This is a genomic window from Salinisphaera sp. S4-8 (assembly GCF_040361235.1).
Lineage (GTDB): Bacteria > Pseudomonadota > Gammaproteobacteria > Nevskiales > Salinisphaeraceae > Salinisphaera.
In genome coordinates this window covers 173,015-230,331 of record NZ_APNF01000002.1, presented here as the reverse complement: position 1 = coordinate 230,331, position 57,317 = coordinate 173,015, and the positions used below count along the sequence as shown (strand labels likewise).

Here is a 57,317-nt window from a genome sequence, read left to right as displayed (position 1 = left end):
GATCGCATTCTTGCTGACTTCGAAGTCGAGCTTGAGCGGCGGCGCGAGCGTGACTTCCATGGCCAGATGCTTGCCCGTCTTCGGAATGTACATCCCGAACGTGCCACCGAGCGTGGTGAGGTTGCCCGTGGAGGAGCCTGTGTGATCCAGACGGCTTTCGCCGGAACCGAAGCCCTGGGCTGCCAGGCCCTGGGCGTTCTCCACCTTGAGTCGCGAGCTGGTGCCGTAGTACTGGAAGTGCAGTACGCCGACACGGAAATAGCTGTTGTTCTTCGTATATTCAAAGACCTGGTGCAGCAGGCTGCCCTTGTCCTCGACGGTATCGGACGAATCGTCGCCGCGCATCTGGCCTTGAGCGAGGGCGCTGCCCGCGGCAAGCAGGCTGGCGCAGCCCAGAATCGCTACGGCCGCTCGCTTCCCCAGCGCACGACGTACGGACATGTTGTCCTGAATCATCTCCCTTCTCCTTGTTACCATTGTCTTTTAGAGAGTCGTGGCCCCGGCCGCTCCCCGCAGCCGGGACCCGTTATCGAGCGCTAGAAACTAGCGGTCCGGGAACTCCCGGCCACCGTGGGTGGGCGAGCCAACCAGCTGGAAGTTGAGGTTGCCCTGCGCGATTGTCGCCTGTGCAGGCAGGATCACCGCGGTGGCATTCAGCGTGATGTCGTCCAGGTTCTTCAGCGAAATCACCAGGCGGCCGTTCTGCTCGAACGTGACCGGACCGACGATGCCGGTAGTGAACGATTGCTGGTCGACAGACAGCACCTGTGCATCCGGCGCGTTGGCGATCAGGTCGAGATTAGCCACGAAGCAGGGCTCGTAGTCATACGGGCGACCCGCGAGCGTGCCGGAGCATTTCTCGACGATATAGCCGGACTGGGCCACGCCATCTTCGGCATCCGCGTCATTCGGGAAGCGCAGCAGAATACGGCCGGTTTGCAGCGGCTGGTCCACATCCCCCAGGCCCAACCCGTCTAGCAGGTTCGGCAGCAGGCCGTTTTCCTGATCAAGCAGCGCGCCGGTGACTTCGCCCAACGTGGCGCCAAGCCCGCCCAGGATCGGGCCGAGAATGGGGATATCGGCTACCGGGCTGGTCGGTTCGCCGAGACCACTCAGCAGGTTGCTGACGACTTCGGCGCCCAGGTTGATACTTGTCAGCGAGTTCACACCGCCCGGCAACAACGCGACCTTGATACAGGCATCCGTTTCGACCGATAGCGTCTCGTCGGAGAAGTTGCCCAGATCGTCGGTACAGCTGTCCACCGACTCGCCGATGATGATCGGGCGGGTTAGCGACAGATAGGTCTGATACTGACCCAGGCTGTTTCCGCCCGTACTCAAATCGACGATAGCGCGGTTGCCCGCCTGTGCGATTTCGGACGGACCTGTGTCGTTCTCGTCGAACTGGCCGTTACCGTTGGTATCTGCCTCGGGCAGGGTGAACTGATTGGCGTAGTAGCTCTGCGTAGGTGCCACCGCATCGAAGGGCATCACGATGGTCGGTCCACCAGCGGGGTTCGCCGCGGCCGATTGTGCCGTGGAGCCGGTTCCGTTGAGCGGATCGGTATTCAACGCACTGCCGTCGACACCGGTGATCTGGCTGGTGCAGGCGCCGCCATCCGTGCCGCAGATGACCGTCCAGTAGCGTTTGCCCTGTTCGAAGGGCGAACTCGGACGGAACGAGAACGAGCGCGTATAGATACCTTCACCCGCAGTACCCAGATCATTGCTCGTGCCGGCGCTGTTACCGAACGCGAGTTCGCCGGGAACGACGCCGACACACTGGGTGCCATCCATTTCCTGGATGGCGATCGTCGCGTTGCCGACATTGTTCGCCGACCCGTTACCGTTGATAAGACAACCATCCGCCAGAACGATCGAGTCGGTTCTCACGAAGGTCGAGAAGAAGCCGTCGATCGCGACATTGGCCGGGTTTTCGAATACCGGGAAGTTGGTGGATTCGGAATCGTCGCCGGGGTTGTCGCCGACGCAATGGCCGGCGGTGTCACCGTTGGCTTCGGTCTGGAAGTTACCGCCCTCGAGCGCACAGGGAATGCCCGGCGATAGGGTGCCGAGCAGCGGCGGCGTCAGGCTGGTGTTGACCTGGGGTTCGGTGGTGAACGTGATGGTGCGGCCCGGGCCGAGCGTGTTTTCGAAACTCACCGCATTGCCGGCGAGGTCTTCAATCGCGTTGGGGCTGTTGAGCGTGATCTGGTACTGGGTGCTCGGTTCAAGCAGGTTGACCGGATCAATGACGACGCTAAAGCCTTCAACACGGTAAGTTGCCGGCACCGTGGTGCCATTGGCCGTGAACTGAATGCTGTCGGCGTTCACGGTTTCCGGATTCAGCGGCTCGCTGAATGTGATCGCCGGGCTGGACTCGATCGGGAAGCTGTTGACCGAGACACCCAGCCCCCCGCCTTGCGTTGGCGGCAGGGGTTGGCCGTTGCCACCCCTGCGGAAGTTCGTGCAGAACGACTCCGGGAAGGCCGTCGGCGGCGCGCCGGTATAGAAGGCGTTGTAGAGCGGCGAACCGAATGCATACAGACAGGCGCTGGGCGACTGGGCCGTTACGGTCGGGCTGATGGTATCGGCGAGCAGTTCGTCCTGATCCTCGAATGCCTCGTTAGGCAGCAACAGGGTGAGGGCCACATCGACGGTTGCGTTGTCGGTGCGGTTGACGTTGATCGGGAACGTGCCGACGGTCGCGATCTTGAGATCGCCGTTTTCCATGGGCGTGGCCAGGCCGGCGAGCTGAATGTTGAGCGCGCTCTGGTTGAATACGCCGTTGGCCAGCGACTGGACAATCGCCGACTGGCTGCCGGCCGCGGCAGTGATGAGCGTGCCGATACCCAGATCGAAACGCAGGCGCACGGCCGTGGGCGTTTCGATATTGCGGTAGTCGTTCGACATCAGGCTGACGTCGACATCGTTAATGAAGTTGACGTCGATCGGGCCACTCGGGTTGATCGAGGTCTGGACGTCGCCATTGAGCACGAGGTTCAGGCCGGTCAGCTGAATCTTCTGGCCTGCCCGGATGGTAGCGGGAATGACATCGCCAAAGCCCTGCGCACCGGATTTCGGCAGCTCGGTCTGCACCGTGCCGCGCTGCGGCGAGGGGCTGGCAGGCTGGTCGTTGGAAGCGATCAGCTGCGACTGGATATTGATGTTGTTGATGGCCAGCCCGGTGAGCTCGTTGTCGGGCAGCTGGGACACGTCGTCGGCGGTCGGCGTAAGCACCAGATTTGCCTTGATCAGCTCGCCCGGGTCGACGACGCTGCGTGTGGCGGTATAGGCGCTTGACAGGGTCTTGCCGAACTGCGAGGTAATCGAATCCGCCAGGCGAATCGTGTAATCGCCGGCAGGCAGGTCGTTGACCGGGTCGAACACCAGGTAGCGGCCGAGCGCGGTAATACGACCCTCGACCGGGCCGTCGTCGCCGGTCAGGGTAAAGGTATCCGCATTCACCGTGGCCGGGTCGACCGGCTCGTTGAGAATGACGCGGAAGGTGCTGAACTCGGTGACGATGCTGGTGCGTTTGGTCACCGGGTTGATTTCGCCCGGGGTCGTGCTTACGACTTCGAGATTTTCGCTGTCCGCCGGACGGCCTTCGGCCGGCCGTGTGGTGAAGCTGAACAGCGTGTCGCCTGCGGCGAAGCTCTTGCTGCCGCCGGAAATCTCGCGGGTGGCGACCACGGAATACGTCTGGTCCGGCCGCAGATCGCGGGCGGGGTTCAGGCGCAGGATATTGGGCTGATCTTCGTCTTTGACGACGGTCAACGCCGGTTCGGCAGTCTGACCATTGATACGCAGCTCAAGCGCGCCGTCGGCGTCGCCGGAGACCGGACCATCGAAATTGACCACCATCAGGCTGGTGAGTACGACGTCCTGCTGGCCGTTGAACGGATAGGTGAAGTTCAACCCGCTGGCGGTGACTTCGCCACGTGGGTTGGATTCCCCGTTGTCGCCGCCTCCGCCGCTGGAACAGGCGGGCAGCACGGTGACTGCAGCAACCAAGAGCGCGGCGAGCGCGAGGCGGGCCGGGCGCGAATAACGCGCGTCGCGGGCCCGGGTGAGCGTTGTGGCCTCTGGATCCTGGGCAGGATCGGCACAACGCGTCCGACGGGAATGCATCGATAGCACGGCTTGTCTCCCTAGCTGTGTACACGCGCCATTGCGACACGCGTTCTTTTTAGAATACCCCGTCGACGACGATAAACGAGATTCGAACGGCGTGCCATACACGCCGGAAAAATATTGAATAGGCTCGTTTTTTGCCGCATTGCAGCATGTTGTTTTGGCGCCATTCCCCGATGCCAAATCGCGCGTGTTTTCAAGGTTTAGAGCGCATTGCCGATAGTATTGGATTGGTGTGACGGCTCTGTCACCGTTCGTCGGCCGACCGGGTGGCTCGCAGGCCAAATCCGGTTCTGTGCGCAAAAACGCGCAAAATTTCGCGGGTAATAGTGGTTTCCCGGCAGGTGTTTATGCTGGGTCGAGGAAATATTGCTAAGCGATTGTTTGAATATGGTTTCGACCAGCACTGGCCGGGCTTTTTATTGGGTATGGTGTCCGTGTGTGACTGCTGGCGGCGTCGCCATGGGCCGGGTCCAGCCGCCTGGTATGAGCTGATTCAGGCGCCAAGAAACGCTTGGATATGACCTGCGATAGCTTGCGGTTTTTGCAGGTGCAACATATGGCCGCAGCCTTCGACCACGACATGACGACAGTCGGCGAAACAGGCGCGCCGCTCGGCCATCTCGGCTTCGCCGCAGAAGTACTTGGCCGGCGAATCGCCGCCGTCGATGCATAGCACGGGCGCGCGGACTTCCCGCCAGAGCGCTTTCGCTTCGGCGGCACGAAAGGCGTAGGGCAGTGGCACGCGGTGCCAGGGGTCGACCCGCATGCGCCGCCGGCCTTGGGCGTCCTCGGCTTCGGTCCATTGGTCGGCCAGACGTTCGACGGTCGCCCTGTCCAACTCCGGATAGCGTTTGGCGATACGCGCGATTGCGGTGTCCAGATCGTCATAGACCTTGTCGGCCGGCGGTGTCGCGTGTGCATCAAGCCAGCGCCGGTAGCGATCGGGCACGTTGGCAGTGTCGCTGTCGGGTACGTTCAGACTGTCGAGCGTGACCAGATGCGACACACGCTGGTTACGCGTACCGGCATACAGGCTGGCTACCTGACCGCCCATGCTGTGGGCGACGAGTATGACAGGTGTATCGCTGTCCACCAGGCTGTCGATCAGCCGCTCGAGGTCGAGCAGATAGCAGGCAAACCAGTAGCTGTCGTGGGTGGCCTGGCTTGCGCCGTGGCCGCGCCAGTCGGGGGCGATATAGCGATAGTGTCCCGGGGCGATGGCCTCGAGGGCTTCGACCAGCGGCGCAAAACTCGCGCCGGTGTCCATCAGTCCGTGCAGAAGAAACACCGGCAGGCCATTCGGGTCGCCGGCTTCGCGAACCGCATAGTCGAGCTCGCCGATGGCGACGCGACGAATACAACTGTCTGAAATCATGAGCTGGTCTCTGGAGCGGAATGGGGCGCACGGGTGTGAACAATCGCCTGGCGCCAGTAAAAGAGCGCGAGCGCACCGAGGATGATCGCAATCGCGGCGAGCGTGCTGGATGTCGGGGTTTCGTTGAGAAACAGTGTGGCCCAGAGGGTGCCGAAGACGGTTTCCAACAGCATGAGCAGGCTGACCTCGGGGGCGGGCAGATAGCGCGGGCCGCGCCCGATCAATGCAAAGGCCAGCGGCAGCACGACGGCCAGGCCGGCCAGTGCGAGCGTGCCGGTGCTCGAAAGCGATAACGGCCGGGCAAAGAATAACGTGACCACCGCGATGATCAGCCCGCCGAAGGCCAGCCCGGGCAGGGTGTCGCCTTGCCCGGTGGCACGCATCACCACAAAGGTGGCGCCGAAGACCATGGCGGTGGCAATACCGGCCGCGCGCCCGATGCCGCTGCCGGCGCCGCCGAAGGCGATCAATAACAACCCGCCGGCGATGACCGCAGCCGTGACCCAGGTCCGCAACGGCGCGCGTTCGCCCAGAAAGATCACGCTGAATAGCGCAGCGAAGATCGAGGCCGTGGCCAGGCAGCCGAGGGTATCGGCTATCGTGGTATGTTCGATCGTGAACACGAACAACATGTTGCTCAGCGCGAACAGCAGGCCCAGACCCCAGCCCAGCGGGCTGCGCACCGCATCGATCATCGGCGTGGTATCGCCGCGTTCGCGCCAGAGCAGATAGCAGCTCAGGCCTGCGGCCAGGGCAAGGCCGCGATAGAACAAGGTCGTGGCGATATCGGTATCCAGCAGGCGGACCAATATCGAATCCGGGCTGAGTACCAGCACGCCCAGTCCGGTGAGCCCGATGCCGCGCAGTCGCGAACTCAAGCCGTGCGCCCGGCGTGCAGCGCAGGCGCGGCGGGTCGGGTCAACGCGCGGCGTTTTCGTAGGGCGCGATCACGCGATGGATGAATTCGATCTTGCGCCGTGCACTGGCATTGAGCACGAACGGATAGGCATCGGCCAGCCCCATGCTGCGATTGACCGCGTTCATACCGATCGCCAGATGGGTCCAGCGATGCATGATGGCGTCGAAATCGTGTGCCTGTTTCTGCCACGGGGGCGTGGCCACCAGCTGGTATTCGACGGCGGTGTCGAGGGTGTCGCGAATATGCAGATAGTGTGCCCACGATTCGGCCCAGTCTTCCCAAGGGTGCGAGGAAGCATAGGGGGTTACGAAGTGTTCCTGCCAGTCGGCGGGCGCGCCATTGGCATAGTGCTGCTGTAGCGCCTGGCTATAGTCGGCGCGCTCGTCGCCGAACAGGTCGCGATATTCGTCGATCCAGTCGCTGCCCTCGATCAGGCGTGCCCAATAGTAATGACCGATTTCGTGGCGAAAATGGCCGATCAGGGTGCGATAGTGCTCGCCCATCTGCTCGCGCATGCGCGCCCGGGCCACATCGTCGGCTTCGGCGATGTTGATGGTGATTGCGCCGTTGGCATGGCCGGTGGTGACCTGGGCCTGGCCTGCCAGCGGTTCGGTGAATTCGGTTTCGGCGTCGGCATCCGCCATGAAGTCGAAGCACAGGCCGAAGTCCGGGTCCTCGTCACGCCCGATGATCGGCAGGCCGAGCTGGCGCAGGTTGTAGATCAGATGTCGTTTGGCGTTTTCCAGGCGCGACCACAGTGCGACATGACGGGGCACGTCGAGATCCGGAATGGTGCGTGTGAGTCGGCATGATGGGCAAAAATGGTGCGGCGATTCATCCGGCACCAGCCAGTTACAGACGTTGTGCTGGGTATAGTTTTCGCACAGCCGATAGATACGCCCGCTTACGCTGCCCGAGGCCGGTACCTGCCAGCGGCCATCGTCCAGCGGCTCGAGCGCGGTCATGATCATGGCTTCGGGTGCGAGCCCCACGGTTCGATTGCATACCAGACACTGCGTATTGCGAAAGAAGAGGGTGTTGCCGCATTGGCAATAGAAATCACGCATGGCGTGGCATGCCGCCTCGTCGGGTCGGAGCGTCGCTCGCTGTCATTGTTGGAAATAACGCTGATGGATCGTGTCGTTGATGGTGTTGAGCTCGATCTGCATGCGATCGAGAAACTCGCTCAGACGGTAGCCGGCCAGCGTTCCCAGGTCGGCATCGTCGAGTACCTCCAGGGTACTATCGACCGTGGCGACACAGCCTGCAGCGGTGGGTAGCCGCGTCAGCCGTTCGGCTGCGCCGTTGAGGCAGAAGCGCACCGAGCGCGGAAACGCACTGTCGGTGAGCAGAAAGCGCACTACGCCGGGCCCGGTTACGCGCACCCGCACATGGCGACGATACATCTGAAAGGCGCTCAACGATTTCAGCACGCTGATCCATTGCACTGTCTGGTAGGGGCGCAGATCGCTTTGTTCGTCGACCAGTAGATCGGCGCTGCGCACATCGATGATGCGCGTGGTCATATCAGCCCGCTCGAGTTGCAGGCCGAGCATGAACATGTCGTAGGCGGCATCGCGGCTCATGCCGGAATCGATCATCCCGGCCATGTGCCGGGCATTGCGAACCACCTGTTCCATGACCCGCGAACGCGCAAGCCGGCTTTCCACATGCGGACCTTCGTCGGCGATGAACAGATGCAGCCCGTTGATGTCCTCCCAGACTTCGCGTGGCACCAGGTCGCGGGCGCTGCGCAGGTTTTCGCGGGCCACGGCCAGACAACTGGCGATCGAGCTGGGGTGCAGCCGGTCGGCCACCAGAAAACGCATGACGCTGGCTTCGCTATCGTCGGGATAACGCTGGGCGAACAGATCGTCGGCACCCACGATCTCGACCAGCGCACGCCAATCGAAGGTGGCCGCACGCGGCATGTCCATCAACAGCAGGCTGGTCGCGTTGATCAGGCGTGCGGTGGACTCGGCACGCTCGATATAACGCCCGGCCCAGAACAGATTCTGTGCGAGTCTGGAAAGCATGGTCAGAACTCCTCGTCCGCAACGATCCACGTATCCTTGCTACCGCCGCCCTGGGAGCTGTTGACCACCAACGAGCCTTCGCGCAGCGCCACCCGCGTGAGCCCGCCCATGGTCACGAAGGCATCGTCGGCCGGGCGCGATACGATGAACGGTCGCAGGTCCACATGCCGCGGCCTTGCGCTGCCGTCGATGAGTGTGGGCGCGGTCGACAGGGCCAGGGTGGGCTGGGCGATATAGTTGCGCGGGTTGCGCTGGATGAGTTCGGCGAACTGCTTGCGTTCGGCGGCCGTCGAGCGCGGGCCGATGAGCATGCCGTAGCCGCCGGATTCATTGGCCGGCTTGACCACCAGCGAATCCAGATTCTGCAACACGTGCGCGCGGTGGGTGTCGTTCATGCACAGCCACGAGGGCACGTTCGGCAGCTTCGCGTCCTGGTCCAGATAATAGCGAATGATCTCGGGGACGAAGGCATAGACGACCTTGTCGTCGGCCACGCCTGCGCCCGGCGCGTTGGCGATGGCGACATTGCCGGCCCGCCAGGCGCGCATCAGCCCGGCCGTGCCAAGCATGGAGTCCGCGCGAAAGACCTCCGGGTCGATAAAGGCGTCGTCCACGCGCCGGTAGATCACATCCACGCGCTGTGGGCCGTAGATCGTGCGCGCATAGACACAGTCGTCGCTGTCCACGAACAGATCGCTGCCCTGAACCAGTTCGGCGCCCATCTGGCCGGCCAGCCAGACATGCTCGAAAAACGCCGAATTGAAGACCCCCGGCGTGAGCACGGCTACATTCGGGGTCACGTCCTTGCGCGGCGACAGGGCGTTGAGCGAATCCAGCAGTTCGCTGGCGTAATCGTCGACCGGCAGGATGTTGTGCTGAGCAAAGAGCTCGGGGAATACGCGTTTGGAGACGAGCCGGTTTTCCACCATGTAGGACACGCCCGATGGCACGCGCAGATTGTCCTCGAGCACATAGAACTCGCCGGCACCGTCGCGCACCAGATCCGAGCCGCAGATATGCGCCCAGATATCGCCGGGCGGACGCATGCCTACGCATTCGGGACGAAAGTTCACCGATTGCGCAAGCACCTCGCGCGGGAATACGCCGTCGGCCACGATGCGCTGATCGCCGTAGAGATCGGCCACGAACAGATTGAGCGCGGTCACACGTTGTTGCAGGCCTTCGCGCACGCGATCCCATTCCGACTTGGGAATGGGGCGCGGCAGGATATCGAACGGCCAGGCCCGATCGATCATGCCCGCATCGGAATACACGGTGAATGTGATGCCCATCGATTTGATTGCCAGATCGGCGGCCGCACGCCGGGTTTCCAGCTCGCTGCGGCCGAACTCGCCGAGATGGCGCACCAGCGCATTCGCCGCGCTGCGGGGCCGGCCCGCGTCGTCGAAGGCCTCGTCAAAAAAACCGGGGCTTTGATAATCCCGCCACAAGTCATTCATGAATAGATGCTTCCCATCGACGAATCACGCATGCCGCGGATTTCTATGCAAGACGTAGACCGTAATCCTTAAACAGCGTGCTAGACTCCCCGGCTTGTTTTCGAGAGTTATTCGGGCATGGCGGATACAACGACCGCAGCCGGTGCCGGCGTCGTGTTCAAGGGTCGTATGATGACCCTGACGGTGCTCGAGGTCCGCGAGACTGACAGTACACGTATTTCACAGCAGATAGACGACCAGATGGCGCGTGCGCCCGGTTTTTTCGAGCGTATGCCGGTATTGCTGTCCCTGCCCGAGCAGGTGCCCGACCTGATGGGCCTGCGCGATATCATTCGCGCAGCAGGCATGATTCCGGTGGGCGTGCTCGACCCCACGCCCGAGGTGCGCGAGGCTGCCGAAGCTGCCGATCTGGCGACCATGGACTCGCCAGCGCGTGGCGCGGCCAAGGCGACCGCCGAAAACGGCGCCGAGCAGCCGCGAACCGCGCAGCAGCCGGCTAGCGAGAAGCCCGCGGGAGAGCCGGTCAGGCGCGAAGAGCCGCCCCGCACGCCCACGCGGCTGATCACCAAGCCGGTGCGTTCGGGCCAGCAAATCTATGCGCGCGGCGGCGATCTGGTGATTGCCACCTCGGTGTCCGAGGGGGCCGAGGTGCTCGCCGATGGGCATATTCATATCTACGGTGCGCTGCGAGGCCGCGCACTCGCCGGGGCGACCGGCGATACCGAAGCACGGATCTATTGCCGGCGCTTCGAACCGGATCTGGTCGCGATCGCGGGCTGTTACAAGGTTGCCGACGCGATCGAAGAGGGGGTACGTTCCAGGGCCGTATCGGTTCGCCTGGATAACGATAACTTGAGCATCGAATTGCAGGAGTAAAGAGTGGCAAAGATCATCGTCGTCACGTCCGGCAAGGGCGGGGTCGGCAAGACCACCACCGCCGCTTCCTTTGCGGCCGGGCTTGCCATGCGGGGGCACAAGACCGTCGTCATCGATTTCGATGTCGGTCTGCGTAATCTCGATCTGATCATGGGTTGCGAGCGCCGCGTGGTGTTCGATTTCATCAACGTCATCAGCGGCGAGGCCAACCTCAAGCAGGCGCTGATTCGCGACAAGCGTTATGACAATCTGTATATCCTTGCCGCATCGCAGACCCGCGACAAGGACGCGCTGAACCAGGAAGGCGTGGAACGCACGCTCAACAAGCTCGCCGAAGACTTCGAATACATCATCTGTGATTCGCCGGCCGGTATCGAAACCGGTGCGATCATGGCGATGTACTTCGCCGACGAAGCACTGGTAGTCACCAATCCGGAAGTCTCCTCGGTACGCGACTCCGACCGTGTGCTGGGCATGCTGTCGTCCAAGACCAAGCGCGCCCAGGAAGGCGGCGAGCCGGTCAAGGAACATCTGGTGGTTACCCGCTATGCGGCCAGTCGTGTGGGCAAGGGCGAAATGCTTTCGCTAGACGATATCAACGATATCCTGGGCATTCCGCTTCTTGGCGTGATTCCGGAATCCGAGAAGGTGCTCAACGCCTCCAACTCGGGCATGCCGGTGGCCATGGAAGACAACGCCGACGCCGGCCAGGCCTATCTCGATCTGGTAGCGCGTTTTCTGGGCGAGAATCGCCCGATGCGCTTCACCCAGGCCAAGAAGAAGTTTCTCGACCGGCTGATGGGGAGGTAACGGACCATGGGTTGGCTCGACGTATTCCGAAGCGAGAAGAAGACCTCGGCGCAGATGGCCAAGGAGCGCCTGCAGGTCGTGGTCGCGCACCGGCGCAGTGGCGGTGGCGATCACCCGGCGTATTTCCCGCAGCTGCAGCAGGACCTGCTGGCCGTTTTGCGTAAATACGTGCAGGTCGGCGACGACGCGGTGCAGATGGAGATCGAGCGCGAAGGCGATCTCGAAGTGCTGGAACTCAACATCACCCTGCCCGAAGACGCGCGTCACTAGACTCGATAACAACAACATGAAACCGCTGGAGGAGCTGCCATGCCCACGAAGGAGCAGACGTTTGATTACATCATCGTGGGTGGCGGCTCCGCCGGCTGTGTGCTTGCCAATCGACTGAGCGCCGATCCCGATGTCTCGGTGTGCATGCTCGAGGCCGGGCCGGCGGACTGGAACCCGCTGATTCATATCCCGATCGGCATCATCGGCCTGATGTGGTCGAAGATGTTCAACTGGGCGTATTACACAGCGCCGCAGAAGCACATGAATTCGCGCGAGATGTTCTGGCCGCGCGGCAAGACGCTGGGCGGTTCCAGTTCCATCAATGCCCAGTGCTATACGCGCGGCAATGCCTGGGATTACGACCACTGGGCCGAACTGGGCAACCGTGGCTGGGGCTTTGACGAAATGCTCGGCTATTTTCGTCGCTCGGAAAAATTCGAGGCCGGTGCCAGCGAATACCACGGCGCCGAGGGCACGTATTGCGTGAGCGCTCCGCGCCACGTCAATCCGCTCAATCAGGCTTTTATCGACGCAGCCCAGGCCTGCGGCCTGCCGCGCAACGATGATTTCGGTGGTGCCACCGAAGAAGGGGTGGGGCTGTATAGCGTGGCTCAGAACAACGGCCGGCGCTGCAGCAATGCCGATGCCTTCCTGCATCCGGTGGCTGATCGCAAGAACCTCACCGTCATCACCCGGGCGCGGGCGAAAAAGATTCAGGTTGAAGGCAAGCGCGCGGTGGGCGTGACCTACAAGAAAGGCTGGTTCGGCGGCGATCATACGCTGCGCGCCAGGCGGGAGGTGCTGCTGTGTGGCGGTGCGATCAACTCGCCGCAATTGCTGTTGCTGTCCGGCATCGGGCCGAAATCCGAGATCGAGCCGCACGGTATCCCGCTCGTGCACGAACTCAAGGGTGTCGGACGCAATCTCCAGGATCATCTCGATGTCAGCGTAATCGATATCGAAAATACCAAACTCAGCCTGCGGCTGGGGCCAAAATTTCTGCTCGTGGATGCGCCCAAGGCGGTGTATCAGTATTTCGCGAAGGGGCGCGGGCAGCTCACCAGCAATGTCGCCGAATCCGGCGGCTTTGCGCGCAGCGAGGACGATCTGCCCCGGGTCGATCTACAGCTGCATTTCATTGCCACCATCGAGCAGGATCACGGCCACAATCTCTGGAACACGATCAAACACCACGGCTATACGCTGCGCGTGTGTGACCTGCGGCCGAAATCACGCGGGTATATCGGTCTGAAGAGTGCCGATCCCATGGCCGATGCCCTGATCGACCCGAATTATCTCGATCACCCGAACGATCTCGCCCAGTTGGTCAAGGCAGTGAAGCTCGGCCGTCGTATCATGCGTGCCGAACCACTGGCCAGGCATCGCGACCGTGAACTGGAGCCGGGCGAAACGGTCGAGGATGATGCCGCGATCGAAGCCTTCATTCGCGAGCGCGCGGAAACGATCTACCACCCGGTCGGCACCTGCAAGATGGGCCACGATGACGAAGCCGTCGTCGATGATCGCTTGCGTGTGCACGGCATGCAGGGGCTGCGCGTGGTCGATGCCTCGATCATGCCCACCCTGGTCGGCGGCAATACCAATGCGCCGACCACCGCCATCGCCGAAAAAGCCGCCGATATGATCCGCGAGGATCACGCCGCGACCTGACCTGGCTGGTCGAATGCGCCATTTAGGTGGGCGCATAATCGCTGTCCGATAGCCAGCCGGCGGGTGCAGTGGTGGTTTCTAGCGCATGGCGGCGCTTTCATCGCCGCGTGGCCGAAAACCGCCGTTCACCTCATGCGCCGGTATTTGCCTGAGCTTGCGATAAATACGTGCATACACAATCCGGGTACGCGCGGCTAGCGCCGTAAGCGCCGTGCGCCCAGGTTCGATAGCGGCGCTATCGACCGGCGCCATCTAAGCAATCTCTGCAGAACCGCTTGCCGTTCGCGTTCGCCCCGAAAAGACTTTCAAGGTCAAATGCGTTGCGACAAGGCGTCCGAGCGCAGTGTCGGCCTGACTGGCAGGCCAAGCGCGACAACGCAGTCGCAGCGTCTGTGAGGCCGAACCCTTTCGGGGCCGCCGGCTTTGCGCGCGCTTGAACGCCGTCAGTGTTCGCTATCGTGCAACGAGCACGCTACGTGCTCACTTGTCTGTCAATCGCGTGCAAAGCACGCCGGCGCGACCGTGACATATTATGCGAAAGATTCCTTAACCGTCATACCGCGAGCGGCCCTCGACTGCAGGCGCGCATCCCCTGGCCGATAGTTCGGCACGACCGGCTTGCAGCCGGGGCATCGTTGAGATACCTTCGCATTAATTATTAGCCAAGGCTAACAATAACTGCAAAATGAAAGAAACAGCGCTAATAGCTATTTCAGCGCCGCGTCGTGGCCTTGCTGGCGCTGCGCGTTTCAATGCCCGTTGGCTGGTGCCATTGATTTTGTCTTTGCTGGTCGCCAGCGGCACCGACATCGGGCTGCTCGTGCGCGATACGCTGGCCGAGGCCTATCTGCAGGTCACGGTCTTCGTGGCCGCCACGCTGATCGCGATCTATGCGCTCGAGCAGCGTTTTGCCTTCGATCTGAATACGCGGATGGCCGAGGCCGGCCGCGGGCAGGTGCCGATCGCGGCGTGTCTGGGTCTTTTGCCCGGTTGTGGCGGCGCGATCATCGTGGTCACCCAATTCGTGAATGGGCGTATCGGCTTCGGCGCCTTGGTGGCAGTGCTGATTGCGACCATGGGAGATGCCGCATTCTTGCTCATCGCCGCCTCGCCGCAGACCGCCGGGGTGGTGCTCGGCGTGAGTTGGCTGTGTGCGGTGGCGTTCGGCTGGGCGATCGACCGGTTGCATGGGCGCGATTATCTGCGGCCGCGGCCCGTTGCCAGTCAGGCTCAGGGTTCCTGTGTCGTCGGGCCAGGCCGTTTCGGGCTGACCATTGACCGCGCCTGGCTGGGGTTGTTGGCCGCGGGCGTACCGTTGGCGGTGGCGATTGCCTTTCAGCAGGAACCAAACGCCTGGTTTGGCGGGTTTGCCGTCTACGAGCCGGTGACCTGGTTCGGCTGTGGGGCCGCGATCGCAGCCACGGCCCTGTGGGCATCGCGTATCGACGAGCCGCGCACGCGCGGCGTTGTGAGGCCGCCGGCCGCAGGTCGGACCGATCCGGTATCGGTGGCATCCGGGCCGTTGGCCTGGGCACGCCAATCGCGCTTCGATACCACCTTCGTAACCGTGTGGGTGATCGCCGCCTTTCTGTTGTTCGAGCTGGGTATTGTTGCCACCGGTATCGCCCCCGAGGCCTGGTTCGTGGCGGCCGCACCGGTCATGCCCCTGGTCGGGGTGCTGGTCGGCTTCATTCCCGGTTGCGGGCCGCAGATCCTGCTGACCACACTCTATCTGAGCGGTGTCGTGCCGCTATCGGGGCTGCTGGCCAATGCAATCGCCAACGACGGTGATGCCTTGTTTCCCGCGATCGCGCTGGCGCCGAAAGCAGCCGTGATGGCCACGCTCTACTCGGCGATTCCAGCCTTGCTGGTGGGGTACGGCGCCTTCGCGCTGGGATACTGACGCGATAACGCGTTTGCCAGGCGGGCCCGGCCCGGTCGCGGGCATGGGCTCGCCGGCGTCTGTCCGAGTGCAGTCGATTGCGTCTCATACCTGGTCGAAAGACTGGCGGGCTGGTGCCGGCTGTATCGAACCGGGTCGATTGGGTCGCTTACGATATCGCTGTGATCGAACGGTGTTGGCCTCCCGGCACCGGATGGGCGTGGTGACCTTGAGGCGATGGTTGCCTCAACAAAAAGGCCGCTGGCGTAATGCGCAGCGGCCTCGATCTGGTCAGCATGCACCGTCATGGGTGCGTGCCGGTTACTTGTCGCGCAGATCCTTGCGCAGAATCTTGCCGACATTGGACTTCGGCAGTTCGTCGATAAAGGCGACCTGCTTGGGCACCTTGTAGCCGGTCAGCTCCTTGCGGCAGAACTCGATGAGTTCGTCCTCGGTCAGGCTGTCGTCCTTCTTGACCACGAAGACCTTCACCGCTTCGCCGGTCTTTTCGTTCTCGACGCCGATACAGGCGGCTTCGAGTACCTTCGGATGCTGGGCGACGACGTCTTCGATCTCGTTGGGGTAGACGTTGAAGCCGGACACCAGAATCATGTCCTTCTTGCGGTCGACGATATAGAAAAAGCCCTGGTCGTCGTAATTGGCGACGTCGCCGGTACGCAAGTGCTCGCCGAAGAAGGTCTTTTCGTTCTCCTCGGGCTTGTTCCAGTAGCCGGCCATCACCTGCGGGCCTTTCACGCACAGCTCGCCCGGCTCGCCGGCGCCGACTTCGTTGCCGTCGTCGTCGCGGATCGAGACTTCCGTGGAGGGCAGCGGCAGGCCGATGGAGCCGTTGTAGTCATCCAGGTCGAGCGGGTTGATACACACACCCGGCGAGGCTTCGGTCAGGCCATAGGCCTCGATCAGCGGAATGCCGGTGATCTTTTTCCATTTCTCGGCCACCGCGCGCTGTACTGCGGCGCCACCGCCCAGGGTGATCTTCAGGCGTGAGAAATCCAGTTTGGCGAAGCCGTCGTCGTTAACCAGCGCATTGAACAGGGTGTTCACGCCGGTGAAGGCGGTGGGCTGATGCTTTTCGAATTCCTTGACCAGCGCCGGAATATCACGCGGATTAGTAATCAGCACGTTCTTGCCACCCTGCTGGAAAAACACCAGGCAGTTCGCCATGAGCGCGAACACATGGTAGAGCGGCAGGGGCGTGATGATCAGTTCCTTGCCCTTGTCGGTCCAGGGATCGAGCCAGGTCTGGGCCTGGGCAATATTGGCGACCATGTTCTTGTGCAGTAGCACTGCGCCCTTGGCCAGGCCGGTCGTGCCGCCGGTGTACTGCAAAAAGGCGATATCGTCGGGTTTGACGCCTGCCGGCTTGAACGTCTGTTTGGCGCCCTTGGCCATCGCATCGTTGAACTTGACCGCGCCCGGCAGCTTGAAGCTGGGCACCATGCGTTTAACGTATTTCACCGCGAAGTTGACGATCGTACCCTTGACCTTGGGCAGGCAATCGCCGATCTGGGTGGTGATGATCGCTTCCAGCGGCACCTTGTCGACGATTTGTTCGAGCGTGGCGGCGAAGTTCTCCACGATCACGATCGCGCGTGCGCCCGAGTCGGAAAGCTGGTGTTCGAGTTCGCGCGCGGTATAGAGCGGGTTCACATTCACCGCCACCATGCCCGCGCGCAGGATGCCGAACAGCGCAATCGGATACTGGAGCAGGTTGGGCATCATGATCGCGACGCGATCGCCCTTGGAAAAACCGAGATCGTTCTGTAGATAGGCAGCGAAATCGCGGCTGCGGGCCTCGATATCGGCATAGGTGAGTTCGCAGTCCATGTTGCTGAAGGCAACAGCGGAATTGAACTCACGACAGCCGCCTTCGATCAGATCGACGAGCGTTTCGCTCGAGTCGATATCGATTTCCTTGGCGACGCCCTCGGGGTAACGGTCCAGCCAGATTTTATTCACGAATTCTCCTCATGGGTCGGCGATGTCGCCGGCGCGCGCGAACGCACAGGCATCGTCTACGGTATCGCAGTCACGCCGCGAATGCATGGGAAAAACCATTATCGCGGCGTGATCGGTGCGGGTTCGGCGTTCTTCAGCGCAATTCCTTGCGCAGTATCTTGCCAACGTTGGATTTGGGCACTTCGTCGATGAACTCGTAGTGCTTGGGTACCTTGTAGGCGGTCAGGTTCTCGCGGCAGTAGTCGCGTACCGCATCCAGGCTCAGGTTGGCACGTTTTTTAACCACGAACAGTTTGACTGCTTCGCCGGATTTTTCGTCGGGCACACCGACCGCGGCCGCCTCCAGAATATCCGGGTGGCCGGCCACGACGTCCTCGATTTCGTTGGGATAGACGTTAAAGCCCGACACCAGAATCATGTCTTTCTTGCGATCCACGATATAGAAAAACCCGCCACTGTCCTGGCGGGCAATATCACCGGTGCGAAAGAAGCCATCCTCGGTGAAGGCCTCGGCGTTGACGTCGTCCTTGCGCCAGTAACCGCTCATCACCTGCGGGCCGCGCACGCACAGCTCGCCCGGCTCACCGATCGACAGGCTATGGCCGTCGTCATCGCGGATATCGACTTCGGTAGAGGGCAGCGGCAGGCCGATCGAGTGGTTGAACTTCTTCGTATTCAGCGGATTGCAGCTGACCACCGGCGATGTCTCGGACAGGCCATAGCCTTCGATGATGGGTTTGCCGGTCACCCGGGCCCAGCGCTCGGCGACCGGTTCCTGGGTGGCCATGCCGCCGGACATCGAAAACTTGAGCGTGGAAAAGTCCAGCTCCGCGAAGCCGTCGGTATTGAGCAGGCCGTTATAGAGCGTATTCACGCCGGTGATGGCCGAAAACGGATACTGGCTGAGTGTCTTGACGAAACCGAGCATGTCACGCGGATTGGTGATCAGCACGTTGTGGCCGCCGACAGAGAAATAGACCAGCGTATTCACGGTCAGCGCGAAGATGTGATACATCGGCAGGGCGGTGATGATCAGCTCGCCCTCGTCGCTCATTTCCGGCTTGAACCATTCCTGGCACTGCAAGACGTTGGCCACCACATTGGCATGGCTGAGCATCGCGCCCTTGGCCGGGCCCGTCGTGCCGCCGGTGTATTGCAGGAAGGCGAGGTCGTCGCCGCCCAGTTCCACCGGCTCGAACTGTTGCGAACGGCCGACGTTGAGGGCGGTCTTGAAGTCGGTCGCCCCGGGCAGCTCCCAGTCCGGCACCATCTTCTTGACCCGCTTGACCACGAAATTGGTGAGCACGCGCTTGATCGGCGACAGCATGTCGCCGAGCTGGGTGGTGATGACGGTTTCCACCGGCACGTTGTCGTAGATCTTTTCCAGGGTCGCGGCGAAATTCTCCATCACCACGAGGGTGCGCACTTCTGCATCCTTGAGCTGGTGCTCGAGTTCGCGCGCGGTATACAGCGGGTTGATATTGACCACCACCAGCCCCGCGCGCAGCGCACCAAACAAGGCGGTGGCGTACTGCAGGCAGTTGGGCATCATGATGGCGATACGCTCGCCCCGGCGCATGCCCAGTGTCTGTTGCAGATAGGCCGCGAATGCGCGCGACTCGGCCTCGATTTCCTTGTAGGTCAGGGTATGACCCATGTTGGAAAAGGCAGCGCGGTCGCCATGTTCGCGACAGCTGTGCTCGATGACATGCGCAAGCGAATCGAACGCGCTTGTGTCGATATCCTGCTTGACCCCGATCGGATAGTTTTCGAACCAGTTCTTTTCCATATGCCCTCCCTCTGGCGTCTTGTTCGGCTCGTCCGGCATGCCAAGCAGCCGTAACGGGCGCTTCCCCCTTGTGGTCTGCCTAGACCGTGTCCCGTTCGCGCATACTCGCACGGACCAGCTCGCGCAGCGATAGTTGGCCGAATAGTTGTGCTCTGGCCTCCAGATTACGCGAAATCCAGTCGTCCACCTCACGATGTAGACGATCGTCGCGTGGTACCGGCGCGGCATTGGGATCGCCGCTGCGCACGGCCGCCAGGATCGCGTCCACCTTCAGGCATTCGATATCCTGGCGCGGCAGCAGCGTGACCGTGGTATCGCCGCTTTCGATGAGCATGTTGGCGGCCACCAGCTGGTCGACGATCGAATAGATATGATCGGGCGCGACGCGCAGATAACGCGACAGCCGCGCGATCTGCCAGGGGGGATTGGCGTGCATGAAGTTGTAGCCGATCAGCCCCATCATGAGTAGCGCGATTCGCTCGCGATCGGCCGCACCCAGACGCGGCGGGTAGGGTTCGCGGGTCAGCTGCTCCGGATGCTGGAGCAAAAACGCCACGCGACAGCCCAGCAGCATGATCTGCCAGGACACATACAGCCAGACCAGCATCAGAATGAGGATGGCAAAGCTGGAATAGATCGCGTTGTAATTACTGGAATTGGAGGCGAACACGGCAAAGCCGAGGCTGGCGGTCTGCCAAAGCACGCCCGCGAACACGCCGCCGCCCAGCGCAGCGAGCCAGTTCACCTTGGTGTTGGGCATGAACGCATAGAGCAGCGTAAAGCCGATGCTGTAGAGCACGTAGGGCACCAGCCGCCCGGCCACATACAACGTGGTGCCGAACGGCTCGATCGTGCTCAGGTATTCGACCACCGTATTGCTGGTTAGCGATGCGGTCATGCTGCTGGCTGCCAGCACCACCAGTGGGCCGACGATGAGAATGCTCAGATATTCGGTAAAGCGCCGTCCCAGCGAGCGCAGTTTTCGCACCTGCCAGATGTAGTTGCAGCCGGCCTCGACCTTCTGGATGAGCGATATCACCGAATACATCAGCAGTACCACGCCGATCGCGCCGAGTACGCCCACCTGCACGTTTTCGACAAAACCGACGATCTTGTCGATGATCTCGTCGGCCTGGGCGCCCAGCGGTGCGAGAAAGCGGTGCAGGACCGGGCGCAGCGCATTGTCCACGCCGAATGCCTTGAGCATGGAAAACGCCAGTGCGAGCAGCGGCACCAGCGATAACAGCGTGGTATAGACCAGGCCCATTGCGCGCAGCGTGATCTGGCCGTCCTGAAAGTCGCGCACCAGGATCTGGCCAATACGAACACTCATGATGCCCCAGCGCCTGGGGCCCGAGCGCGTTTCCAGGTCGGGCTCCCAAATGGCCTCGTTGAAACGGTTGCGAATCCGGGTCAGCATGCGTCGAGTTGCCCTTGGTAGCGATGCATAGGCATTGTAACCATCTCTGGCGGCTGCGCTCGCAGCGCCCGTACGAATCGCCGGCAAGCGCGCGCCGCTGCGCCTTGCCGGATCTGGCCAGGCATTGCTCAGGGCCGTTTTCATATGAACGCGATCGCTTTCGATACCGAAATCACACGCGCCAACGACGGCTCGCCGCGGGCGTTGCGCGATCTCAACGGCGCCCAGGCCTTTGTCGGCTCGCGCTGGGGCGAGGCACTGTCCTCGGCCGGCGAACTGCTGCGCGTACTGGCGCTGCATCCGATTTCCCTGGCCCGCGCCCAGGCCTCGCTATCGCTGGAAATGACGCGGATCGCGCTGGGTCGTTCGCACCTGCGCCCGGCCCCCGACGATCGGCGTTTTACCCATCCTGCCTGGCAGGAGAACCCGGCGTTTCGACGCCTGCTGCAGGGCTATCTGGCCTGGTCGAGCGCATTGCTCGAGCTCGTGCACGGCCTGCGGATCGGCACCGATCAGCGCCGACGGCTGTTGTTCGTGGCCGAGCATCTGGTGGCCGCGGGCGCGCCGAGCAATCTGTTCGTGACCCATCCCGGCTTTTACGATGCGGCCACGCGCACGCGCGGCGTATCGATCATTCGCGGTATTCGCCATCTGCTTGAGGATCTGCGCACCAACCGCGGCTTGCCGCGCCAGGTGGATACCAGCGCCTTCCGGCTGGGGCGCAATATCGCGGCTACCGAGGGCGCGGTGGTCTATCGCAACGACATGTTCGAGCTCATCCAGTACAGCCCGCGCAGCGCCGAGGTCGATGCCGAGCCGGTATTGTTCTGCCCGCCGCAGATCAACAAGTACTACGTGATCGATCTGTCGCCCGAAAAGAGCTTCGTACGTCATGCCCTGGAAGCCGGCCAGCAGGTGTTCACCATCTCCTGGCGCAACCCGACCGCGACCCAGAGCGACTGGGATCTGGCCGCTTATGTGCGGGCCACCGCCGAAGCCATCGATATCGTCAGCGCCATTTGCGGCGACCAGCGGGTCAAGTTGGTCGGCGCCTGTGCAGGCGGGCTGACCGCGGCCGTCACACTGGCCTGGCTGGCCGGGCGCGGCGAACAGGCGAAAGTCTCGTGTCTGTCGTTATTCGTGACCATGCTTGATTCGCCGCGCAGCCGGCGTCTGGCGCGGGTTGCCGACGATGCGGCCGTAACCGCCGCGCTGGCGCGTTCGCAGTTTTCCGGCGTACTCGACGGCGCCGACATGGCACGCACCTTTGCCTGGCTGCGCCCGAATGATCTGATCTGGCATTTCGTGGTCAACAACTACGTGCTGGGCAACGACCCGCCCGCCTTCGATGTGCTGTACTGGAACAGCGATACCACCCGCCTGCCAGCCGCGTTGCATGCCGATCTGCTGATGGTCTATCGCCGCAACCGCCTGCGCCGGGGTGCCGATTTCAGTATCGATGGCGTAGATATCGATATTGCCGCCATCGATCGCGATGTGTTCGTGGTCGCCGGGGCGCGCGACCACATCACGCCCTGGCAGGCCTGCTATCGCTCCATGCAGATGTTTCGCACCAATATGCGCTTCGTGCTGGGCTCGGCCGGGCACGTGCAGTCGATCCTTTGCCCGCCGGGCGACGAGAGTACGCGTTTCTACGTCAACGATGATTACAGCCTGGACCCGGCTGCCTGGCGGCGGGGCGCGCGCGAGCAACAGGGGTCGTGGTGGCCGGCCTGGGTCCGCTGGGCCGAATGCCATGGCGGCGAGCGTATCGCCGCACCCACGGTCTATGGCAATGAAACCCACGAGCCGCTCGATCCGGCCCCGGGGCGTTATGTCCGCCAGATCTGAGCCGCGTCGAGTCGAGCATGTCGCGCTCGATGGTGAGCGCCTGCATACCGCCTTCGTGCCTGATAATGGCACGCCGCTGTTGCTGTGCAACGACTTCGCGGCCAACCTGGAGATACTCGACGAATTCGCGCTTGCGCTGGGGCGGCCGGTGCTGTGTTTCGACCTGCCCGGCGTGGGGACGTCCGCGGATGTGACCACCATGCGGCGCATGCCCGCGCTCGCCCAGCTGCTCGCGAGCCTGCTCGATCACTACGGGCTCACGCGGCCAGTCGATGTCATGGGCATTGGCTGGGGCGGGTTGCTCGCTCAGCAGTTCGCCCATTCGCAGCGCGATCGGGTGCGCCGGCTGGTATTGGCGGCAACCGCCAGCGGGCAGCTGATGTTTCCGGGGCGCCTGGCCAGTCTCATGCGCCTGGCGCGCCCGGATGCGCTCAGCCGCGTAGCGCCCGATGCCGAACAGGCACGGACCGTGTTCGGCGGGCGGCGCAACGACGAATGCCAGCAAATCGCGCAGGCCATGAGCCGGGCGAGCGCGCCCACCCGGCGTGGCTATGCCGCCCAGTTGTATGCGTTGACTGGTTTCAGCAGCCTGCCCTGGCTGCATCGCTTGAACGTGCCCACGCTGGTCATGGCCGGAGACGACGACTCGATCGTGCCCACCGTCAACGCGCGCGTGCTGGCGCTGTTGTTGCCGCAGGCGCGCCTGGAAATCCTGCGCGGCGCGGGCCATTGGTTCGTGCTCGAGCGCACCGACGAGGTGGTTCGCATGCTCGATGAATTCCTCGAAGCTAAGGTTGCGATCACCGCAGCCGATCAGAATAGTGTGTTCTGATCGCTTGCAATTTATATTGCACTGCGGCAAAAGTCGTAGACTCGAGCATGTCGCATTGCGGCATACTCGTTCGAATCATGATGTCGAGGGGAGCCCGTGAGCGCAGTGGTCGCTGACAATACCGCGCCTCGACGCAGTTTGCCGCCCAATCTGAGCGTGCTGCGTCGGCGCACGAGAATGCAGGTCGAGTTCATCGACGTGGATGGCGTGCGTTTGCGGGTGGGTGTACGACGCGGGCGCGGCCGGCCGATGCTGTTGTTCAACGGCATTGGCGCCAATCTCGACATGACCCTGCCGCTGGTCAATGCCCTCGACGATGTGGAAGTCATCGTATTCGATGTGCCGGGCGCGGGAGATTCCCCCGCGTTGACCGTGCCGCACCGTTTTCGTTGGCTTGCGCGCCTGGCCGCACGGCTGCTCGACCGGCTCGGCTACGATATGCCGCTCAATATCGCGGGCGTGTCCTGGGGCGGGGCGCTTGCCCAGCAGTTCGCGCTCGATTTTCCGGATCGCACCAATCGCCTGGTGCTGGCGGCGACCTCGACCGGCATGCTCGCGCTGCCAGCGCGTTCGAACGTGCTCAAGCGCCTGACCAATGCACGTCGGTTTCAGAAGAACGAAAATCTGGCCCAACTCGCGCCCACGCTCTACGGCGGCTTGATGCGGCGCCGGCCGGAGCTGCTGGAGCGTAACGGCCATTTTTCACCGGACCCGTCCACGCGTGGTTATCTCAACCAGCTCATCGCCGGGCTGGGCTGGACCAGCGTGCATCGGCTGCACCGCTTGCGTTGTCCGACCCTGATCATGGGCGGCGATGACGACCCGGTCATGCCGATGGTCAATATCCGGCTGCTGTACTGGCTGATCCCGAAATCGTATCTGCATATCGTGCGCGGCGGCGGGCATCTGTTCCTGCTGGTACGCGCGAACGAAAGCGCGGCCGTGATCAAGCGCTTTATCAACGAGCGTCGCTACGACGGCACGGATGGGCAGGATTATTACGCGGCCCAGAATCTGCCGCCCGACGGCACGCTCAAGCCGCTGACTGCGACTCGCGCATTGCCCGACGCCGGGCCTTGATTGCCGCCATCGACTGGCGATGGCTGATCGCCACATAGCTGGCCTCGGCCAGACTGCGCCGGTCGTAGCCGCGCGGGTCGATGGGCGCACACAGGCGCACCTGGGCGCGCAGGTCGTGGATACGAAACAGATCGCGAAAATGCGGCCACAAGGCGGCTTCGTTCACCCAGGGCGCAAGCGCATGGTGCATATCGGCCGGGGTGGTGTCATCGCAGTAGCGTAGTGCGACCGGCAGCACCGGATATTCGCCTTCGATAGCGGCCGCGAACAGCCGGGCATGAAAGCGTTTGGGCATCGGGTCGGCGGTGGTGGTGCCTTCCGGAAACAACAAAACCGAACGCCCGGCATCGAGCACGGAGCGAATCTTGGCCGAGGTTTCCGAGGTCTTGCCCGCGCCGCGGCTGAGAAACAGCGTGCCAGCGGCGCGTGCGAATGCGCCCACCAGGGGCCAGCCGTCGATCTCGGCTTTGGACACGAACGAGGCATTGAAGGCGTGCCCGAGCACGACGATATCCAGCCAGGAACAGTGATTGGCCACGATCAGCACGGGCCCGGCCGGCAGTTCGCCGTCGATATCCAGCGATACGTCCAGCACGCGCAGCATGCGTCCGTGCCACCAGCGCACCAGTTTCCAGGAGCGGTTGCCGATCAGCGGCACGAACGGGCACAGCGCGACACCAAGCAACAGCAAGCCGGTCAGGCGTGCGGCTTTGAGGCACATTCCCAGCCGTCCGAGCAGCGGACGCGGGGCAGCGGAAAAAGATGAGTCGGCCATATCGCGGGCACAAGTTAGCCGCTTGGCGTGGCCCGGGCAAGCCCGCGATTGGGAAAGCGATTTTTTAACAATGGGCCACCCTGCGGCGCACCCGTGTGCGTGCTATCGCGTGACAGCGATACGCATGGCCGGATCGAGGTCTGTCGCCTGCGTGCTCACTCCTGTGGCAGCGGCGGGATGTTTTCGTAGATCGGACGAAAGCGATTGACGATAGTGCAAAAAAGCCGGGCGGTCTGTTCGGTGTCATAGCGTGCCGAATGGGCGGCATCGTTATCCCAGCTCATACCCGCGGCGGTGGCCGCACGGCGCAGCACGGTCTGACCGAACGCGACCCCGGCAAGGGTCGCCGTATCGAAACAGGAAAACGGATGAAACGGGCTGCGCTTGATACCGGTGCGCGCGATTGCGGCATTGAGAAAGCCCAGATCGAAATGCGCGTTGTGGCCGACCAGCACCGCGCGCTTGCAGCCGGTGTCCTTGACCATGGTGCGCACCACGCGGAATACGCGGGCCAGCGCTTCGCGTTCGGGCAGCGCGGGCCGTAGCGGATGGTGCGGGTCGATACCGTTGACCTCGAGCGAGGCGGGCTCGATGTTCGCGCCCTCGAACGGCTCGACGTGGTAGGACACCGACTCGCGCAGTTCCAGTTGGCCCTCGGCATTGAAATCGACCGTCACTGCGGCAATTTCCAGCAGGGCGTCGGTCGCGTTATTGAAACCGCCGGTTTCGACATCGACGACCACGGGCAAAAAGCCGCGAAAACGCTGTGCCATGACCGGCAGCGCGGTTTCGGAAGAGTGAATATCTGTCATGGCGCGATAGTAGCAGCCCGGCGTGTCCGTCGGGGCGATGTCGGCGTATGGATCTGCCTGCTACCGGCCGGGCGATGGCTGTAGCGCGCGGCGTGCGTATAATGCGCGGTTTGCACCGCCATTCACCGCGAACAGTCAAAACCGCAAGCCTATGAGCGACGTCAACAAAGTAGTGCTGGCCTATTCGGGCGGCCTGGATACTTCCGTGATCCTGAAGTGGCTTCAGGACGAATACGACTGTGAGGTGGTGACCTTCACTGCCGATATCGGCCAGGGCGAGGAACTCGACGAAGTTCGCCCCAAGGCCGAAAAACTCGGCGTGAAGGAGGTCTTCATCGACGATCTGCGCGAAGAGTTCGTGCGCGACTTCGTATATCCGATGTTTCGGGCCAACGCGATCTACGAAGGCGAGTATCTGCTGGGCACGTCGATTGCGCGCCCGCTCATCTCCAAGCGCCTGGTCGAGATCGCGCGCGAAACCGGCGCCGATGCCATCGCCCACGGTGCCACCGGCAAGGGCAACGATCAGGTACGCTTCGAGTTGTCGGCCTATGCGCTCATGCCCGGCATCAAGGTGATTGCCCCCTGGCGCGAATGGGATCTGAATTCGCGCGAGAAGCTGCTGGCCTATGCCGAGGAGCACGGCATCGATATCCGCAAGAAGGCGGATGGGGGCTCCCCGTATTCCACCGATGCCAATGCGCTGCATATCTCCTATGAAGGCGGCGTGCTGGAAGATCCGTGGACGCCCGCCGAAGAGGCGATGTGGGAATGGAGCGTGGCCCCCGAAGACGCCCCCGATGCGCCGCAGCAGGTCGATCTGACCTTCGAAAAAGGCGATATCGTGGCAATCGACGGTGAAACGCTCACGCCGTATCAGGTGCTGGCCAGGCTCAACAAGCTCGCCGGCGCGCACGGCATCGGCCGTATCGATATCGTCGAGAATCGCTATGTCGGCATGAAGTCGCGCGGTTGCTACGAAACCCCGGGCGGCACGGTCATGCTGCGCGCGCACCGCGCGATCGAGTCGATCACCCTGGATCGCGAAGCCGCGCATCTCAAGGATGAGCTGATGCCGCGCTATGCCAAGCTCATCTACAACGGCTACTGGTTTTCGCCGGAGCGCGAGATGCTGCAGGCCGCGATCGACAAGTCGCAGACCCACGTCAACGGCACCGTGCGCGTGAAGCTCTACAAGGGCAGCGTATCCATCGTCGGCCGGGCCTCGGAAAGCGACAGCCTGTTCGACGAGGCGATCGCCACTTTCGAGGACGATCGCGGCGCGTACGATCAGAAGGATGCTGCGGGCTTCATTCGACTCAACGCGCTGCGTCTGCGTCTGGGCCATCGCCAGCGCTAAATTCGGGCCTCGGTCACCCGGCGTGAAATTATTTTCATGCCGGGTGGCGGATAGCCGAAAGCGGCTGGCCAAACTGCCGTTATATTGATTCGGCACCAAAACAGCCGAGGTGGCTCGCGGTGGCGTTGTTCGGCCGCGGCGCGCAAGCGTTTGCTTGGGCGCGTCATTAACCCGAACAATTACTTTTTCATGCCGCCTTAATCACAACGTGAATCACGACGGGCCGCGCACGATCGAGTCGTGCGCGATCGAGACTGTCGTGGCGGCCGATCCGTACATAGAATGGCGCGCGCATCGAATGGGTCGATGCGCAGACAGCCGCCGGCCCTGGGCCGGTCCCGAGAGCGCAAACCATGGGTCAGGTGATCGTTTCGCTGGCGGCGATGTTCGCCAGCCTTACGCTGTTTATTGCCGGCACGTCGCTATTGACCACGGTCGTGGCCGTGGAGCTGGGCGTAGACGGGTTGTCGACGCTGCAGGTCGGCCTGGTGCTGGGCTGTCACAGCGTTGGCTTTGTCATCGGCTCGTTGTTTGCCACCCGTTTGGTTCGGCGGGTTGGCCAGGTTCGCTCGTTTGCGGCGTTTGCCGCCGTCGCCTGCTCGGCGTCGCTGATTCACCCGCTGTTCTTCGACGGTGCGCTGTGGGCCGTGCTGCGCGTGCTGGTTGGCTTCTGTGCCGCCGGGCTGATCATGGTATTGGAAAGCTGGATCTCCGGGCGCGCAACCCATGCGACGCGCGGCGCGCTGCTGGGCATCTACCAGGTGGTCTTCTTCTTCGCGGCCGCGTTGGGGCAATATCTGGTATCGCTGGGCGAAACCGACGATTATCCGATCTACACGATCGTGGCGATCCTCATCGTCATGTCGCTGGTGCCGCTGGCGCTCACGCGCTCGGAAGCACCCGCGCCGGATACGGCCGACCGGCTACGTTTTCGCCAGCTCTATGCGCTATCGCCCAGTGGGCTGCTGGGGGGTATCGCGGGCGGCGCGCTGGTGGCCGGTTTCAGCACGCTCGCGCCCGTGTATGCCAGTGATATCGGCATGAGTCTGGCCGAGGTGTCGCGTTACATGGCCTTCGCTGTACTGGCGACCATGGCGATCCAGTGGCCGATCGGCCGGTTGTCCGATCATTTCGATCGGCGTCTGACCGTGGCCGCGATCAGCACCATCGCCACGCTCGCCGGCATCGCGGCGGCCGTCGTTGGGGCGCACGATCTACGCGTGCTCTATGTGGCCACCGCGCCGCTGTTTGGCCTGGCTGCCTGTCTGTATCCGATCAGCCTGTCCATGATCAACGATAATATGGATCGGGGCGATCCTATCTCCGCCAGCGCCGGGCTGTTGCTGGCGTATGGGGTAGGGACCTGTATCGGCCCGGTAGCGGGGGCGGTTTTCATGCAGGGTCTGGGCCCGGCCGGGCTGTTCGTGTTTCTGGCCGGTGTGTTTGCCCTGTATTCGCTGTTCGTGTTCTGGCGCGGCTTCACCACGCCGTCCGTGCCGGTGGCCGATCAGAGCCGCTTCGTGACCATTGTTGCGGCCAATACGAGTCCCGCGATTCTGGAACTCGACCCGCGTCACGAACTCTATATGGAAACGCCGCATATCTTCGACGAGCTGCACGCCGGGCCCGCGCCCGGTGTCGAGCCCGCTGAATCGCCCACAAAGGCCGACGGGCCGGGCGTTTGACCAAGATAAAAGCGGCTTTTTCTCGTCAGGCCTTTCGCGTAGGCTTGCGGTTTCCAAGAAATGGACATGGAAGATCTCAATGAAACGATATATGGCTTTGTTGGCGTGTCTGTTCGCGCTCACGGCATGTGGTAACCAGTCGGACGCCGATAACGCATCGGCCGATGCAGGCGCTTCCAACGGCAGCGATAGTAGCGCCAGCACCGACAAGGCCGGCGATTTCGAGAACGAAAAGCAGCGTCGCAGTTATGCGCTGGGTATGGATATCGGCAATTCGCTCAAGGAGCTGCCGGTGGATATCCAGGTGGATGCCCTGTCCGAAGGCGTCAGCGACGTGGTCAGCGGCGGCAAGACGAAGTTGAGCCAGGACGAACTCGACGCAGTCATGCAGAGCTTCGTCAAGGAGATGGAAGCCGCACAGCAGAAGAAAGCCAGCGAGCAGGCCGAGAACAACCTCGAGAAGGGTCAGAAATTCCTGGCCGAGAACAAGACCAAGGACGGGGTGAAGACCACCGACAGCGGTCTGCAGTACAAGGTTATCGAAGAAGGCGATGGCCCGAGCCCGAGCGCGGACGACAGCGTTACCGTGCACTACACCGGCAAGCTCATCGACGGCACCGTGTTCGACAGCTCGCGTGAGCGTGGCGAACCGGTGACCTTCCCGGTCGATGCAGTCATTCCGGGCTGGACCGAAGCGCTCCAGCTGATGAAGCAGGGTGCGAAGTACGAGCTCTACATCCCGGCCGATCTCGCCTACGGCGAACGCGGTGCGGGCGCTCAGATCGGGCCCAACGAGACGCTGATCTTCGATGTCGAACTGCTCAAGGTCGGCGCTGGCGATAAAAATGCCAACGCCGGCAGCGACAGCAACGAAGACGGCAGCGATGCCGGTGGCCAGAGTGGCGACAAGGCAGGCGCGAACGCCGACTAACGGCAATGCGTGCGCCCGGCTACCGGGTGATCGACGTCATTCAGCCGCCGGCAGTGATGCCGGCGGCTTTTTTATGGGCTGTTTTCGGCCTTGGCGTATGACAGTGCGCGGCGCACGCGCAGTCTTGCCGTCCGACGAAAACGCCCCGCAAACCGGCGGTTTGCCGGTCAGTAATCCTGCAGTGCGTTCACCGCGCGCGGTTCCACGCCTGGCTGCGCATTGATTGTCTGATCGAACAGGCGTTGCAGGGCGCGACGCTCGAGCGTGGTCGGGCGCCGCCAGAGCAGGCCCTGGCGCGTACTCCAGCGTACCGGACGTATGAATAGCGGCTCGATGCGCGGTGCGCGGTCCGGCTCGTGGGTACGCAGTTCGATACGAAAGAGCGTGTCGGCGTCGACGAGCGTAGCCTGCAGGCCGTCATGCAGTTCGCCGCCGCGTTCGATTTGTGCGCGAATATGATCGAACGCAGCGTGCAGGCTCGGCTGCAACTGTGCGCCCTGCGGTGGCAGGCTGCGACAACGCCAGCATAGCCACAGCCCGGCAATATCGGCATCGGATCGCTCGAGATCGGTAATGTCGACCTCCAGCGCGCGCGCCAGATCGTCGACCAGGCGGTCCCATACCTTGCCGCTGCGCTCCCAGGCCTGGATACCACGCAGTCTGGATGCGGGCTTGCCCGAATCGAGCACGGCATCGCCCAGTGCCTGCTGGGTATAGCCGCGGCGCTCGCGCCAATAGCGGATACGCCCCGGATCGAGTGCGATACTTTTCTTCATGCCGCCAACCCGTTAGTAGACCGGGCCGCCTTCCGAATCGAGGCTGCACTCGGCTCGCCCCGGCGCCTCGGCGCAGCGGATCTTCTTGAGCAGGCGTTGCATGCGGTGGCTGTACCACTGCTCGTTCCAGAGCTGTTCTCGTACGTCGCGGAACATGGCCCGATAGCGCTCGCTGCGCTCGGCGTTTATGGGTACCCACAGCGACGCCGGTATATCGGCCTCGGCTTTTTCAAGCCGTACCTGCATGTTGTCGAACAGGGTATCGGCCACCCAGCGCCGTGAGCGTTGCCCAAACTCGGCATCGAAGCGATCCGCGTGCACGACGATCTGGCCCGAAAGCGTACCGAGCACGAAATCGGCGATGCCGCCGTTGGGCGTGACGCCGCGTTCGAGTTCGAGCGGCTCGTAAGCGATTGCGGGCGCATAGGTCAGATCGGCGCTGCCATTGTTGAATAGCGGCCCGAGTTTGGCGATGCTCGCCGGCACCGGCGAGGCACCGACCGTTTCTACCACCGCGCGCGAGGCGCGATCATAGGCCAGAACGGCGATACGCTTGCCGGCCAGCCGGTCCAGGCCTTGGAGATCCTGGCGGTCCCGGGCGAACAGGAAGACCTTGCCCAGCGGCACCACGCCGACGACTTCGTTGCCGTTGGCGCGCATCAGCGACGCGGCCTTGGGTTGGGCCATGGCCGTGATCGCACGCCGCAGCGCAGCATAATCTTCCAGCCCGCCGGCCATGTCGAGACTGCCCGCAAACGGCACGAGCGCGCGGGTTCGTACGCCCGACAGTACGACCATGTCGCATTTGCCGGCCTTGAAGTCGTTCGCAGCGACTGCTTCGTCGGTGTAGGCACGCGCATCGAGGGCATAGCCCCAATCGTGGGCCTGCATCGCGTAGTCCCTGAACAGTTCGTATACGAAGCCGTCGGCGCCGACGGGGTCGAAAACACAGGCACGGCGCTCGCGTTCGGCGGCGGCGCCGAGCTGAGTGAAGGCCGTCAGCAGGGTGGCGATCAAGCCGAAAGCAATGAATCGTTTCATTGGATACGCTCGAAACTCCATGTGAACAGTTGTACACATTAGAGGCGTATGCATACCAAGTCAACACTTGTTCACATCGGCTGATGGCGCAGTCGTTGACGTGCGCGTTGCGCGCTGCGTGGCTTTATTCCCCGGCGTATGGCCGCGGCCTGCAAGCAGCCGCGGCTGCGGGTAATTCGGCGGCGGGCGGCAACAAGTGCTGGCCCGCCGGCGGTGCTACATGACTGCTTCGATACCGAGCTGGTCGAAGCCCTTGGCCTGGTAGTTATCGCGAAACATACCGCGCAGCATTTCGGCCTGACGGTCGTAGGCGGCCTTGTCGTCCCAGGTATTACGCGGGTTGAGTATCTCGCTGGGCACGCCCGGGCACTGCGTGGGCATGGCGAGGTTGAAAATGGGGTGATTCTCGTACTCGGTGTTTTCCGGGTCCAGATCGCCAGCCAGCGCGGCGTTGAGCAGGGCGCGCGTATGCTTGATGGAGATACGCTTGCCCACGCCGTGGGGGCCACCCGACCAGCCGGTATTCAGCAGAATGCAGCGGGCCTTGTGGGTACGCATCTTCTCGGCCAGGATTTCGGCATAAACGGATGGTTTCTGGGCCATGAACGGGGCGCCGAAACAGGCCGAAAATGCCGCCACGGGTTCGGTCACACCGACTTCGGTGCCGGCAAGCTTGGAAGTGAAACCGGACACGAAGTGATACATCACGTCCTTGGTATCGAGCAGGGACACCGGCGGCAGCACGCCAAAGGCGTCGGCGGTGAGTAGCACGATGGTTTCCGGATGCGGGCCGCGCGCGCCGTCGGCGACGTTCGGGTTGGCCGACAGCGGATAGGACAGCCGCGTGTTTTCGGTAATCGAACCATCGGTGAGATCGAGATCCTGCGGGTCGGTATCGGCCAGCGCCTTGCCCGGCAGCGGCGGGACGTTCTCGATCAAACAGCCTGGCGTCGACAGCGCGCCGGCGATGACCGGTTCGGCGTCCTTGTCGAGGTCAATGAGCTTGGCATAGCAGCCGCCCTCGAAATTGGACACGCCATCCTCGGTCCAGGCGTGTTCGTCGTCGCCGATGAGCTGACGATCCGGGTCGGCGGATAGCGTGGTCTTGCCGGTGCCGGACAGGCCGAAAAGAATCGCGCCGTCGCCGCGTGCGCCGACATTCGCCGAGCAGTGCATGGGCATTTCGCCCATTTCCGGCAGAAGGTAATTCATGACCGTGAACATGGTCTTCTTGACCACGCCGCAGTAGTCGGCCCGGCCGAGCACGAGGCCGATCCGGTTGCGGATATCGATGATGACCGCGCGGTTCGACTTGGTGCCGTCGCGTTCGGGGTCGCAGTGGAAGCTGGGCACATTGAGCAGCGTCCAGCGCTTGTCGTTCGGGTTTTGTACATCCACACCGTCGGCGAACATGTTCTTGGCGAACAGCGCATGGGTGGCGAATTCGCCGACAAAGCGATAGGGCACGGCATAGGCCGGATCCCAGCCGCAGTACACATCCTGGACGTACAGATGTCGGCCACGCTCGTTGAGATGGGCGGCCACGCGTTCGAGCAGCGGCTCGAACCGGTCCGGGTCGAATTGCTGGAAGTCGGACTTCCACCAGATCTTGTCGATCAGTTCCGGCCAGGCGACGGCGAAGGTGTCCTGTACCGGACGACCGGTGCAACTCGGGTCGGAGTAGTAGACCAGCGGGCCTTCGAGACCGAGTGCCGTTTCATAGGCCTTGGGTTCGTCATCCGGCCCATCAGCGCGAATACGGCCGCGATCGTTCGCGAGCGCTTCGCGAAACAGCGCGTCCTTGCCGAGATTGTGGCGATACTCGAGGCCGTCCAGGCCCAGCGTCTTGTTCAACTCGGCATTCAAACTCATATGCACTTGTCCTGAGGGCACCAGACCTGCCGGGCCGGCAAAAACGCGCAGATTACCGGTAAGGCCCGTAGCTGGCAATACACGCCCGCGGCACGTCAGCCACGGTGTACGCCGCGCCGCGACGCGCTAGTTCGCCGCGGCCGCACGCGGCGTCAAGCCGCTGTACTGGTGGATATCCTGATCGTCGATCTTGAAGTCGTTGGGCACCCGTACGATCAACGCGCCATCCATCTGGGCACTGATCGTGCCTTCGGCACTCTGGGCGCGATAGTGATAGAGATTGAAACGCAGCGGCGCGTCCGAGTTGCCCATCAGCTGCAGGTTCGCGTTGACCAGCAGGGTGGAGTAGAAGCGTGCATCCCCGGCCTGGAGCCAGATATAGCTGTCGGTGGCCACGGGCGGATCGGTGAAACCGCTATCCGCGGTGTCGCTGGAGAACGTCAGCGTCAGGCCGGCATCACTCAGGGTGGCGCTATCGAGCTTGTCGATTTTCACTCGCGGCGGCGGAAACATGGTTTCCGGATCCATGATCAGCCGGTTGTCCTTGAGCTGTACGCCCTCGCGGGAAAACGGGGTGAGTGTCTGCAGCTTGAGCCCCACACCCGAGAGCAGTGGTTTTACCGGCATGCCGAACTGTTTGACGCTGGTCGGTGCGTAGACGAGTTTATTGTCTTTGGTCACCGTCATCGGGCCTTCGAGCGTCGTCGGCAGCCCGCCCACCGGCGGGATGAACTCGAACAGGCGCGCCCCGACCTCGACCTTCAAGGTGTCTTTCGATGTGCTGTTCTTGACGCTCGACAGCGAGCGCGGCTGGTAGTCGAGCACATAGTTATTGAACAGGGCATCCAGATCCTTGGGCCGGATGAGCACCTCGCCGGACAGGATATGAATATCGAACTGTTCCGGATCGTCGAAATTCACCGGATCGCCCGCTTTTTTGGGTTCGAGTAGCGCACGCAGGTTCTTGACGTAATAGCCGATATTATCGTCGAGATAGAATTCGACATTGCGTGCCTGCAATGCCACCGCGCGCACCCCCGAGTCGCGCAAAGTGAAGTCGCCGACGTTGCGATCGAGCGCGGCAGGCAGCAGACGCCGACGCCAGATATTGCGTAGCTCGGCATACCGCTTCTGCTGGGCGACCACGACATCCGGATTGACCATTTCGTCGTCGTTGGCGTCGGCCGGACTGTGCTCGTCGGTAACGTTTTCGGACGCCGCATCGGAGTCGGCTTGCGATTGCGAATCGGCTTTGGCCTTGTCGTCTGCCTGTTCGTCCTCGTCATCATCGTTGAGCGCCGGGGCCAGCCGGCCCGGCTCCGGGCCCAGCGACTTGCGCATCTGGCCCTGTGCCCAGCCATTGTTCGACAGGCCGGCGAGCAGCAGGGCGAGCAGGATCGTGCCCAGCGGATGACGGGCGCGCCGGGTCAAGCGCTGTAGGCGGTTATCAGGACGCATCGCTGTCCTCCGGCAGAGCGGGTTGGAGGTAGTCGGCAGGCTGGTAGGCGCCGAGATAGATGGCGATCTCGCCCGAGGGTGTGGCATCGAGCACGCCGTTGACCAGCTGCTCGCGATAGTTGTAAAGCGATGTATCGAGCTTGCCGCCGTCGCGCGCCATCAATTGCAGGCGCGCGTCGGTGATCACCGCGCGCTGAATACGCACGTCACCGCCCTGGAGCATGACGTAGCTGTCGCTGTCGACCACCGGGTCCGGGAACTCGGGATCCTGGTCGCTGGTGATATCGAGATTGACCCCGGAACTGTCGATGCGCATGTTTTGAACATGCACGCTCTGCTCGGGTGGTGGCAGCGCGTGGTTGAGATCCAGCACCACGTTGTTACCGGAAAAACCGGCGCCCTGGGACTCGATCTGCAGTAGCTTGGACAGCTGCAGATTGATGGCCTCCAGCAGCCCCTTGGCCTGCATTGGCCCGATCTTGATTTCGTCCGGTTCGTAGACGAACAGATGACCCTGTTTGAGTTCCACCTTGCCGGACATGTGGAAAGGCAGCCAGACATTGGGGATTTTCGCCGCTTCGCCTTCGACGACAAGCCGTCCGTCATCCCGGGTCGAGGCCTTGATCTTGCGCAGCTGCGAATCCGGATAGTCGGCAAGATACTGGTTGAACAGCGCCGACAGCGCCTTGGGCGGCAAGGTGACCTGCCCGTGTAGCGGGTGGAAGATGAAGGAGGTGGGATCATCGAGCACGATCGGCGCGCCGGCTTCTCGCGGGATCAGCACCGCCGACAGGCGTTTGGTATCGAAGGCGATCTCGCCGACGACCCGAAAATAGACATTGTTGATGAACAGCCCGACCGACTTGCGCCCCGAGTCACGCAGGGTGCGATCGCGAATGATCGGATTGAAACTCTCTGAAAAGCTGTTCTGACCGTCGTTGTAGCGCTCGATCGAGGCCAGCTGGGCATGCTTGTCCGAAATGAGCGTGGCCGATTCGGCTGCCTCCGGCTGGGCGGCCTTCATGGCGATGACCGCCCCGGCGAGTACGACCACTACCACGGCAATGACGATGCCGATCTTTTTCTTCTTCGTCATCGACGCTGTCTCCTCCCACGTCGTTATTTCGTTGCATCGTCCCGTAAAGGCGACGAAATGACAACTGATCTTTTTAGAAACGCACGGCGGCGCCAGCTATAGGAGTTCGGCGAGCGAGTCGACTTGATGATCGGGCTGGCTGGCGGCGATCGGTTCACCGTGGTTGTAGCCGTAGGTCACCGCCAGAGTGCGAAAACCGGCCGCCTTGCCGGCCGCGATATCGTGACGCGAATCGCCGACCATCAAGGCATGCGCGGGCGCGACACCGGCACGCTCGGCACAGTACAACAGCGGCGCCGGATGCGGCTTCTTCTGGGCCAGACTGTCGCCGCCCAGCGTGAGCGCGAAAAAGCGCGTGAGCTCGAAGTGGGCGAGAATCGGGTCGATGAAGACGACCGGCTTGTTCGTGACCAGCGCACAGGTGACGCCGCGCGTCGCCAAACTGTTCAGACACTGACGCACGCCGTCATATAGCCGCGTTCGGGCGCAGGGTGCGGCGGCATAATGTTCGAGAAAGCGCGCGTGGGCGGCGTCGACATCGGCGCGATCGAGCGCATCCGCAGCGGTGGTGCATGCATGTGCCAGCGCGCGTTCGACGAGTTTGTGGCTGCCGTTGCCCACCCAGTCGCGCACCCGTGCGATGCCGGCGACCGTCAGGCCGCGCTCCTGCAACGTCGTATCGATGGCCGCCGCCAGATCGGGCACCGAGTCGATCAGCGTGCCATCGAGATCGAACACCACCAGGTCGATATCGGCCAGCGCCGGGTGCAGGGCGACCGGGTGGCCGGCCACTTCGGAAGGGTTCACGCGATCGTCCATTCGGCGCCGGGTAGCTGATCGGCACGGAGTTGCAGGTGCATGCCCGGTTGCAGTGGCCCCACACCTTCCGGCGTGCCGGTGAAGATCAGGTCCCCGGCCAGCAGCTGCCAGTGGGCGCTGAGCATGGCGATCAGGTCGGCCACGCCCACGAGCATGGCTGCGGTATGGCCGTGCTGGCGAACCTCGCCGTCGATGGTCAGCTCGAAATGCAGATCGGCGAGGTCGATATCGTCGTCGAGGGCGATCATCGGCCCAAGCGGTGCGCTGTGATCGAACGCCTTGGCTTTTTCCCAGGGCTCGCCGGTGTTCTTCAAATCGGTCTGGACATCACGCAGGGTCAGATCCAGGCCCAGGCCGATGCCGGCGATATGCTCGCGTGCGGCCTCGGGGGCGATATCGCGACCGCCGCTGCCGATTTCCACGACCAGCTCGGTTTCGTAATGAATGGCCCCCTCATCATCGGGCAGGGTGATGGCCTCGCCGGGCGCGACCAGCGCGCTGGCGGGCTTCATGAACACCACCGATTCCTTGCCACTGAGCGTGTTGCCCAGTTCCTCGATGTGCTTCGCGTAATTGCGCCCGATGCAGAAGATGCGCGGTGTATTGCGCGCGGCAAAGGCGTCGGCCGGACGGCTGTGGTCGGGGGTCATGTGGTTTGCTCGCTCAAATTCTTGTGCCGATATTCGCATAGATCGACGATTCGACAGTCGTCGCATAGCGGTTTGCGGGCCTTGCAGGTATAGCGCCCGTGCAGAATCAGCCAGTGGTGCGCATCCAGCAGAAATTCCTTGGGCACCAGACGCATGAGTCGATCCTCGACCGCGCGTACCGTCTTGCCGGGTGCGATGCCGGTCCGGTTGGATACCCGAAAGATATGTGTATCCACCGCCATCGCCGGTTTGCCGAACGCCGTATTGAGCACCACGTTGGCGGTCTTGCGGCCCACGCCCGGTAGTGCCTCCAGTGCCTGTCGTGTATCCGGCACTTCGCCGTCATGTTCGTCGACCAGCGCGCGGCAGGTCTTCATGATGTTCGTGGCCTTGCTGTTATACAGCCCGATGGTCTTGATGTAGTCCTTGAGCCCATCCTCGCCAAGATCGAGGATCGCCTGCGGCGTGTTTGCGACGGGGAACAGCTTTGCCGTGGCCTTGTTCACGCCCACGTCGGTCGCCTGGGCGGACAGGATGACCGCGATCAGCAGTTCGAAGGCCGAATCGTAGCGCAGCTCGGTTTGCGGATTCGGGTTGGCGTCGCGCAGACGCTCAAATATTTCGGTGCGTTTGGCTTTGTTCATGGGTCAGGCCGTGGCGCGGCAAAAGAGGGCAATCGGGGTGGGATTGTATCGGCTTCGTCGCCTCAAGCGATGCGCAGACTGGGCGACGGTGCCGCGGTGCCTGGCCGCGGATTGCCATTAGCGTGCTGTTCGAAGAGCTCTTTAAAGCATCTATCCGCAGATTACGCCGATTACGCAGATTTATTGATTTGGCCGTGGTGGACGATTGGTTTAATCGGTGCTTTGGGCTGGGCGGGGTTGGCGGCAAAGAACGTTCCGCAGATCACGCAGATCACGCAGATCGAAGGAGAGATTTATTGCGGTTCGTTGACGCTTGGCGCATAGGTGGCGCTCTTCTAATCTGCGTAATCTGTGGTTCCTCTTCAAGAATGAAGCCGCCGAACAGCCCGATTTAAAACGCCCGGCCACATCGGCGCCCGTCTGCGGCGTGTCTTTCGGGTGTGACACGATGGTTCATGAAAGGTAGTGATCCGCAGATTACGCCGATTACGCAGATTTAAGGATTTGGCCGTGGTGGGCGATCGGCTTAAGCGGCGCCCCGGGCGGGGTGGCGTTGGCGGCGAAGAAAGGTCCGCAGATCGACGCAGATCACGCAGATCAAAGGAGCGATTTATTGCGGTTCGTTGGCGCCTAGGCGGCGCTCTTCTAATCTGCGTCATCTGTGAAATCTGTGGATGCGTTTGAAGCCCGAAACCGCCGAACAGCCCGATTTAAAACGCCCGGCCACATCGGCGCCCGTCTGCGGAGTGCCTTTCGGGTGTGACACGATGGTTCTTGAAAGGCAGTGATCCGCAGATCACGCCGGTTACGCAGATTTATTGATTTGGCCATGGTGGGCGATCGGCTTAAGCGGCGCTCCGGGTGGGGTGGCGTTGGCGGCGAAGAAAGGTCCGCAGATCGAAGAACGAATATTTGCGGTCGTTCGCTGGCGGCTCGCGCTGCGTCGTGCGCTTACTGATCTGTGTTATTTGCGCAATCTGCGGTTCCGCTTGAACAACGAAGCCACGGCGCAGAATAGCGAGCTCCGGCGCGTTATGGGGCGCGAACATCAGCCCAGCAGGCGTGCGAGCAATCTGACCTTCGCCTTATTCGCGTGTCTTCACGTTCATTTGCGGAACCCTGCTTGCTTACGCCCCGACTTCGATGCCATTAGCGGAACAGGAAAGCCTGCCGATCGAGGGGTGATGCGCGGCGTTTCGCTGGCGTCTGACGCATAGGCGGCGCTTTTCTAATCTGCGTAATCTGTGGTTCGTCTTGAAGAACGAAGCCACAGCACATCATCACCGATCGATATCGGCCGGGGTGGCGTCACTCGCGCCCGGCGCGGCGGGCCTTGGCGCGGGCGATGGCGTCGGCGATGGTGGATTTCTTGGCTTCGGATGTGGCCTGGGCATCTTCGCGTGCATCCACCGTGGCCTCGTGGCGGCTGGCGCGGCGACGACGCGTGGTATGCCGGTTAAGCCGCTTCTGGCGTGCTTCGAACAGGCGGCGCGAACGAGCGGCGCGTTCGGCGTCGATTTCGCGGGCCGGGGGCCAGACCGGCTGGCCGCTGTCGGCTTGGGATTCCGGCATGTCGATACAGTCGACCGGGCAGGCCGGCACACACAGCTCGCAGCCGGTGCAGTCGAATTCGATGACGGTATGCATCTGCTTGGCCGCGCCGATGATGGCGTCGGTCGGGCAGACCTGAATACAGCGGGTACAGCCGATGCATTCGTCCTCGCGAATGAAGGCGACCTTGGGCAGGCTGGCATCGCCGCATTCCGGGTCGATCGGCTTGATCGCCTGGCCGGTGAGCTCGGCCAGGCGTGCCACCGTGGCATCGCCGCCGGGCGGGCAGCGGTTGATATCCGTTTCTCCGGCCGCGATCGCCTCGGCGTACGGCCGACAGCCGTCGTAGCCGCAGCGCCGACACTGGGTCTGTGGTAGCAGAGCATCGATATCGTCGACGGGTGTCGTCATGGTTTCGTTTTCGACATGTTCTCGGCCGATTGGCCCGCAGGTTACGCGACAGGTGCCAGCCGATCGAGTCTATAGCGGCCGTTCAAGGGGTGTGCATGGCGGCGCTTCTGAGCACGCCCACCGGCGATATATCCGCCGTACGTTCGCGAACTAGCCGGCTGGACTAAAAAGTCCTCAGGGCAGCTATTCGCAGATTGATTTTTCAAGCGGCGCGGTTCTCCGACGCTTGCGTCGTTTGAGTCTCCAGCCGTTTCCCGGGAAGGCGTGTCCGCAGATCGACGCAGAAAAACGCAGATCAAAAGCACACGTTTGCAGGTCAAAAGCAAACGTTCTGCAGGCGCGAACGTTGCTTCGCTTCCCAGGGCCTGTTTTCTTAATCTGCGTAATCGGCGAAATCTGCGGATCGCCTTCCGGCATGGAGAACCGAGACCAAGCCGGGTCAACTAGAGGCGCCAGGTGCCGCGGCGTGAACCGGCTCGGCCGCGCTATTTGACCTTGTCGCCGGGTTTCGCGCCGTCGTCGGGCGAGAGGATATGCGGCGAGTCGCCGGCGGCGAGCACCATGCCTTCAGATACGCCGAAGCGCATCTTGCGCGGGGCGAGGTTGGCGACCATGACGGTCAGCCGGCCTTCGAGCTGTGCCGGGTCGTAGGCCGACTTGATACCGGCAAAGACCTGCTTCTTGCCCAGCGCACCCACGTCGAGCGTCAGGCGCAGCAGTTTGTCGGCGCCTTCGACATGGTCGGCGGCCTCGATACGCGCGATGCGCAGGTCCACCTTGGCGAAATCGCCGATCTCGATGGTATCGCTGTCCACGGCGGCTTCGTCCTTCTTCTGCGGTTTGTTGTCTGCGGTTTTCGGTTCGGCTTCGGGCTGGGCCTGCGGCGCGGACTTGGCTGCGAGGTCTTCCTGGCTGGCTTCGATCATCTTGTCGATGGCCGGTTGTTCCACGCGGCGCAGCAGCGGTTTGAAGCGCTGAATCTCGCCCGATATCGGCGTGGCCAGATCGGCCCAGGTCAGCGAATCGACGTTCAGAAATTCTTCGGCGCGCTCGGCGGTTTCCGGCAGCACGGGTTTGAGATAGATCGTGAGCTGGGCGAACAGGGCAAGGGCGGTAGTGCAGATCTGCTGCAGCTCGTCTTCGCGGCCGTCTTTCTTGGCCAGCTGCCAGGGCGCGCGCTCGGCGACATAGGCATTGGCCTCATCGGCCAGGGCCATGATCTGGCGGATGGCCTGGGCGAAACGGCGCTGTTCGTAGTGCTCGGCGATCTCGTCGGCCGCGGCGGCAAAGCGCTCGAATAGTTCCGGCGCGTCCAGCGTATCCGCGAGCTGGCCGTCGAAGCGCTTGGTGATGAAGGTGGCACTGCGCGAGGCGATATTGACGTACTTGCCGACTAGGTCGGAGTTGATGCGCGCGCGGAAGTCGTCGAGGTTCAGATCCAGATCCTCGACCTTGCCGGAGAGCTTGGCGGCGAAGTAGTAGCGCAAAAATTCCGCCGGCATATGGTCGTGCCAGGTGCGCGCCTTGATGAAGGTGCCCCGCGACTTGGACATCTTCTCGCCGTTGACGGTGAGAAAGCCGTGCGCATGGATACCCGTCGGCGTGCGATAGCCCGCGCCTTCGAGCATGGCGGGCCAGAACAGCGCATGGAAATAGACGATGTCCTTGCCGATGAAGTGATACAGCTCGGCCTTCGAATCCGGCTTGAAGAAGGTGTCGAAGTCGAGATCGTCGCGGCGCTTGCACAGGTTCGCGAAGCTGGCCATATAGCCGATCGGCGCATCCAGCCACACGTAGAAGTACTTGTCGTCCGTGCCCGGAATCTTGAAGCCGAAATAGGGCGCATCGCGGGAGATGTCCCAGTCCTTGAGTCCGGCTTCGAACCATTCGTCGAGCTTGCGGGTGACCGCTTCCTGGAGGTGATCGCTACGCGTCCAGTCGTGCAGGAATTTCTCGAAATCCCCGAGCTGGAAGAAGTAGTGCTCGGAATCGCGCTCGACCGGTGTGGCACCCGAGAGCACGGACACCGGATTGATCAGCTCGGTGGGCTGATAGGTCGCACCGCATTTTTCGCAGGCGTCGCCGTACTGATCCGGTGCGCCGCATTTCGGGCATTCGCCGCGAATGAAGCGATCCGGCAGGAACATCTGTTTTTCTTCGTCGAAGGCCTGCGAGATGGTGCGACGCGCGATGTGGCCGGCCTTGTCGAGCCGGGTATAGATTTCGGCCGCCAGTTCGCGGTTTTCGTCCGAATGGGTCGAGTGGTAGTTGTCGAAGCCGATCAGGAAATCGTCGAAATCGCGCTTGTGCTCGGCGCCGACGTCGGCGATGAGCTGCTCGGGCGCGATGCCCATGTCGCGCGCCTTGAGCATGATGGGCGTGCCGTGCGCATCGTCCGCGCAGACATAGATACAGCGATTGCCGCGCAGCTTCTGGAAGCGCACCCACACATCGGTCTGGATGTATTCGACCAGATGGCCCAGATGGATCGAGCCATTGGCATAGGGCAGGGCAGAGGTAACGAGAATATCGCGCGCCATAACAGGCTTTCTTGTCGGCTGTCGAAAGCCCGCCAGTATGCCACAGCCGTGCTCGGTCGGCCGGCGGTGGCTGCTATCATTGGCGCCGTTTCAATTGACCGAATCATCCTGGAAAGCGCCATGAGCGATGCCCTAAAACAGACCGTCGAAACCGAACTCGGCCGTTTCCACGAGCCCTATCTGGATACCGACCTGATCAGCGCGCGCGCGGTGCGTTCGCTGGAGGTGAAGGGCGAGCGCGTCACGCTCGAACTCGATCTGGGCTTTCCCTGCGGCGATTACGGCCAGACGCTGGCCGAACAGGTGCGCACCATGCTCGAAGCGGTCGACGGCGTCGAGCGGGCCGACGTCACCGTCGGTTTTTCGGTGGCCGCACGCGCGGTGCAGCCCTCGCTCAAGCGTGTCGAGGGCGTACGCAACATCATTGCCGTGGCCTCGGCCAAGGGCGGCGTGGGCAAGTCCACCGTGGCGGCCAACCTCGCGCTCGCGCTCAAGGCCGACGGCGCCTCGGTCGGCCTGCTGGATGCCGATATCTATGGCCCCAGCCAGCCGCGGCTGATGGGTATCGAAGGGCGTGCCCAGGCCAAGGATGGCAAGACGCTGCTGCCCATGCAGGCGCATGGCATGCAGACCATGTCGATCGGCTATCTGATTGACAAGGATTCGCCCGCCATTCTGCGCGGGCCGATGGTGACCTCAGCGCTGCAACAAATGCTGTTCCAGACCGCCTGGGACGATCTCGACTATCTCATCATCGACCTGCCGCCGGGCACCGGCGATATCCAGCTTACCCTGGCCCAGAAGGTGCCGGTGTCGGGCGCGGTGGTGGTGACCACGCCGCAGGATCTGGCGCTTATCGACGCACGCAAGGGCGTGGAAATGTTCAACAAGGTCAATGTGCCGGTGCTGGGCATTGTCGAGAACATGAGCACGCACATCTGCTCGAACTGCGGCCACGAGGAAGCGATTTTCGGCGCCCACGGTGGCCAGACCCTGGCCGATGAATATGACGTGGGCCTGCTGGGCGAACTGCCGCTGGATATCTCCATTCGCGAAAATGCCGATGCGGGCCATCCCAGCGTGGTTGCCGACCCGCAGGGCAATATCGCCAGTGCCTATTTCGACATGGCACGACGTACCGCCGCGCGCCTGTCGCAGCAGAAGAAGGACTACGCCGGCAAGTTCCCGAACATCAAGGTGGAAAGTACCTAGGCGCGCAGCGCGCGAAACGCCTCGACCACATGCTGCGCCAGGGCCTTGCCGGCCTCCGAACAATGCGCGCCGAATACGAGCGCCGTATGGGTATCGATCAGCGGCGGTAATTGCGACTCGTCCAGGATTTCCAGGTCCGCTGAATCCACCAGCGGGCGCGGGAACGGCGCGATCGCCAGATCGGCAAGCACAGCCGCGCGCTGGCCGGCGCTGTGATCGCTGCTGTAGGCCACGCGATAACGCCGGCCGGCCCGGTCCAGCGCATCGATCGCGCTGGCACGCCAGGCACAGCCGGGTTCGGCCAGGGCCACGGGCAATGGCTCGCGCAGCTTCGCACTGCCGCCGCGCCGCGCGGCCCAGACCAGCGGTTCGCTGTGTACGATCTCGCCGCGCTCGCTATCGACTTCCCGGCTGCCGACGGTGACGAGCGCGAAATCGATCTGCTCGGCGTCGAGGCGTTCGAGGATCACGCGGCTGGTGCCCGTGATCACATCCGCCTGCACCGCGGGGTTGGAGCGTGCAAAGGCCGCCAGCACCCGCGGCAGGATGCGTCCGCCCACATCATCCGGCGTGCCTACCCGCACCGTGCCGTCGAGCGCGGGGGCGAGAAAACAGGCCACGGCTTCGGCATTCAGCGCCAGCAGCTGGCGCGCGTAGCGCAACAGCAGTTCGCCGTGTTCGGTGAGTTGCACGCGGCGTGCCTCGCGTACGAACAGGCGCTTGTCGAGCGTGGTTTCCAGGCCCTTGATCTGCATGCTCAACGCCGAAGGCGTACGGAATACCGCCTTGGCCGCGCGCGTGAAGCTGCCGTGCTCGGCGATAGCCACGAAACTGCGTAGCACCTCGGTATCGAGTAGTCGCTCGGTGGCGCCGCTGGTTTGGCCGGGCAGTCCAGTCATTACGTTGTGTTAAATAAAACTGAAAGCAGAGTATAGATCTTTTTGCTGTATTGAAAAGCAGGATGCTTCCATGCTGATCCCGTTGCCAAGACATCGGTCACGCATCTGGAGGTATGTATGTGTCAATCGCCTGTCGAACCTCGCCACGAGCCCGGGCGCGGGTCTGGATCTCGGTCTGGGTCGATCAGCCCGCAGATCGAACGGCTCTATATGCCGGCCATGCCGCCGCTATGGCTGTTCGCACTGATCGGGCGTGCCCTGGCACGGTGGCGCAAGCGCCGGGCGGTCAAGGCACTGCTCAAGCGCGACGACCATATTCTGTGCGATCTGGGCTATAGCCGCGGCGAACTCCGCCGGCAGCTGGGCCAACCCGGCCTAGATGTATCCATGCGCTGTAATCGAACCCCAGGCGACGGGTCGTGAACGAGCGGGCGGCGCTTTGCGTGACGGCAGCCCGGCGACGGACCGGACTGCCGCTTATCGTGTTACGAAAACAGCGCGACGCGTGGCTCGAGGCGCGGATCAAGCGTGCTGGTCGCCATCTGCCTTAATGCCTTTGGCCTTATTTGCGCCTCTTTGCGTGGCCGACAACATGCATGCGTTCGCGCAGGCACAGGCGCATACATCACCAATTGTGCATTTACGCGTTGCGCGCCTCGTCGGCGATATCAATCACGATCTTGCCGACGGCCGCGCCGGCTTCCAGATGCGAATGCGCGGCGGCCACATCGCCGAGCGTGAAGCGGCGCTCGTCGAGCAGCGGCTTGAGCTGATCGGTCGCGGCGAGCGCGGCGGCCTTGGTCAGAATCTCGCCGTGGTGCTGGCGATGCACGCCGTGCAGCATGCTGGTGAGCATGAAGATGGTATGCAGCGTGAGGCTCTTGGTATGCATCGGGGTCAGGTCGGCCTCGTATTGCGACACGATGGTCGCGACCTGACCGTTGACCCGCGCTCCTGCAAAAGACGTCGCGATATCCGAACCGCCGGTGGCATCGAAGACCACGTCGAAACCGCGGCCCGAGGTCAGGCGCTGGACATAGTCTTCGACGCTTTCCTCGCGGTAGTTGATGGTTTCGTCCGCGCCCATGCGGCGGGCGATATCGGCTTTCGCGGCCGAGGAAATCGTTGCTGCCACGCGCGCGCCCTGGGCCTTGGCCAGCTGGATGGCGATATGGCCCACGCCGCCCGCGCCGCCGTGGATGAGCACGTGATCGCCGGGCGCGATACGAGTGCGATCGACCATCGCCTCCCAGGCGGTGATCGTCACCAGCGGCAGGGCCGCGGTTTCGCGCCAGTTCAGCGCATCCGGCTTGAACGCCATGAAGGCGGCATCGACGGCAATATATTCGCCGTAGGCGCCCCCGCGCCCGCGCAAACCGCCGGCGCAGCCATAGACGGCATCGCCGTTTTTGAAGTGGGTCACGCCTTCGCCGACCGCTTCGACGACGCCGGCCACGTCGCAGCCGAGTACGCCCGGCAGTTCCGGCGCGATCGGCGGGCCGGCCGCGCGCAGTTTGGTATCGACCGGATTCACGCTGGACGCGATCTGGCGCACCAGCAGCTGACCCGGGCCCGGGGTGGGGGTATCGATTTCGGCGGCTTCGAAGACATCGGGGGCGCCGAATTCGCGAATGAGCTGGACCTGCATGGCGGGCTCCTGGAAACAGTGGAAGCATTGACCGGGCAACGATACGCCATCGCGACGCCGAACTCAGCCCGCGGATAGGCGTGGGGTGCGACAAGCAGCTAAACTGCGCGCTTTGCCCGCCGCGCAGAGTCGAGTCGATGAGTATCAAATCGGATAAGTGGATCCGCCGCATGGCGTCCGAACACGGCATGATCGAGCCGTTCGAGCCCGGCCAGGTCAAGGAAAACGAAACCGGGCGTATCGTGTCCTACGGCGTATCCAGCTACGGCTACGACGTGCGCTGCTCGCCGCATTTCAAGATATTCACCAATATCAATACCGCGGTGGTGGATCCGAAAGCCTTCGACGAAAAAAGCTTCCAGGATTTCGAGGGCGATACCTGCATCATTCCGCCCAACTCGTTTGCCCTGGCCTCGACGGTGGAATATTTCCGTATTCCGCGCAGTGTGCTCACCATCTGTCTGGGCAAGTCCACCTATGCCCGCTGCGGCATTATCGTGAACGTCACGCCGCTGGAGCCGGAGTGGGAAGGCCACGTGACCCTGGAATTCTCCAACACCACCACACTGCCGGCCAAGATCTACGCCAACGAAGGTGTGGCCCAGATGCTGTTTCTGGAATCGGACGAAGTCTGTGAAACGTCCTACAAGGATCGTGGCGGCAAGTATCAGGGCCAGCGCGGCGTGACCCTGCCGCGCACCTGATATGCCTGTGGTGCGCTAGCGCTCAAGCGCGGTGAGCTGCATCCGAAAGACGCCGGTCTTGGGTTTTTCGTGCTCGACCTGTACCGGAATCCAGTCGGCGTTGCGGGCCAGCCAGAAGCGCAGGCCGCGCTTGGGGTCGTCCACGCGCTCGATCTTGAGCGTGTCGTAGCGCCCGGCCGGGGTCTTGATCCGGCCGCTATCGCTGGCCCGTAGGCGATAGGTCTTGTGCTTCTTTTCGTCGATGAGCTCGAAATCGCGCTCGCCGGCGTTATCCGGATCGGCGGTGCTGGCCACCCAACGCCGTGCCGCAATCTGAATCGATAGTGGGTCGAAGGCCTGTTCGCCCAGGGACAGGGTTTTGGTATCGCCGGCTTCGCTGCGATAGGTCACTTCATGGTTCGACCAGTCGAAGTCGAGCGTATAGCTGTCTTCGGTGTTGCCCTGCATATGATGCGAAAAGTGCTGCGGGCGAACCACGCCGTCTTCGATACAGAAACGGCTTTCGTCGTTCACGTCGCCCACGAACACCCGCACGATGGCGTTCGGGTTGGCTTCGCCGCGAAATACAAAGCAATTGTCGCTGCCGTCGTGGGCGAGCGAAAACCGGGTGGTGCCGAGGGTGACCGCCCCACGTTTGACCTTGAACTGGGCATCGAACGGTTGCATTACATCGGCTCCGGCAAGCGGTGAAAACAGCAGGGCGAGCAGCAGCACGCCGAGCGCGACCCAGCGCGTGGGTCGCGGCTCATGAAAGCGCCAGCCGGTCGTAGTGGTCATGCGGGCAGTGCTCCTGCAGGCGCTGGTCGCGCCAGACCACGCCGTCCTTGAAAAACACGCGCCCGGCCACGAGTTCGGCCAACGCGGCGGGGTAGAGACGTTGCTCGACCTCGGCCATCACCCGCTCGGCGAGTGTGTCCGGCGTATCGTCGGCCTCGACCGCGATACTGCCCTGGCGAATGAGCGGGCCGTCATCCAGATCCGGGGTGACGAAATGTACGCTCGCGCCGTGGCGGTTGTCGCCATTGGACAGCACGCGCTCGTGGGTGTCCAGACCCTTGTAGGCAGGCAGTAGCGACGGGTGAATATTGACGAGTTTGCCTTCGAAGCGTTCCACGAAGGTCTGGCTCAATATGCGCATGAAACCGGCCAGCACGACCCAGTCCGGCCGGGCTGCGGCGATGCGCGCGGCAAGCGCGCGGTCGAAATCCTCACGGTGTCTGAAACCGCTGGCCTCGATACAGACACAGTTAAGCCCGGCCAGACGCGCGATCTGCATGCCCGGCGCATCGGCGCGATTGCTGAGGACCAGCGCGATTTCCGCCTTCAACTCGCCCGCATCGATCGCCTGGATGATCGCCTGCAGATTGCGCCCGCGCCCGGAAATGACCACCACCAGTCGCGGCAATGCCGGCGTCGTTTGCTCGGTTTCGATACTCAAACCAGGCGAACGGCGTCGTCGTCGGCGTTTTCGCGCGCGTGTATGTGTCCGATTTCAAAGACCTGTTCGCCGGCGCCGGTGAGCACATCAATCGCCTGGGCGCGTTGATCGGCCGGTACCACCACGCAATAGCCAATGCCGCAGTTGAAGGTGCGCGCCATTTCGCTGTCGCTGACGTTGCCGGCCTCGGCAAGCCAGTCGAAGATGGCCGGGCGTTTCCAGGCGCTGCGCTCGATGGTCGCCGCCAGATGATCCGGAATCACGCGGGCGAAGTTCTCGGCCAGCCCGCCGCCGGTGATATGGGCCATGGCCTGCACATCCACTGCCGCCAGCAATGCCTGGATGGCCTTGACGTAAATGCGCGTGGGCGCAAGTAGCGCATCGGCCAGACTCTGTTCGCCCAGACGTGTTTCCAGCGTGGCCCCAGCCACCTCGAGAATACGGCGCACCAGCGAGTAGCCGTTGGAATGCGGACCCGAGGCAGCCAGGCCGAGCACGACGCTGTCTTCGGCGAGGCGACTGCCGTCGATACGTTTGTCGTATTCGACCACGCCCACACAGAAACCGGCCAGATCGAAATCGCCGCTGGCATACATGCCGGGCATTTCCGCGGTTTCGCCGCCCACCAGCGCCGCGCCGGCCTGGCGACAGCCCTCGGCGATGCTCTTGATCACGGGCGCGGCAACTGCGGCGTCCAGATGCGCGGTGGCGTAGTAGTCGAGGAAGAACAGCGGTTCGGCGCCGGTGACCAGCACGTCGTTGACGCACATGGCTACCAGATCGATACCAATGCCGTCGAAGCGCTTCGCATCGATAGCCAGGCGCAGCTTGGTGCCTACACCGTCGGTGCCGGATACCAGTACCGGCCGGCGATAGCGATCCACCGGCAACTCGAACAGGCCGCCGAAACCGCCCAGGCCGCCGATCACTTCGGGCCGACGGGTGGCCTCCACCGGTTCGCGGATTTCATCGACCAGACGATTGCCGGCATCGATATCCACGCCGGCATCGGCATAGCTCAGAGAAGGACGTTGGCTCACGTGAAATCGCTCGCGGTTGAAAGAGATTGAACCCGATGGGGCCGGTCGTGCGTGTTATTGTAACGCGGGTATCCGAGGCTGTTGCCAGCCCTGTCGATCGCAGCGATCCGGCAGTGGCCGGGCAGGCACGCATGCACCAGCGTGCCAGCGATTGGCGGATACGCAATTTGACCGAGCTTGCGGTTGTTCAACGTCGTTTCCATGTCGAGGTATGCGTGCAACACCAGTGGATTGACCGGGGCCGCACCGGCCGGCACGCCATCGCAGCGTGCATTCGCGCGCAATCGGTGCATGCCATGACATTCGGGGGCTAGCGTTCATGCTGAAAAGCCAGCGCAATATCTTCATCGGCCTGGTCGTATTCGTGGTGTTCACGATCTGGCTGCTGGGCTCGATTCTGACCCCGTTCATCATCGGTGCGGGGCTGGCCTATATGTGCGATCCCGTTGTCGACCGCCTCGAGCGTTTGCGCATGTCGCGTACCAGTGGCGTGGTGGTGGTGTTCGCGGTGGTCACGGTCGTGCTGTCGTTGTTGATGCTGTTGTTGCTGCCGCAATTGCAGAAGCAGCTCAATACGCTGATCCAGAATCTGCCGCGTTATCTCGACTGGATTCAGCGGGCCACTGCCCCCTACCTGGGCTCGTTCGGTCGCAATGGCCATTCGCTCGACGTGGAGTCGATCAAGACGCTGATTGCCGACAACTGGGGTACGGCCGGCGGGTTTGCCACTACTGTTGCCAAGAAGGCGTTTTCCTCGGGCACCGCGCTCATGGCGATCGCCATGAATCTGCTGCTGATCCCGGTCATCATGTTCTATCTGCTGCGCGACTGGGATCACATGGTCGCCTGGATCAAGTCGCAGCTGCCGCGTCGCTATGTCGGCACCATCAGCGAACTCGCACAGGAAACCGACCAGGTGCTGGGCCAGTTCATTCGCGGCCAGTTGCTGGTCATGACCGTGCTCGGTTCGATCTATATCGTCGGCCTGTGGCTGGCCGGCCTCGATCTGGCCCTGGTCATCGGCCTGGGCGCTGGGCTGGTGAGTTTCGTGCCCTATGTGGGCGTGATCAGCGGCCTGCTGGTGTCCAGCATCGCCATGCTGGTACAGACGGGCGATCCGTTCCAGCTGGTCTGGGTATTCATCGTGTTCGGCATCGGCCAGGTGCTCGAACAGGTGATTCTGCAGCCGCTGCTGCTCGGCGATGCCATCGGCCTGCATCCGGTCTGGGTGATCTTTGCGGTGCTCGCCGGTGGTCAGATCCTGGGCTTTGTGGGCGTGCTCATTGCCTTGCCGGTGGCTGCGGCCATGGCCGTGATCGTGCGCTATGGCGGGCGCCAGTGGCGTTCCAGCCGGGCCTATCTCGACCACTGATGTTCGTGTTCTGGACGGGGCCGCGCTGATGGCGACACAGTTGATTCTGGGCGTACAACTGCCACAGAGCGCGACCCTGGATGCCTTTGTCGGCGAGACCAATGCGCCGGTACGCGCGGCGGTGGCCCAGATCGTCGACGGGCGTAGCGAGCGGCTGTTCGTACACGGCCCCGAGGCCAGCGGCAAGACGCATCTGTTACAGGCCGCCTGTCGCGCGGCGGGCGATGCCGGCGCACGCAGTGTTTATGTGCCGCTGGAACAGGTCGCCGATCAGGCCGAATCCTTACTGGCCGGACTTCAGGATATGGACTGCGTGTGTATCGACGACGTTGCCGCGATTGCCGGCGATCGCGATGCCGAGATCGCGCTGTTGAGTCTGACCGACGGCCTGCGTGCCCGTGGCGGGCGCCTACTCGCGGCCGATCGCCATCCACCGGGCGAAATCGGTCTGGCGCTGCCCGACCTGGCCAGCCGCCTGGCCTGGGGCGGGGCGATCGCCACCGCCGAACTCGACGATGCCGATAAGCATGCGCTACTGGTCGAGCGCGCTGCCCAGCGCGGCATGACCCTGCCGGATGCCACCGCACGCTGGCTGTTGCGCCACGGCGCACGCGACGTCCCGGCGCTTATGCGCGCGCTGGATACCCTCGATCATGCCTCGCTCGCGGCGCATCGACGCCTGACCATTCCATTCGTCAAGCAGATCCTCGGCTAACGCCGGGCGGCGGTAGTTCGTTTTCGCCCGCGCATGGGCTTGGGTCTTCCAATCTGCGAAATCTGAGGTTCCGCTTTAACAACGAAGCCGCCGAACAGCGCGGTTGAAAACGTCCGCCCACATCGGGGCCTGTCTGCGGAGTGCCTTTAGGGTGTTATGCGATGGTTCCCGAAAGGCAGTGATCCGCAGATTACGCAGATTTAATGATTTGGCCGTGGCGGGCGATTGGCTTACATCGGCCTTTTGGGCGGGGTGGCGTTGGCTGCAAAAAACCGTCCGCAGATCGACGCAGATCACGCAGATCGAAAAGAGATTTATTGTGGTTCGTTGGCGCCTGGCGCATAGGCGGCGCTCTTCTAATCTGGGTCATCTGTGAAATCTGTGGATCCGTTTGAAGCCCGAAGCCGCCGAACAGCCCGATTTAACACGCCCGCCCACATCGGCGCCTGTCTGCGGGCTGCCTTTAGGGTGTTATGCGATGGTTCCCGAAAGCCAGTGATCCGCAGATTACGCCGATTACGCAGATTTAATGATTTGGCCGTGGTGGGGGATCGGCTTACATCGGCCTTTTGGGCGGGGTGGCGTTGGTGGCAAAGAACGGACCGCAGATCGACGCAGATCACGCAGATCGAAGAGAGATTTATCGCGGTTCGTTGGCGCTTGGCGCATAGGCAGCGCTCTTCTAATCTGCGTCATCTGCGAAATCTGCGGTTCCGCTTTAAGCACTCCGCAGACAGGCCCCGATGTGGGCGGACGTTTTCAACCGCAAAACGTCCGCCCACATCGGGGCCTGTCTGCGGAGTGCCTTTAGGGTGTTATGCGATGGTTCCTGAAAGCCAGTGATCCGCAGATTACGCCGATTACGCAGATTTAATGATTTGGCCGTGGTGGGCGATCGGCTTACATCGGCCTTTTGGGCGGGGTGGCGTTGGCGGCGAAGAACGGTTCGCAGATCGACGTAGATCACGCAGATCGAAGAGAGATTTATCGCGGTTCGTTGGCGCTTGGCGCATAGGCAGCGCTCTTCTAATCTGCGTCATCTGCGAAATCTGCGGTTCCGCTTTAAGAACGAAGCCGCCGAACAGCACGGTTGAAAACGTCCGCCGACATCGGTGCCCGTCTGCGGTGTGTATGTGGCGTGAACATCAGACCCTCAGGCGTTCGGGTAATCGGACCGTCGCCTTATTCGCGTGTCTTCGCTTTCATTTGCGGACAACCTGCCTGCTTGAGCGTAGTCAGCAGCGTTTCATACCTAACCGAGAGCGCGTTTGAAGCGCGGATGTCGCAAAGCAACGGTTAGGAGCCACGCCGCTGGGCTTCGCGCTCGCGCGCATCCCATTTGGCGAATACTACGGTGCCTACGAACATGGCGATACTTGCACCCAGGCACAGGTCCACCGCCAGGCTGGGCTTGCCGGAAATATATTCGACCATCGCATAGGCCATATAGAACAATGCCGCCATCGACGCCCAGGCCGCGGTATAGATACGGGCCCGCGCCAGCCCGTTGAGCGAGGCCAGCAGCGGCAGGCTGAAGATCGAGGCCAGTAGTAGCCGCTCCATGGTGTGCACACCGGCAATCCAGAACAGGCTCGCGATCAGTGCGATATTGCCGAGTACGGCCATCAGCAGGGCATAACGGGACCAGCGCATTACGATTGCCCCAGCTTGAGTGCGGTTCGGGCCACGCGCTCGCCCAGATTGCGTGCGAGCTGGCGTTCGATATCGGTGAGCGGGTGATCGCCCATGACGCCGGACACGTGGCTGGCGCCGTAGGGCGTGCCGCCGCTGTCGGTTTCGGCGAGCAGATTGTCGGCGGTATAGGTCAGGCCCAAGATCAACATGCCATGGTGGAGCAGCGGCAACATCATGCTGGTGAGCGTGGTTTCCTGGCCGCCATGCAGGCTGCCCGTGGAGGTGAACACCGCGCCAGGCTTGTCGGCGAGTGTACCCGATAGCCACTGCCCCGACAGGGTATCGATGAAGTGCTTGAGCGGCGCGGCCATGTTGCCGAAGCGCGTGGGCGAGCCCAGGATCAGCCCGGCGCAGTCTTCGAGATCGTCGTGGCTGACATAGGGCGCGCCTTGTTCGGGCACCGCCGGTGCGCTGGCCTGCGTATCGGGCGAGACCTCGGGCACGGTGCGTACACGCGCCTGCATCGGTTTCGCACGGGCCACGCCGCGGGCAATTTCATTGGCCAGTGCCGCGGTGGCGCCGTTGCGGCTGTAGTAGAGCACGAGAATTTCGTTACTTGAACGCGCGTTGCTCATGAATCGGAGTCCTGACGAGAGTCGATAAGTTCGAATACGCGCTCGGGCGGGCGTGCGATGAGCGCGTGTGTGCCAAGCTGGATTACCGGGCGTTGCATGAGGGCCGGCTGATCCAGCAACAGGCTTAGCACGCGCTCGCGATCGAGCGTCTGCGCGCTGTAGCCACTGTCTGCAAACGCCGTATCACCGGTGCGCACCAGCGATGCCGGTGGGCTGTCCAGCCCAGCGAGCAACGCGCCCAGCTCTGCGGCGCTGGGCGGATTTTTCAGATAATCGCGCACTTGGGGGGTATGCCCGGCCTCTTCGAGCAGCGCCAGGGCCGCCCGTGATTTGGAACAGCGTGGGTTGTAGTACAAACGCATGGCAGTGGCGGGTGAAAACGGGCGGCTCATCCTGCGGCGCGCGTGTCGACAACGCAATGCCGCGTAGCGATCAGCGGGCGTACCAGCGTGTCTGCAACGCACTGGCCACCCGCGACGGATACCAGTACTGGCCGAGGCTGCCGTTGTAGCGCGCCAGCGCACGGGTGAGATCGCCATCTTCCTTGTCGAGATAGAAGGCCAGAATCGTGCAGCCGTAACGCAGGTTGGTGCGCATATCGAAGAGGTTGTCGTCGGGTCGGCCGATTTCGTCGATCCAGAACGGCATGATCTGCATCAGCCCGATCGCGCCCGCCGAGGAAACGGCAAAGCGTTGAAAGGCGGATTCGACCTGGATCAGCGATAGCACGACCTGCGGGTCCAGCCCGGCACGCGCGGCTTCGGCATGCACGGTCTTGAGCAAAGCCATACGCCGGCCCACATCGGGCATGAGCCGCTCCAGGCGGGTCGACATATCCAGCAGCCACACCTCGGCCTCGAAACGGTTGGAAAACGTGGCCGAATCGTGAACCGCGTTCATGAGCGCACGTCGCAGTGCCGGGTCCACCGTCTCCGGCTGGGCTGCGGCGGCATGCCCGGGCGTGCTCGCGAACACCGCGCAGCCCAGCGCGGCGCAGCACAGCATGCGCGCCAGCCACCGGCGAATACGCGATTGCGGATACGTCTCGGACAAACTCGCTCCCCGTTACCCCGGATTCGTCGGCCGTCGATGCGGCCCGCGCGAGTCGAGCGCGGCGCCGGCATGTCGTATGGCCAATCTTCGACGTTATCGGCGCCTAGCGACCCAACTTTTGGCGCAGCGCTTCAACGCTGTGTTCGATCTGGCTGTTTTCGCTGTCGCGACGGCCCTTGTATTCGAGCGTGCCGGCCTCCAGCCCGCGATCGGAAACGACCACCCGATGCGGTATGCCGATGAGCTCGGCATCGGCGAACATCGGGCCCGGGCGCAGGCCGCGGTCGTCGAGCGCAACATCGATGCCCACCCGACGGCATTCGGCATACAGGTTTTCGCAGGCTTCACGCACCGCCGCCGACTTATCGGCCTTGATCGGGATGATGACCAGCTCGAAGGGGGCGATCGCGGTGGGCCAGCAAATGCCGGCGTCGTCGAAGCACTGCTCGATGGCGGCGGCGACGATGCGCGATACGCCAAAGCCGTAGCAGCCCATTTGCGGGGTCACGGACTGGCCGTTTTCGTCGAGTACGCTCAATTCCAGCGCACGGCTGTACTTGTCGCCAAGCTGAAACACATGGCCGACTTCGATGCCGCGCAGAATCGACAGCGGCGAGCCGTCCGGGCTCGGATCACCCGCCACCACATTGCGCAGGTCGGCGAATTCCGGCTCCTGCGTATCGCGACCCCAGTTGAAATTCACGAAGTGCACGCCATCGCTGTTGGCGCCCACGGCCATGTCTGCGGCGTTCTGGACCGCGTAATCAGCGATTACGCGTACATCGACACCCACCGGGCCGAGCGAGCCCGGGCCGGCGCCGAAATGCTTGCGGATGACGGCTTCCTCGGCGAATTGAAGCGGCGTGGCGATGCCGTCGATGCCCTCGGCCTTGATTTCGTTGAGCGTATGATCGCCGCGCAGTACCAGCAGCACCGGGCGCTCGTCGTCGCCCATGACCACGATTGCCTTGGCGGTGGACTCGGCCGGCAGATCGAGCGCGCTGCACAGCTCGGCGATCGTGGCGACACCGGGTGTGTCCACACGGCGCAGCTCGCCGGTGGCGCTCGGGCGCGGCGTATCGCTGGCCCGCGTTACGGCGGCTTCGATATTGGCGGCATAGCCACCGTTTTCGGCGACCGCGAGTTCGTCTTCGCCGGCATGGGCGAGCACGTGGAATTCCTCGGACTTCGCCCCGCCGATCGCGCCGGAATCCGCCGCGACCACGCGGTAATCCAGGCCGATGCGATCGAGAATACGCGCATAGGCGGCGCGCATGACGTGATATTCGCGATCCAGATCCGCGGCGTCCATATGAAAGGAGTAGGCATCCTTCATGATGAATTCGCGCGCGCGCATCAAGCCGAAACGCGGCCGGATCTCGTCGCGGAACTTGGTCTGGATCTGGTAGAAATTCACCGGCAGCTGCTTGTAGCTGCTGAGATCGCGCTTGGCGTAATCGGTGATGACTTCTTCATGGGTCGGGCCGAAACAGTACTGGCGATCGAGCCGGTCGGTCATGCGCAGCATGAGATCGCCCATGGCGTCCCAGCGCCCGCTCTGCTGCCAGAGTTCGGCCGGTTGCACGGCGGGCATGAGTACTTCCAGCGCGCCGGCCGCGTCCATTTCCTCGCGCACGATGTTTTCCACCTTGCGCAATACCCGCATGCCCAGCGGCGTCCAGGTATACAGGCCGGCACCGAGCTTGCGGATCATGCCGGCACGCAGCATCAGCTGATGCGACACGATTTCGGCATCGGCCGGGGTTTCCTTGGTAGTGGACAGGGCGAAGGCGGATAGACGCATGGGCGAAGGCCGGTTGGGTCGATGAGCGAATCAGCCCGCGATTCTACAAAAAAGCAGGGCGCGCCGCGCAAAGCGCCAGGCGCGCGCGGGGCGGGTCAATCCAGAATCGTGAGCACGCGTTCGCGCATGGCGGCGTTTTCGCGCTGCCAGGCGCGCATTTCCAGTACGCCCTTGATGTTGAGCGAAATGATCAGATACAGCGCATCCGGATAGCCCAGGCCTTCCAGATCGTGGACCGAGGGCTCGGGCGGTGCGCTCGGGTGCGAGTGATAGATCGCGAGCATGCGTTCGCCGCGCTCGCGCATGGTCTTGAGCGCGTCGATCTGACCGGCCGGGTCCATTTCGAAACG

50 protein-coding genes (2 of these 50 running past the window's edge) are annotated in these 57,317 nt (G+C 62.8%); 16 read left to right on the top strand and 34 right to left on the bottom strand.

The annotated features are described in order from the left end of the window. The 7 genes from S4A8_RS03690 to S4A8_RS03660 all read right to left on the bottom strand — a co-directional run. Positions 1–456: the 5' portion of an OmpW/AlkL family protein gene (locus S4A8_RS03690; protein WP_353219077.1), read on the bottom strand. 477 nt of this gene lie to the left of the window's left edge; only the first 456 of its 933 coding nucleotides appear in the window; the start codon lies at positions 454–456; its stop codon lies off the left edge, out of view. A gap of 87 nt (positions 457–543) precedes the next feature. After that, positions 544–4,134 (bottom strand): Ig-like domain-containing domain, encoded by a 3,591-nt coding sequence (locus tag S4A8_RS03685; protein WP_353219301.1) that lies wholly within the window; start codon positions 4,132–4,134, stop codon positions 544–546. Between the two features lie 499 nt (positions 4,135–4,633). Continuing rightward, positions 4,634–5,515, bottom strand: a complete 882-nt coding sequence (locus tag S4A8_RS03680; protein WP_353219076.1) for an alpha/beta fold hydrolase — start codon at positions 5,513–5,515, stop codon at positions 4,634–4,636. After that, the gene (locus tag S4A8_RS03675; RefSeq protein ID WP_353219075.1) at positions 5,512–6,393 is read right to left on the bottom strand and encodes a DMT family transporter; all 882 of its coding nucleotides are present in this window, start codon (positions 6,391–6,393) and stop codon (positions 5,512–5,514) included. Before S4A8_RS03675 ends, S4A8_RS03680 begins: the two co-directional genes overlap by 4 nt. A gap of 40 nt (positions 6,394–6,433) precedes the next feature. Continuing rightward, positions 6,434–7,501 (bottom strand): zinc-binding metallopeptidase family protein, encoded by a 1,068-nt coding sequence (locus S4A8_RS03670; protein WP_353219074.1) that lies wholly within the window; start codon positions 7,499–7,501, stop codon positions 6,434–6,436. 42 nt (positions 7,502–7,543) lie between these two features. After that, a complete protein-coding gene (locus tag S4A8_RS03665; protein ID WP_353219073.1) occupies positions 7,544–8,470 on the bottom strand; it encodes an alpha-E domain-containing protein in 927 nt (308 codons plus the stop codon). Between the two features lie 2 nt (positions 8,471–8,472). Continuing rightward, complete coding sequence (locus tag S4A8_RS03660) at positions 8,473–9,930, bottom strand: circularly permuted type 2 ATP-grasp protein (RefSeq protein ID WP_353219072.1); 1,458 nt, start codon at positions 9,928–9,930, stop codon at positions 8,473–8,475. 117 nt (positions 9,931–10,047) lie between these two features. Between S4A8_RS03660 and minC the strand changes: the two genes are divergently transcribed. From minC to S4A8_RS03635, 5 genes are all read left to right on the top strand, one after another. Then, on the top strand, positions 10,048–10,806 hold the full coding sequence (gene minC, locus S4A8_RS03655) for a septum site-determining protein MinC (RefSeq protein ID WP_353219071.1): 759 nt from the start codon (positions 10,048–10,050) through the stop codon (positions 10,804–10,806). Positions 10,807–10,809: 3 nt separating this feature from the next. Next, a complete protein-coding gene (gene minD / locus S4A8_RS03650) occupies positions 10,810–11,616 on the top strand; it encodes a septum site-determining protein MinD (RefSeq protein ID WP_353176800.1) in 807 nt (268 codons plus the stop codon). Between the two features lie 6 nt (positions 11,617–11,622). Further along, positions 11,623–11,886: a cell division topological specificity factor MinE gene (gene minE / locus S4A8_RS03645; protein WP_353176802.1), complete on the top strand. Its 264-nt coding sequence runs from the start codon at positions 11,623–11,625 to the stop codon at positions 11,884–11,886. A 39-nt stretch (positions 11,887–11,925) separates the two neighbouring features. Then, on the top strand, positions 11,926–13,557 hold the full coding sequence (locus S4A8_RS03640; protein WP_353219070.1) for a GMC family oxidoreductase: 1,632 nt from the start codon (positions 11,926–11,928) through the stop codon (positions 13,555–13,557). A gap of 772 nt (positions 13,558–14,329) precedes the next feature. After that, positions 14,330–15,460, top strand: coding sequence for a putative manganese transporter (locus S4A8_RS03635; RefSeq protein ID WP_353219069.1), 1,131 nt, complete (start codon positions 14,330–14,332; stop codon positions 15,458–15,460). 300 nt (positions 15,461–15,760) lie between these two features. Here S4A8_RS03635 and S4A8_RS03630 read toward each other — a convergent pair whose 3' ends face one another. The 3 genes from S4A8_RS03630 to S4A8_RS03620 all read right to left on the bottom strand — a co-directional run bounded on the left by S4A8_RS03630 (position 15,761) and on the right by S4A8_RS03620 (position 20,628). After that, entirely contained in the window at positions 15,761–17,419 is a 1,659-nt protein-coding gene (locus tag S4A8_RS03630) for an AMP-binding protein (RefSeq protein WP_353219068.1), read from the bottom strand. Between the two features lie 133 nt (positions 17,420–17,552). Then, on the bottom strand, positions 17,553–19,208 hold the full coding sequence (locus S4A8_RS03625; protein ID WP_353219067.1) for an AMP-binding protein: 1,656 nt from the start codon (positions 19,206–19,208) through the stop codon (positions 17,553–17,555). 79 nt (positions 19,209–19,287) lie between these two features. Beyond that, the gene (locus S4A8_RS03620; protein WP_353219066.1) at positions 19,288–20,628 is read right to left on the bottom strand and encodes a YihY/virulence factor BrkB family protein; all 1,341 of its coding nucleotides are present in this window, start codon (positions 20,626–20,628) and stop codon (positions 19,288–19,290) included. A 144-nt stretch (positions 20,629–20,772) separates the two neighbouring features. Here S4A8_RS03620 and S4A8_RS03615 point away from each other — a divergent pair, with 144 nt between their 5' ends. The 3 genes from S4A8_RS03615 (at position 20,773) to phaZ (ending at position 24,391) form a co-directional block, all read left to right on the top strand. Further along, positions 20,773–22,479: a PHA/PHB synthase family protein gene (locus S4A8_RS03615; protein ID WP_353219065.1), complete on the top strand. Its 1,707-nt coding sequence runs from the start codon at positions 20,773–20,775 to the stop codon at positions 22,477–22,479. After that, the gene (locus tag S4A8_RS03610) at positions 22,463–23,311 is read left to right on the top strand and encodes an alpha/beta fold hydrolase (RefSeq protein ID WP_353219064.1); all 849 of its coding nucleotides are present in this window, start codon (positions 22,463–22,465) and stop codon (positions 23,309–23,311) included. Before S4A8_RS03615 ends, S4A8_RS03610 begins: the two co-directional genes overlap by 17 nt. A gap of 177 nt (positions 23,312–23,488) precedes the next feature. Next, the gene (phaZ, locus tag S4A8_RS03605; RefSeq protein ID WP_353219300.1) at positions 23,489–24,391 is read left to right on the top strand and encodes a poly(3-hydroxyalkanoate) depolymerase; all 903 of its coding nucleotides are present in this window, start codon (positions 23,489–23,491) and stop codon (positions 24,389–24,391) included. On the opposite strand, the gene S4A8_RS03600 is transcribed toward phaZ, so the two are convergent. Then, positions 24,345–25,112, bottom strand: coding sequence for a lysophospholipid acyltransferase family protein (locus tag S4A8_RS03600; protein ID WP_353219063.1), 768 nt, complete (start codon positions 25,110–25,112; stop codon positions 24,345–24,347). The two genes, phaZ and S4A8_RS03600, sit on opposite strands and share 47 nt — an antisense overlap. A gap of 209 nt (positions 25,113–25,321) precedes the next feature. Then, positions 25,322–25,978 carry a ribonuclease T gene (gene rnt / locus S4A8_RS03595; protein ID WP_353176815.1) on the bottom strand — a complete coding sequence of 219 codons (657 nt, stop codon included), beginning with the start codon at positions 25,976–25,978 and terminating at the stop codon, positions 25,322–25,324. A 151-nt stretch (positions 25,979–26,129) separates the two neighbouring features. Between rnt and S4A8_RS03590 the strand changes: the two genes are divergently transcribed. The 3 genes from S4A8_RS03590 to bamJ all read left to right on the top strand — a co-directional run bounded on the left by S4A8_RS03590 (position 26,130) and on the right by bamJ (position 29,954). Beyond that, complete coding sequence (locus S4A8_RS03590) at positions 26,130–27,338, top strand: argininosuccinate synthase (protein ID WP_353219062.1); 1,209 nt, start codon at positions 26,130–26,132, stop codon at positions 27,336–27,338. Positions 27,339–27,691: 353 nt separating this feature from the next. Beyond that, positions 27,692–29,023 carry an MFS transporter gene (locus tag S4A8_RS03585; protein ID WP_353219061.1) on the top strand — a complete coding sequence of 444 codons (1,332 nt, stop codon included), beginning with the start codon at positions 27,692–27,694 and terminating at the stop codon, positions 29,021–29,023. 79 nt (positions 29,024–29,102) lie between these two features. Beyond that, on the top strand, positions 29,103–29,954 hold the full coding sequence (gene bamJ / locus S4A8_RS03580) for a BamJ family beta-barrel-assembly machinery protein (RefSeq protein WP_353219060.1): 852 nt from the start codon (positions 29,103–29,105) through the stop codon (positions 29,952–29,954). A gap of 167 nt (positions 29,955–30,121) precedes the next feature. Here bamJ and S4A8_RS03575 read toward each other — a convergent pair whose 3' ends face one another. From S4A8_RS03575 to metG, 10 genes are all read right to left on the bottom strand, one after another. After that, positions 30,122–30,730, bottom strand: coding sequence for a helix-turn-helix transcriptional regulator (locus tag S4A8_RS03575; protein ID WP_353219059.1), 609 nt, complete (start codon positions 30,728–30,730; stop codon positions 30,122–30,124). Positions 30,731–30,742: 12 nt separating this feature from the next. Beyond that, entirely contained in the window at positions 30,743–31,771 is a 1,029-nt protein-coding gene (locus tag S4A8_RS03570; protein ID WP_353219058.1) for a putative solute-binding protein, read from the bottom strand. Between the two features lie 216 nt (positions 31,772–31,987). Then, complete coding sequence (locus tag S4A8_RS03565) at positions 31,988–33,643, bottom strand: phosphoenolpyruvate carboxykinase (ATP) (RefSeq protein WP_353219057.1); 1,656 nt, start codon at positions 33,641–33,643, stop codon at positions 31,988–31,990. A gap of 126 nt (positions 33,644–33,769) precedes the next feature. After that, on the bottom strand, positions 33,770–35,101 hold the full coding sequence (locus tag S4A8_RS03560) for a hypothetical protein (protein ID WP_353219056.1): 1,332 nt from the start codon (positions 35,099–35,101) through the stop codon (positions 33,770–33,772). Further along, positions 35,091–36,197 carry a hypothetical protein gene (locus tag S4A8_RS03555; RefSeq protein WP_353219055.1) on the bottom strand — a complete coding sequence of 369 codons (1,107 nt, stop codon included), beginning with the start codon at positions 36,195–36,197 and terminating at the stop codon, positions 35,091–35,093. Before S4A8_RS03555 ends, S4A8_RS03560 begins: the two co-directional genes overlap by 11 nt. 96 nt (positions 36,198–36,293) lie before the next feature. Further along, positions 36,294–37,016 carry a phosphoglycolate phosphatase gene (locus tag S4A8_RS03550; protein WP_502950699.1) on the bottom strand — a complete coding sequence of 241 codons (723 nt, stop codon included), beginning with the start codon at positions 37,014–37,016 and terminating at the stop codon, positions 36,294–36,296. Continuing rightward, positions 37,001–37,666, bottom strand: a complete 666-nt coding sequence (locus tag S4A8_RS03545; protein WP_353219053.1) for a fumarylacetoacetate hydrolase family protein — start codon at positions 37,664–37,666, stop codon at positions 37,001–37,003. Before S4A8_RS03545 ends, S4A8_RS03550 begins: the two co-directional genes overlap by 16 nt. Beyond that, positions 37,663–38,310, bottom strand: a complete 648-nt coding sequence (gene nth, locus S4A8_RS03540; RefSeq protein WP_353219052.1) for an endonuclease III — start codon at positions 38,308–38,310, stop codon at positions 37,663–37,665. Before nth ends, S4A8_RS03545 begins: the two co-directional genes overlap by 4 nt. A gap of 1,308 nt (positions 38,311–39,618) precedes the next feature. Next, complete coding sequence (locus tag S4A8_RS03535) at positions 39,619–40,272, bottom strand: RnfABCDGE type electron transport complex subunit B (protein ID WP_353219051.1); 654 nt, start codon at positions 40,270–40,272, stop codon at positions 39,619–39,621. Positions 40,273–40,757: 485 nt separating this feature from the next. After that, positions 40,758–42,812 carry a methionine--tRNA ligase gene (gene metG / locus S4A8_RS03530; protein WP_353219050.1) on the bottom strand — a complete coding sequence of 685 codons (2,055 nt, stop codon included), beginning with the start codon at positions 42,810–42,812 and terminating at the stop codon, positions 40,758–40,760. 120 nt (positions 42,813–42,932) lie between these two features. Between metG and apbC the strand changes: the two genes are divergently transcribed. Then, complete coding sequence (gene apbC, locus S4A8_RS03525) at positions 42,933–44,024, top strand: iron-sulfur cluster carrier protein ApbC (RefSeq protein WP_353219049.1); 1,092 nt, start codon at positions 42,933–42,935, stop codon at positions 44,022–44,024. Here the strand turns inward: apbC and S4A8_RS03520 are convergent. Next, positions 44,021–44,923, bottom strand: coding sequence for a LysR substrate-binding domain-containing protein (locus S4A8_RS03520; protein WP_353219048.1), 903 nt, complete (start codon positions 44,921–44,923; stop codon positions 44,021–44,023). The genes apbC and S4A8_RS03520 overlap by 4 nt on opposite strands. Positions 44,924–45,040: 117 nt before the next feature. Between S4A8_RS03520 and S4A8_RS03515 the strand changes: the two genes are divergently transcribed. Continuing rightward, on the top strand, positions 45,041–45,346 hold the full coding sequence (locus S4A8_RS03515) for a DUF1127 domain-containing protein (protein WP_353219047.1): 306 nt from the start codon (positions 45,041–45,043) through the stop codon (positions 45,344–45,346). Between the two features lie 217 nt (positions 45,347–45,563). Here S4A8_RS03515 and S4A8_RS03510 read toward each other — a convergent pair whose 3' ends face one another. Then, complete coding sequence (locus S4A8_RS03510) at positions 45,564–46,571, bottom strand: zinc-dependent alcohol dehydrogenase family protein (RefSeq protein ID WP_353219046.1); 1,008 nt, start codon at positions 46,569–46,571, stop codon at positions 45,564–45,566. A 137-nt stretch (positions 46,572–46,708) separates the two neighbouring features. On the opposite strand from S4A8_RS03510, the gene dcd reads away from it, so the two are divergent. Then, a complete protein-coding gene (gene dcd / locus S4A8_RS03505; RefSeq protein WP_353219045.1) occupies positions 46,709–47,275 on the top strand; it encodes a dCTP deaminase in 567 nt (188 codons plus the stop codon). Positions 47,276–47,290: 15 nt separating this feature from the next. Here dcd and S4A8_RS03500 read toward each other — a convergent pair whose 3' ends face one another. Genes S4A8_RS03500 through S4A8_RS03485 form a run of 4 tightly spaced genes read right to left on the bottom strand, consistent with a single transcriptional unit; the run spans position 47,291 to position 50,046 of the window. Further along, the gene (locus S4A8_RS03500; RefSeq protein ID WP_353219044.1) at positions 47,291–48,052 is read right to left on the bottom strand and encodes a DUF3108 domain-containing protein; all 762 of its coding nucleotides are present in this window, start codon (positions 48,050–48,052) and stop codon (positions 47,291–47,293) included. Next, a complete protein-coding gene (gene purN / locus S4A8_RS03495) occupies positions 48,021–48,713 on the bottom strand; it encodes a phosphoribosylglycinamide formyltransferase (RefSeq protein WP_353219043.1) in 693 nt (230 codons plus the stop codon). The genes S4A8_RS03500 and purN overlap by 32 nt, the downstream gene beginning before the upstream one ends. After that, positions 48,710–49,753: a phosphoribosylformylglycinamidine cyclo-ligase gene (gene purM, locus S4A8_RS03490; RefSeq protein ID WP_353176851.1), complete on the bottom strand. Its 1,044-nt coding sequence runs from the start codon at positions 49,751–49,753 to the stop codon at positions 48,710–48,712. The genes purN and purM overlap by 4 nt, the downstream gene beginning before the upstream one ends. Beyond that, positions 49,750–50,046 carry a hypothetical protein gene (locus S4A8_RS03485; RefSeq protein WP_353176852.1) on the bottom strand — a complete coding sequence of 99 codons (297 nt, stop codon included), beginning with the start codon at positions 50,044–50,046 and terminating at the stop codon, positions 49,750–49,752. Before S4A8_RS03485 ends, purM begins: the two co-directional genes overlap by 4 nt. Before the next feature lie 26 nt (positions 50,047–50,072). Here S4A8_RS03485 and S4A8_RS03480 point away from each other — a divergent pair, with 26 nt between their 5' ends. Further along, positions 50,073–51,125 carry an AI-2E family transporter gene (locus S4A8_RS03480; protein ID WP_353176854.1) on the top strand — a complete coding sequence of 351 codons (1,053 nt, stop codon included), beginning with the start codon at positions 50,073–50,075 and terminating at the stop codon, positions 51,123–51,125. 28 nt (positions 51,126–51,153) lie between these two features. Next, a complete protein-coding gene (gene hda / locus S4A8_RS03475; RefSeq protein WP_353176856.1) occupies positions 51,154–51,840 on the top strand; it encodes a DnaA regulatory inactivator Hda in 687 nt (228 codons plus the stop codon). A 1,296-nt stretch (positions 51,841–53,136) separates the two neighbouring features. Here hda and S4A8_RS03470 read toward each other — a convergent pair. The 6 genes from S4A8_RS03470 to S4A8_RS03445 all read right to left on the bottom strand — a co-directional run. After that, positions 53,137–53,493, bottom strand: coding sequence for a DUF2069 domain-containing protein (locus S4A8_RS03470; RefSeq protein WP_353219042.1), 357 nt, complete (start codon positions 53,491–53,493; stop codon positions 53,137–53,139). Then, entirely contained in the window at positions 53,493–54,110 is a 618-nt protein-coding gene (gene wrbA / locus S4A8_RS03465; protein ID WP_353176860.1) for an NAD(P)H:quinone oxidoreductase, read from the bottom strand. Before wrbA ends, S4A8_RS03470 begins: the two co-directional genes overlap by 1 nt. After that, the gene (locus S4A8_RS03460) at positions 54,107–54,502 is read right to left on the bottom strand and encodes an arsenate reductase family protein (protein WP_353219041.1); all 396 of its coding nucleotides are present in this window, start codon (positions 54,500–54,502) and stop codon (positions 54,107–54,109) included. The genes wrbA and S4A8_RS03460 overlap by 4 nt, the downstream gene beginning before the upstream one ends. Before the next feature lie 40 nt (positions 54,503–54,542). Then, positions 54,543–55,163 carry a transglycosylase SLT domain-containing protein gene (locus S4A8_RS03455; protein WP_353176863.1) on the bottom strand — a complete coding sequence of 207 codons (621 nt, stop codon included), beginning with the start codon at positions 55,161–55,163 and terminating at the stop codon, positions 54,543–54,545. A 103-nt stretch (positions 55,164–55,266) separates the two neighbouring features. After that, positions 55,267–56,967, bottom strand: coding sequence for a proline--tRNA ligase (locus S4A8_RS03450; protein ID WP_353219040.1), 1,701 nt, complete (start codon positions 56,965–56,967; stop codon positions 55,267–55,269). 95 nt (positions 56,968–57,062) lie between these two features. Continuing rightward, a protein-coding gene (locus S4A8_RS03445) for a M67 family metallopeptidase (protein WP_353219039.1) crosses the window boundary here: on the bottom strand, positions 57,063–57,317 show its 3' portion. Its footprint extends 156 nt past the window's final position; only the last 255 of its 411 coding nucleotides appear in the window; the start codon falls outside the window, past its right edge; it ends in the stop codon at positions 57,063–57,065.

What these genes read in the sequence shown, in the direction of transcription:
- S4A8_RS03685 (WP_353219301.1), bottom strand. Translation starts at nt 4,134, where the DNA reads ATGCATTCCCGTCGGACGCGTTGTGCCGATCCTGCCCAGGATCCAGAG.
- S4A8_RS03680 (WP_353219076.1), bottom strand. Translation starts at nt 5,515, where the DNA reads ATGATTTCAGACAGTTGTATTCGTCGCGTCGCCATCGGCGAGCTCGAC.
- S4A8_RS03670 (WP_353219074.1), bottom strand. Translation starts at nt 7,501, where the DNA reads ATGCGTGATTTCTATTGCCAATGCGGCAACACCCTCTTCTTTCGCAAT.
- S4A8_RS03665 (WP_353219073.1), bottom strand. Translation starts at nt 8,470, where the DNA reads ATGCTTTCCAGACTCGCACAGAATCTGTTCTGGGCCGGGCGTTATATC.
- S4A8_RS03660 (WP_353219072.1), bottom strand. Translation starts at nt 9,930, where the DNA reads ATGAATGACTTGTGGCGGGATTATCAAAGCCCCGGTTTTTTTGACGAG.
- minC (WP_353219071.1), top strand. Translation starts at nt 10,048, where the DNA reads ATGGCGGATACAACGACCGCAGCCGGTGCCGGCGTCGTGTTCAAGGGT.
- minE (WP_353176802.1), top strand. Translation starts at nt 11,623, where the DNA reads ATGGGTTGGCTCGACGTATTCCGAAGCGAGAAGAAGACCTCGGCGCAG.
- S4A8_RS03640 (WP_353219070.1), top strand. Translation starts at nt 11,926, where the DNA reads ATGCCCACGAAGGAGCAGACGTTTGATTACATCATCGTGGGTGGCGGC.
- S4A8_RS03625 (WP_353219067.1), bottom strand. Translation starts at nt 19,208, where the DNA reads ATGGAAAAGAACTGGTTCGAAAACTATCCGATCGGGGTCAAGCAGGAT.
- S4A8_RS03620 (WP_353219066.1), bottom strand. Translation starts at nt 20,628, where the DNA reads ATGCTGACCCGGATTCGCAACCGTTTCAACGAGGCCATTTGGGAGCCC.
- S4A8_RS03615 (WP_353219065.1), top strand. Translation starts at nt 20,773, where the DNA reads ATGAACGCGATCGCTTTCGATACCGAAATCACACGCGCCAACGACGGC.
- S4A8_RS03610 (WP_353219064.1), top strand. Translation starts at nt 22,463, where the DNA reads ATGTCCGCCAGATCTGAGCCGCGTCGAGTCGAGCATGTCGCGCTCGAT.
- phaZ (WP_353219300.1), top strand. Translation starts at nt 23,489, where the DNA reads ATGCAGGTCGAGTTCATCGACGTGGATGGCGTGCGTTTGCGGGTGGGT.
- S4A8_RS03600 (WP_353219063.1), bottom strand. Translation starts at nt 25,112, where the DNA reads ATGTGCCTCAAAGCCGCACGCCTGACCGGCTTGCTGTTGCTTGGTGTC.
- rnt (WP_353176815.1), bottom strand. Translation starts at nt 25,978, where the DNA reads ATGACAGATATTCACTCTTCCGAAACCGCGCTGCCGGTCATGGCACAG.
- S4A8_RS03590 (WP_353219062.1), top strand. Translation starts at nt 26,130, where the DNA reads ATGAGCGACGTCAACAAAGTAGTGCTGGCCTATTCGGGCGGCCTGGAT.
- S4A8_RS03585 (WP_353219061.1), top strand. Translation starts at nt 27,692, where the DNA reads ATGGGTCAGGTGATCGTTTCGCTGGCGGCGATGTTCGCCAGCCTTACG.
- bamJ (WP_353219060.1), top strand. Translation starts at nt 29,103, where the DNA reads ATGAAACGATATATGGCTTTGTTGGCGTGTCTGTTCGCGCTCACGGCA.
- S4A8_RS03575 (WP_353219059.1), bottom strand. Translation starts at nt 30,730, where the DNA reads ATGAAGAAAAGTATCGCACTCGATCCGGGGCGTATCCGCTATTGGCGC.
- S4A8_RS03570 (WP_353219058.1), bottom strand. Translation starts at nt 31,771, where the DNA reads ATGAAACGATTCATTGCTTTCGGCTTGATCGCCACCCTGCTGACGGCC.
- S4A8_RS03565 (WP_353219057.1), bottom strand. Translation starts at nt 33,643, where the DNA reads ATGAGTTTGAATGCCGAGTTGAACAAGACGCTGGGCCTGGACGGCCTC.
- S4A8_RS03560 (WP_353219056.1), bottom strand. Translation starts at nt 35,101, where the DNA reads ATGCGTCCTGATAACCGCCTACAGCGCTTGACCCGGCGCGCCCGTCAT.
- S4A8_RS03555 (WP_353219055.1), bottom strand. Translation starts at nt 36,197, where the DNA reads ATGACGAAGAAGAAAAAGATCGGCATCGTCATTGCCGTGGTAGTGGTC.
- S4A8_RS03550 (WP_502950699.1), bottom strand. Translation starts at nt 37,016, where the DNA reads ATGGACGATCGCGTGAACCCTTCCGAAGTGGCCGGCCACCCGGTCGCC.
- S4A8_RS03545 (WP_353219053.1), bottom strand. Translation starts at nt 37,666, where the DNA reads ATGACCCCCGACCACAGCCGTCCGGCCGACGCCTTTGCCGCGCGCAAT.
- nth (WP_353219052.1), bottom strand. Translation starts at nt 38,310, where the DNA reads ATGAACAAAGCCAAACGCACCGAAATATTTGAGCGTCTGCGCGACGCC.
- S4A8_RS03535 (WP_353219051.1), bottom strand. Translation starts at nt 40,272, where the DNA reads ATGACGACACCCGTCGACGATATCGATGCTCTGCTACCACAGACCCAG.
- metG (WP_353219050.1), bottom strand. Translation starts at nt 42,812, where the DNA reads ATGGCGCGCGATATTCTCGTTACCTCTGCCCTGCCCTATGCCAATGGC.
- apbC (WP_353219049.1), top strand. Translation starts at nt 42,933, where the DNA reads ATGAGCGATGCCCTAAAACAGACCGTCGAAACCGAACTCGGCCGTTTC.
- S4A8_RS03520 (WP_353219048.1), bottom strand. Translation starts at nt 44,923, where the DNA reads ATGACTGGACTGCCCGGCCAAACCAGCGGCGCCACCGAGCGACTACTC.
- S4A8_RS03515 (WP_353219047.1), top strand. Translation starts at nt 45,041, where the DNA reads ATGTGTCAATCGCCTGTCGAACCTCGCCACGAGCCCGGGCGCGGGTCT.
- S4A8_RS03510 (WP_353219046.1), bottom strand. Translation starts at nt 46,571, where the DNA reads ATGCAGGTCCAGCTCATTCGCGAATTCGGCGCCCCCGATGTCTTCGAA.
- dcd (WP_353219045.1), top strand. Translation starts at nt 46,709, where the DNA reads ATGAGTATCAAATCGGATAAGTGGATCCGCCGCATGGCGTCCGAACAC.
- S4A8_RS03500 (WP_353219044.1), bottom strand. Translation starts at nt 48,052, where the DNA reads ATGACCACTACGACCGGCTGGCGCTTTCATGAGCCGCGACCCACGCGC.
- S4A8_RS03485 (WP_353176852.1), bottom strand. Translation starts at nt 50,046, where the DNA reads ATGCACCGATTGCGCGCGAATGCACGCTGCGATGGCGTGCCGGCCGGT.
- S4A8_RS03480 (WP_353176854.1), top strand. Translation starts at nt 50,073, where the DNA reads ATGCTGAAAAGCCAGCGCAATATCTTCATCGGCCTGGTCGTATTCGTG.
- hda (WP_353176856.1), top strand. Translation starts at nt 51,154, where the DNA reads ATGGCGACACAGTTGATTCTGGGCGTACAACTGCCACAGAGCGCGACC.
- S4A8_RS03470 (WP_353219042.1), bottom strand. Translation starts at nt 53,493, where the DNA reads ATGCGCTGGTCCCGTTATGCCCTGCTGATGGCCGTACTCGGCAATATC.
- wrbA (WP_353176860.1), bottom strand. Translation starts at nt 54,110, where the DNA reads ATGAGCAACGCGCGTTCAAGTAACGAAATTCTCGTGCTCTACTACAGC.
- S4A8_RS03460 (WP_353219041.1), bottom strand. Translation starts at nt 54,502, where the DNA reads ATGAGCCGCCCGTTTTCACCCGCCACTGCCATGCGTTTGTACTACAAC.
- S4A8_RS03450 (WP_353219040.1), bottom strand. Translation starts at nt 56,967, where the DNA reads ATGCGTCTATCCGCCTTCGCCCTGTCCACTACCAAGGAAACCCCGGCC.